The organism is Algoriphagus sp. 10J20-15 (assembly GCF_055809615.1).
The window spans coordinates 1-57,671 of the sequence record NZ_JBVVUG010000010.1; the positions used below are offsets into that span (position 1 = coordinate 1).

Here is a 57,671-nt window from a genome sequence, read left to right on the forward strand (position 1 = left end):
GCACCTAAAGCACCCGTTTGATTTCCGTTCAATAATTCAAATTCTCCCGAAGCATTTGGAACTGCTGCGGCATAGCGATCACCGTCCGGATCACAAGCCAATACCAACTCAGCACCTACTTCTTTTCCCAGCTTAAGAGAGAGCGTTAGAGCCTCAGCTTCTTCAGGATTTGGGTAAATGACCGTAGGGAAATTTCCATCTGGCTCAGCTTGCTCTTTTACAATATTTACATTTTCAAAGCCAAAAGCCTTCAATGCCGCAGGAACCATTTTTCCAGAAGCACCATGAATGGGAGAGAATACTATCGGCATGTTTTTTTGCGCAGCAACAGCATCTGGTGCTAAACTTAGCCCCTTGACAAGCTTAGGTAGATCTCATCAAAATCCTCTTCGATGTACTGAAAAAGAGCATCATTTTTATCCCAGTTTACATCATCAAAGGAAGTGATCTTCTTCACTTCATCGATTATATTTTTATCATGTGGAGCGACTACTTGCGCGCCATCCTCCCAATAAGCTTTGTAACCATTGTATTCTTTTGGGTTGTGAGAAGCTGTAATCATTACACCGCTTTTGCAATCAAAATGCCTTACTGCAAATGACAACATAGGAGTAGGGCGCATCTCCTTGAAGTACAATACGTGGATGCCGTTCGCTGTCAGGACATTCGCTGTGGTCATAGCGAACAGTGTATTGTTGATTCTACTGTCATGTGTGATTGCTACCCGGATCGTTTCACCAGGAAAACATTTAAGCAGGTAATTGGCAAGACCTTGGGTAGCCATTCCAATCGTGTAAACGTTCATCCTATTGGTTCCAACGCCCATAAGACCACGTAATCCACCGGTACCAAACTCGAGATCTTGGTAGAATGAATCTGTTAACTCAGTTGGGTTTTGATCAATTAGAGTACGGATTTGGGCTTTCGAATCTTCATCGATAGTGCCGCTAAGCCAAGAATCAGCCTTGGCTAGGATGCTAGGGTCTATGGTAGTCATGTTTTAAAAATTGTTTGAGCTTCTAAGATATAGAAAATCATAAAAAATGCCACCTGTTAAATCGTTAGGTGTTGAAGATGTGCATCTTAAACTTTAGAATGAATAGGATTTTCGTATTCGCCAGCCTTCTAATTCTATTTTTTTTAGCAAATAGATTCATTTACTTTTAGACCGGATACAAATTCAATGGAATATAAAATGAAGCATGGTGGCGGCCAATTGGATAGGCCTATTGGGTCTATATTTTATCACAATTCTCTATTCACATGCCCAAGCAGGCCAGAATGTCCAACCTGCTTTTGAACCTATTTCATTAAACACTCCCGTTTATATACAGCCTTTTGAACTCACGGAATCATTTGATGGTTTAGTCCAGCTTGTCACGCACCAGCCCAATTTTGATCTAAACGGATATACTCTTAAATGGTCAATTGAAAAAATTGATTCATGGAACGGCAAACAATCGCTTTTTACCAGTCAGATCGCATTAGGGAATTATATTACTGCGCGGAATAACACGGTATCGCTTGGCCTTCCCGCTAATTGGACCGACGGAGATTTACTATGAATTTATCATTGATGGATGCTAGTTCGGTAGTTTTATACTCACTATCTGAACCTATTCGTAAACCAAAAGAAGGAAATCAAAGTTATTTTAAGCAACGGTCGGTGCTAGATAATCAGAAGATCCGTGTCGGGAATCTACCCTTGATTTTCAGGTCATAGTGGGTGAGACCTTGTATATTTTTGGCAAAGAAAATGGGAACTTGCAGCTGGTAAAGATTGGGACGAGATTTATCAATTTCAGCCAAAACATAGAGGCTGGTCACTTTTCCGCAAAGGTTCAGAAATTGACTTGGAAGCGATTAAAAGATGGGGCAATTCAAATTAGGTCGGCTTACCAGGGTAATTCAAATATCCTTACTTGGACTGTTTTTCCCAATTCAGAATTAAAAATGGAAATATCTTCTCCCGAGTCAATTGCTGATTTGGAGGGAATAGAATTTTCCTTTCCTGAAGAAAAAGTAGAAAAAACTCAATGGATCGGAGAGGGGAGACATGAGTTTAGTGATGTGGGTACTTTTGGGCTTTGGATACAAAACCCTCAAGACCTATTAGCGCAATCACCAATTGACTCCCGGTTAAAAGTTGCGGCTGATATACACGCCTTCCTGCTAGATACTGATGAGGGCTCAATTGAGGTAAGGAGTGAAACACCTAATATTAACTTGAGCCTTGATCGAGTTGAAGAAAAAGATATGACGATGGGAAATGGTTCATTGTTAGATTCAGCTTCCGCGATAAATTTTCACTTCACTTTTCAAAATGACTATCCGCAGTATTATTCCATATCGGAGTCTGTAATTCCCCTGAATAAAAAGAATGCAGAAGAGACACCTCCTCATATGGTGTTATTGCTGAGGTTCAATTAATCACTTATCCTACTGTAAACGGATTACTTTACGATACTTCAATTTAATGTTCACCTTTTTTTTTACCTAGTCCAACTGAAATTAGGTAAGAGGTTTTGCCATGCAAGCATAGCATCAATCACTATTTTTCCTTAGACATATCCTGAGTAACATCTTCTTCCTCTCCTTCGGGCAATGGATCTTTTGGGGCAGGAACGAAATCACCCTTGAGTACTACTTCTTTTTTTTTTACCCTAGAATAATGTTTTCTAGGAATAATTCGCGTAACCGTACCTTATTGAAAACACTTTGGTAAATTCTGCACCATAAAAGAAGATTAAACAAGAATATGAAACCCAAAGTAGAACCAATATAATCGATCCTGCAGCTCCATAAGTGGATCAGGTTCAGCTGCACCAAAGTAAATACCTAAAAGGAATTTGGAAATGGAAAAGAGGAAAGAGGTAAGAAAGGCACCTACCCAAACAGATTTCCATTTGATAATTGCATCAGGTAAATACTTGAATATCAAAGCAAAGAGTAAAGCAATGACTCCATAGGAAATAGTAAAATCAACCACAAATGCGAAAACAACAACGAATTCAGGCAATATGCTTTTTATAAAATCACTGAAAAAGGAGAGCAAAGCGGTGAGTACGAAACTGATAAATAGCAAAAAACCTAATACTAGTACAAAGCTAAAACTGACTGCACGCTCCCATAACACATAATACCATTTTACTCGTCTGATTGTTTCAGACCCCAAATGTCGTTAATCGAAATTTTCAGATGAAAGAAAACTCCCGAAGCTCCAAAAATCAATACGCCTATACCAATGATCGAAGCGACTACAGATTTACCACTGCTTTGGGTTTCCTCTACCATACTTATCAGAAACTCTGCTGTTTCAGGACCCATGGCAGAAGAAAGCTCATCGTTGAGTTGTCCAGTCACCAGATCAACTCCCCAGATCGATCCTACGGTATTTATCACGATCACCATCAGGGCAGAGGTAGGGATAGTGCAGCGTAATCCTGCTACCACAGCACTAAGTCTCCATGGATCTGCGGCGTTCCATTGTTTGAAACTCTCTACCACCAAAGCTGGGGATGTGAGTGATTTTAAATCGGGTAGGGGTCAAGTTTCCCATAGTTTTTTCGGTCTTCATTAGCTCTCATTTTGGTTAGATGAAAAGCCATTTTTTTGGGTACTAGAGAGTGACTCCAGTTGTTTATCTAACTGCACACCACCTTTGATTCCAAAATCCAACGTACGTATTGGGAATGGAATCATAATATCATTTTCGTCGAATGCTTTCTTCGAGGGAAATAATAGCTTCATTTCTTACAGGTATAAAATCCTTGCTAACCTCATTAAACTTGCACCAAATATTCAAAGTGAAGTTGATAGAACTATCGCCGAACCCAGTCCAAAAAAGTGTAGGTTCCTCCGATTCAAGTCGACTAGACACATTCTTTGCAGCTTCTAGAGCAATTCTTTCCACCTGCTCCAGATCTTCACCATAGCTCACCCCACATTCTATTTGAACTCTACGTTTTTCAAATTCAGTGAAATTAGTAAAGCATTCCTGGAACAGGTATCTATTAGGAACGTAAACTATAGGGCCATTATAGGTTCTGATTTTGGTTACTCTTAGATTGATATCAATTACAGAACCTTCGTGTCCGTCGTGAGTTTCAATGATATCTCCTATTTTGTAGGGTTGATTGAAGGTAATGTATACACCTGATATGAAATTGGCTGCGGTATCCTGAAAGGCAAAACCCAGTGCCAAACCAATGATACCCAGACCTGCTAGAATAGATGATACGGTCTTGGAAAGATCCATCACCGAAAGCGCAAGCATAACCCCGAAAACTAAAATAGCCAAGGAAAATCAATTGACTAAGGAAGCGCGAAATGGTTTCGTTTGTCCCTAATTTACTGATGTACTTGCCAGAAAATCTCTTAATGGTTTTAGCAATGAAAATTGTACATAAAATCAGAAGGATGGCTAAGACAAAATTTGGAAGGTTCTCTATCAAAATGTCTATCCATCCGCTCAGTTTCTCAGTGATTTTATCAAATATTTTCTCTGTATCGTATCCTAAAACTTGTGCTATACTCATGAACTTTATGTTTTTTTATTCATTGGAGTAATAAAAACATGCCAATCCAAAAGATTAGGCGTCAGTTAAGTTTAGTGCAAAGAATTTGGAGAAGGAGTACCTCTTCGGGTTTATAGCCTTTTTCGGAAAAATCCTTGGGAAGACAATCCTTTAGTTTTTGGGGCTTCAGGCAATGGGTCAAAATCTCAGGATGGAGATACGAACTTTTGCATACTGCCACGGTATGGCCCATTTGATCAGCTACCATTCGGATAAGCGTAGTTTCAGGTTTCTTACGCGTTCCCTCACAGATCTTGTCCAACAGCTCCCTCTGTTTGATACAGATACAATTTGCTCCCCAGGTTCTAAAGTATTTCGCCGTATAATAATCAGGTTCAGGAGCTTCAAGGCTGATGTATTCATTCAAATCACTGGAATCTACTGTATGCCATTTCCCTTCATCCTGATATCTGAACAACTCATAACCTGAAGCTGGGAACAGTCTTTTAGGAGCCGGACCAGCCTTTTGTTAGTGAGCGAGACCGAGCGTTTTTTTCCACTTTTAGCAGTGTAATTAATAGAAATTTTGTTTCCATCCTCTTTGAGATGCTTTCTCCTCAGCGTGGTAAGCCCATGTGTTTTATTTGTCTCTGTATAGTGCTTATTGCCTACTCTTAGGTGCAATTCATCCAGAAGAGCTGTAGCCAGAGCCAACACTTTATTTTTACTCCAGCTTTTTTGACGAAGATCTTTCTGATAGCGTTCTCGCAGTTTGGGTAAATAAAACCCAAATTTGAGCAGGTCGTCATATTTAATTTTTTGGGAATATTCAGACCATTTTGTATGATAGAGGTATTGCTTTCTCCCTTTTTCGTCTATTCCGGTGGCTTGTAGGTAGCTGTTCTTTTTGGGGCTGATCCACACATTTTTCCATGCAGGCGGAATCACCAGATCTTGAATTCGTCCTAAATGTGATTCATCGGAAAGTTTTTGTTTATCCTTATCCAGAAAAATAAAGCCTCGGCCTTTCTTCTTTCGTAATGATGTCAGGCTGTGTGTCTCGGATATAGACCAGACCTTTTGGGAGTTCGGCTGCAGTGACCATAGTATTACGTTAGTAGCTGTATAACCACTTTCAATACAAGTCTCATGCAAGTTTATCGGAAGTTATTTTTTCAGGTGATTTGCCAGTATTTCTGCAGAACCTACCCCAAGTCTGCGCATAATCTGTGTAGCATCTTTCTGGGTTAGCGTGCAAGCCTTTACTTGATCTTTTTCGAAAACTACCACATTTCCTTCCCAGGTACTAGGGGCTGAAGGCACAAAAACCACCACTTCTCCTGTAGCTAAGGTATCCACTTGGAAGGCGATCATCCAGCCATCAATGGGTACCAAAACCACCGGGAAGTCCTTGTCAGATTCCAGCCCTGCAGTGGATTGCATGGTGTTTTTCATGAGCTGGTATCCAGGGAAAAGCGTAAGTACATGCTCTTCAATCCAATTCACTAACCACTTGCCTGCCCCTAATTTGGCGACGGTACCAGCCAAAAAGCAAAACACCAAAATGATGAGAATCGCTATGAGGTAGGGAAAATCGAAGTCTGAACTTGCCAATCCCAGCGCGGCACTGATTTTAGTGGCCAGTGGTTGGAGGATATGGACAATTTTCTAAAAAAGATCAGGATTAATACGATAGGGAAAAGGAAAAATATCCCTCCCTTGATGGTGTTGCTGATGACGGATAGCATTTTTTCTAGAGTTAAAAATTTAGAGAAATTAGTTCTTTTCTAATAAAAAGTAAAAAACTAGCCGACTAAATTCTCTAGTCGGCTATTCCAGTATTATTATAAATTTCCTCTCAGACCTTGTTCTCGCTCTATGGCTTCGAATAGGGCTTTGAAATTCCCTTTCCCAAAGGATTTGGCTCCTTTTCGTTGGATTATTTCAAAAAACAGGGTAGGTCTATCTTGCACAGGTTTGGTGAAAATCTGCAATAAGTATCCTTCATCATCCCGATCCACCAGTATGTTCAGCTCTTTTAGAGGTTCCAAATCCTCATCTATTTCGCCCACACGATCCAGTAAGTCATCGTAGTAGGAGGAAGGAACAACCAAGAATTCCACACCTCTTTTTCGTAATTCCGTTACCGTCTCAATGATATTATCTGTGGCAATCGCCATATGCTGCACCCCTGGGCCCCGGTAGAAGTCAAGGTATTCTTCTATTTGCGATTTTTTCTTGCCGGCGGCAGGTTCATTGATCGGAAATTTGACATAGCCGTTGCCATTGGAAACTACTTTGGACATCAGCGCAGAGTATTCGGTGGAGATATCCTCATCATCAAAGGTGATGAGTAGTTTGAATCCCATGACATTTTCGTAGAATTCCACCCAGCGATTCATCTCACCCAACTCCACGTTTCCTACGCAGTGGTCGATGTATTTCAGCCCAATCGGCTGGGCAGCATAAGTGCTTGACTTTGGCTGATATCCCGGAAGGAATATGCCCTTATATTCTTTTCGTTCTACAAAGGTGTGGATGGTTTCCCCGTAGGTTTTGATGGAAGCTACCACCACCTGGCCGTATTCATCACTGATAGTTTTAGGTTCCGAAGCTGATTCTGCGCCTCTGGAAGTAGTTTCCTTCCATGACTGTGCTGCATCATCCACCCAAAGTGCCAGAACCTTCACGCCATCACCATGTTTACGGATGTGATCTGCGATTGGACCTTCAGGGTGAAGTGGAGAAGTAAGTACCAATCTAATTTTGTCTTGTTTGAGGACATAGGATGCTCTATCCTTTATGCCAGTTTCTGGACCGGCATAGGCGATAAGCTCGTAGCCAAAGGCATATTGATAGTAGAGTGCAGATTGTTTGGCATTGCCAACGTACAATTCTACATAATCAGTCCCATTCAAAGGAAGAAAGTCTTGACTCATGTCTGTTATTTTTTGGGTTTAACTCTTCGTTCAAAGTTATAAAATATCCCAAAGAATATTTGGTCAATGCTGTCTTTATTCCTGGGGATTCTTATTTACGATTACGGTAACTAATGCCATTATCAAAAATGCGAGTGCCCAAGAACCAAACGGGCTGCTTATAGCAAGCCAAAGAAGAACTAAATAATAGGCTGGTGCTAGCGCAAAGCCAATCAGAAATTTCCAAGTAGATGAGAACACAGGATCTTTGACTCCTGGCTTTTTCATGAGCCAAAGCCAATACAAGGGAAAATTGAAAATCTTCATCAATTTATTCGTGAATCCTGATGCTTCTTTCACGGGGTTTGCAACCTGACCAGTTTTCAAAAACAACTCCACGTCTTCTCTAGAACTTACATCAACTTGATGCGCAATCAGGTTTTCCAGTTGTTGATCATAATCTTCATTAGGTATCTCTACTACCAGATTTTTCAATGCCACCTGAACGGATTTGGTGAGCAAACCTGACTTCGCAGATGGCATATCTACTGGAATGACTTTTCCAATAGTCACTCTGGCGATGCTTCCTGATCGCTTATGCGCACTATAGTCCAATGCCACCGGCAAGATCACGGGTGTTACTTCAGGGTATTTTTCTTTCAGGCCAAAAGCAATTCTGGTAAAACCCTTACTCAATGGGCGTAGATTACGGATGAGGCTATGGCTACCTTCGGCAAAAATTATTACTGTTCCGTTGCCGCGAAGTACCTCATAGGTTTGATCAAAAGTAGTTTGATTTTGCTGTATAGTTGAAAAACCATCACGCACCCGGTAAACAGGTAGCATATGGATGAAATTGAGCAATTTAGCAACAAAGGATTTTTTAAAGACGGACGCCCGAGTCAAAAAAGAAGGCTTAAGACCAGTGTGAGTAGCTAAAAGGAGGGGGTCAATCAATGCATTTTGGTGGTTCGCAACGAGTAGGATGGGCGTGTTTTTTGGTATATTTTCCTTCCCTTCTATAACTATTTTATTGAAATATCCCTTCAAAGAAATCTTTACCATGATGCGAAGGAATTCATTAATTAAATATTGCATTGATTTTTTAGCGTTTCTTGGTAAGTTTTTCAGGCTTTTGATTTCCAAAGACTTGCGATGGTCATGCCTGATATTAAATGCCAGATGCCCCACCAAGCCGTAATAATAGCCATTCCACCTAGGCCATCAAAATATGTAAAGATCAAAACCAGCCCCAAACCTGAATTTTGAATGCCTGTTTCTATCGTCATTGTTTTCACATCTGCCAGTGGCAATCTGAATATTTTGCCGGTAAAAAAGCCTGAGCCTAATGCCACAATATTATGAGCCAGTACCCAAATAAAAATCAGGGAAATGTACTTGGTAAAGAGATTGAAATTGCCGGCGAATGCGATAACCACAAATGCTGCAAAAATTAGAATGCTCAGAGGTTTAAGAATTTTGGAAGCTTTCTCTGCAAAAGTAGATGCGTACTTATGGGTGATTATTCCTAGAATTAAAGGGACGCCTAGGATCAAGGCTACTGTAATGAAAGTATCTGCATAGTCTAAGCTGATTTCCTTTAGCAATAGCTTGGTAGGAGCATAGAAACCTGCCCATAATGCGAAATTCAAAGGTGTGCTGATGATAGAAAGTATGCTTGAAAATCCAGTCAGACTTACCGAAAGGGCTGTATTACCTTTTGCTAGGCTAGAGAGGAAATTGGAGACATTTCCGCCAGGGCACGCTGCTACGAGGAACATGCCTAAGGCGACTGAGGGTGGTGGTTTCATGATTAGGACTAGACACCACGTGAGAAATGGCAAGAGAATAAATTGTGAGAATACACCCAAAAAGAATCCTTTTGGGTTTTTTGCCAAGTATTTAAAATCCTCAAATCTCAGATCCAGCGCTACTCCATACATAATGAGGGCGAGTGCCAGATTAAGCAGCAGTAAGTCACTTGAGGAAAAATTGAGTTGGATGGAATCCAGTTCGTTAGTTTGGGCCATTTAATTGGTAATAGATAAAAAGATTAGTCCGCACAACATAGCTGTGCCGAAGCTTAATAAAGTTCCGATTAGTATGTATTCAGTGAGTTTTCGCTCTTTTGATTTTCGAAGATCTCCAAATCTAAAGACCGATTTGGCGGCAAGAAGGAAACCTACAGCCTCCCAATGTCCCGTGGCTATAAAGGAAAAGACAAAGAGTCGTTCAAGGATTCCTATGTATTTGCCTGCATCTTGAAGGGATTGATCCGGCTGGGAAGGGATAGAGTCAGACCATTTTTTGAGCAAATGGGCCAAGATGATCGAAGTTGGCTGTGTGAGGAAAAGTACTAGTGTGATCAGTCCAAGCAGGTTTTGGTTTTGGAATACCGATTGCCAGTCCACAGAAACCTCAGTCAATATCCCCCAGATAATGAAGACACTTAGTAGATGTAAGGCTTGATCTGCGATAAACCAGCTTGTTTTGGTCTTTTGCTTCTGAGCGTAGAGTTTGATTAGATCGATCAGCAAATGTACCAGCATGAGCGATACTGCGAAGTACCATCGATTCAGATCCCAAAGAAGTAGCAGCACAAGAGCGCCATGGATTAATACATGGATATACAGTTTACCGGAAGAGGCTTTTCGCTTTTCTTTTTCTTTCACCCAAGAAGTGGGTTGCAGTAGAAAGTCTCCAATGAGATGAGCAAGTATGAGTTTGATCAGGATGAGCATTAGAGCAATTGCTTGAGTTTCTTTCTGAACAATTTCTCGAGTGCCAGAATATCCTCTCCCCGTGCAGCTTTGTATCGCTTACTCACTGAGTTTTGGTTGATGTGAAGGACTTCTCCTATTTCTGCCTGCTTACGGTCTGGGTTGGTGAGCATTTCGGACATCAATTCGCCAGAAGAGATCGACCAGCTGTCCATTTGTATACCTGCCAGCTTCAGGTAAAGATTCATTTCATCGTTCCATTCAGACCAAGGCGAGTTGATGGCTAGTGTGATCATTTCGCTTTTCAGTTGCTCAAACTTCTCACCTGATCTTACAAATGCCTCTCCGTTGCTTTCGGATATTCTATCTGCATCATAGGACTTAGTACCAATCCCTATCGCCATTCGCACATCCACCGGAGAGCTTCTTTTACTCTCATCAGGGTAGGGCAGACTTTTGATTAGAGCTTTGATCTGCGAAGCTGCAAGCAGACTTTCCTCTGCATTTGGTATTTCCAGTTGGAAACTGTCTCCTCGGAAGATTTCCCATTGCTTAGGTGTTTGCCCCCATGTTCCAAGTAGTTTCTTGAAGGGATCTATCCACAGATTCTGGTTTTTCAGCTCTCTGGAATTGATTATATCTCCTGTGATCAATGCTATCATAGTACTAATATCACCGTAAATGGTGATAAATCAAAATATCACCGTAAATGGTGATATATCAGATTATCACCGTAAATAGTGATAGAGAAAAAGCAATCGTTTGCACAAGTATTTCAGGTGTACAAATAATTCCTATTGATTGCTAGAAAGAGATTGTTTAGATTAAAAATTCATAGCTGAAATACTGTTTATCTAATGGTAAAACAAATAATCTATAACACTATTTAGTAACTACAATAAACCCTATAACCTGAATTTAAATGGAAAAAAGAAGAGAATTCATAAAGAAAAGTCTCTTAGGTACCGCCGGAATAGCCATAGCTGGCATGGGCATGAGTGCCAAATCATACGCTTCTATCATTGGAGCAAATGAACGAATTAATATTGCAGTGGTGGGAATTCGAGGCCAAGGCAGCAATCATATCAATCAATGGTGTGCATTGAAGGATAATCGAAACGTGAGGTTGAAAACTCTATGCGATGCTGATGAGCAATATTTCTCAGAGAAATCGAAAGTGGTTATAGAAAAGAACAGGCATTACGCCAACGACAGAGTGGGATGTAAGAAAGGTACTGGAAGATAAGGAATTAGATGCCCTTTCTATGGCAATTCCAAATCACTGGCATGCGCTGGCTACGATCTGGGCATGTCAGGCTGGAAAGCATGTCTACATAGAAAAGCCAGCCAGCCATAACGTCTGGGAAGGCAGAAAAATGGTGGAAGCAGCCCGTAAGTATGATAGACGAGTTCAGGTAGGCTTCCAAAACCGATCAATTGCCAATGTGATGGAAGCGATGGAATTCCTCCACGGAGGAGGAATTGGAGATGTCTACATGGCACGAGGGACTTGCTTCAAACCACGTGATTCTTTTGGAAAAGTGGCAGATAGTACGCCGCCGGCTTCACTTCATTACGACTATTGGAGAGGACCAGCAGAGATGATTCCTTATAATGAAAAGAAAGTGCACTACAACTGGCATTGGCACTGGGCCACAGGAAATGGGGATACGGGCAACCAAGGACCGCACCAGTTTGACGTAGCTCGCTGGGGAATGAATAAGAATGAGCACCCAGTTTCAGTTTATTCCGCTGGAGGAATTTATGGTATAGATCCAAACGAATGCTCTCAGGAAACTCCAAATACGCAAACATCAACATTCAAATATGCTGACGGAACTATGCTCGAATTTGAGACCCGAGGTAGATATACCAATGGTGAATCTAGCTTAGATATCCATATCGGAAATGTTTTTTATGGCACCAAAGGGTATTTAGAATTGGATGGTGGCACTTGGAAAGCATTTCGTGAGAAAGAAGCGGAGCCTTTTGCCCAATCCAAAAAAGGAGCTGCTCCAGCACCAAGTAACCAAGTATTGGCTGCCCCGGGTGGTGCTGAGCATTACGCCAACTTCCTCGATGCAATCAGAGCAGGAAATAATCGAGAACCCTGCATTGCGATATAGAAGAAGGCTTCAAGTCGTCTGTACTTCCATTGATTGCAAATGTATCTTACCTGACTGGTCGTGAACTTCGATTTGATGGTAGTGAAGAAAAATTTGTCAAAGACAAAGAAGCAAACAAGATGTTGACCAGAGATTATCGGTGACCCTTACACAGTTCCTAATAAGGTCTAATTCCAACTTTCTACTACTTAATAATTCACACTATATAGAATCAATGAGCAATTCAAGACGAGATTTTATGCAAAAGAGTATGGCTGCCGGCTTAAGTTTAGCAGCAATGCAATTTCCTATAGATTGCCCTTGCAAGGGCAAAATCAGGGATGAAGTTCGGATTAGTAACTTACCAATGGGGGAAAGATTGGGATCTACCAACGCTAATTGCAAACTGTGAAAAAGCAGAGGGTGCTAGGAGTGGAACTTCGCACCGAGCATGCGCATGGCGTGGAAACAAGCCTTAATGCAGCCGAGCGTGCAGAAGTGAAAAAACGTTTTAAGGATAGTAAGGTGACTTGCTTGGGATACGGAAGTAATTACGAATACCATAGTCCTGATTCTGCCGTGCTCCGCAAAAATATAGAGGGCACCAAGGAATACATCAAGCTCTGCAAGGATATTGGCGCTACAGGAATTAAGGTTAAACCAAATAACCTACCAGCTGATGTTCCTAAAGAAAAAACAATAGCCCAGATCGCTGAATCTTTCAATGAAGTTGGAAAGTTTGCCGCTGATTATGGGCAATTAGTTAGAGTGGAAGTACATGGGCATTTGACTCAGGAGCTTCCTATCATGAAGGCGATTTTTGATCAGGTAACTGAACCAGCAGTGAAAATCTGTTGGAATTGCAATGCCGAAGATTTGTTGCCTCCTGGCTTGGAAGCAAACTTCAATTCAGTGAAAAAGTGGTTCGGAGACACCGTTCACGTGCGCGAGTTCAATGAAGGGGATTATCCTTACCCAGAGCTTTTCAAACTCTTCAATGATATCAAGTATGACGGTTGGATCCTGATGGAAGCCCGGACTGAGCCTGCCGATAGAGTAGCTGCTCTTAAAGAACAATTGGCTTTATTTAATACGCTGAAAAAATCAAAATGATCTGAAAATTAGATTTATACGCTCATTACTAAAACTCAAAAACACTAAATCCAGAATTTAAATACGATGAATAATCAACACAAACTCTTTAAATATTCCGCTGTATTAGCCTTATCAGCAATGTCTTATGCATGTGGTGGTGCTCAGGAAAAAGCAGAACAATCAGAACCAGAACAAATGGAAGATAGAATACAACTGATACAGGATGAGGTAGCTAAAAAAGTCGATGTAATCATTGATGGTGAATTTTTCACTTCATACATCTATCCGGATTCCTTGGAGAAGCCTGTTCTTTATCCAATCAATACTGCAAACGGAACAGCAATCACCAGAGGCTGGCCCGTCACTCCAAGACCTGGAGAACGAGTGGATCATCCCCATCATTTGGGACTTTGGTTCAACTACGGTGATGTAAATGGCCTTGACTTTTGGAATAATTCCTCCGCTATTACCGACAAGTCTAAGTATGGCCATATCGTCCATAAATCCATCAATTCAGTGAAGAGTGGTAACGAAGAAGGGGTTTTAGAAGTAAGTTTAGATTGGATGAATGACCAAGGCGAGGTTCTGTTGACAGAGAATACCACATTTATATTTAGTGGTAAAGAGAATCAAAGAACGATTGACAGAATAGCTACTTTAACTGCTCCAAATGGAGAGGTGAAACTTACTGACAATAAAGAAGGTATGCTGGGTCTTCGTACGGCTAGGCAATTGGAACATCCTTCTAATAAGCCAGGGATCTTTTCACTGATGCCTCAGGGAAAGCAACAGATGTACCTACAATGAACAATGAGGGAATCACAGGAATGTATCTAAGCAGTGAGGGAATTAAAGGTGATGATGTCTGGGGAACTCGAGGCGACTGGGTAAGTCTTACAGGCAAAATCAATAGCGAAGCTATTTCTGTAGCAATTCTTGATTACCCATCAAACCCAGGTCTTCCTGACCGATTGGACGGGCCAGCAGGCTATGGTCTTTTTGCTGCAAATCCTTTGGGACAAAAAGCCCTAAGTGATGGTAAGGATGAGTTGAATTTTAAACTTGGAAAAGGGGAATCAGCCACTTTTAAATATAGAATTATCATCTACTCCAATGAAAATGTAGTTGAAGGCAAAGTCAATCAAGACTATATGGAATGGGCCAAGTAATTTGATCAATTCTTTATCAAAAAAGAGGCTGATCCATAATTTGGATCAGCCTATTTCATTTTACCCCTAAAGCCCACCTATTCTAGAATTGTGATTTCATAGGCTTTAGTGTGGCTTTTATGAGGTTCCAATTTTAGTATACCTTCCTTTTCTTCAAAGTCTTGATTAGAATCTATGCTATCTCCTATGCCTAACCAAGGCTCAATGCAAACGAAAGGAGCAAAGGGTTTTGCCCAAATTCCTAAGTAGTTGAAATCATCGAATTTCACAGATAGTATTGGGCCTCTACTTTGATGGGTAAGACTAACTTTTTGGGATTTTAGATTTTTGAATATTAAGGCATCTTCATCAAATAAATGCTTGTTCAGGTGAAGCTTGTCTGTATGATTAAGCACTAGCTTTTGATCCAACCCTATGAGGCCATTTTTCTCCACTAGCCAAGTTGAATCTGTTTCTAGTTGCTCAAATTCTAAAAAGTAGTCTTCATATTCTTCTCCATCTTTCAAGGGACAGTTAAAGGCAGGGTGAGCTCCAAGGGAGTAAAACATAGCCGAATCTCCCAAGTTTGAGATGTTATGTTCAACCATTAATGATTTCCCTTTTAGTGTAAAAAGTATGTCTAACTGGAAGTTATAAGGGTAATTCAGCATTGATTCCTGATCTCCAGAAAGACGAAATCTTAGCGTAGAATCTGTTTGGTCCACTAGCACGGGTTTGCTGGAATTACGCACTATGCCATGCTTAGGCATTTCATATTTCTGACCATTGATGACCGTAAACCCATCTTTTAATGCTCCAATAATAGGGAAAAGCACAGGTGCTTGACCTTTCCAGAAGTTTGGATCTCCTTGCCAAAGGTATTCTAGCCCTGTTGCTTTATTTTTAATCGAACTGAGTTCTATTCCTAGCGGATTTACTTTTACAAGTAGGTTGCCTGATTCAATTGTGTAATTCATAGTAATTCTCTGAAGCCAAAATTGGCTCCATAGGTTTATTGATTAAATTTTAGGAGAGTGGTTAGGGTAGTTTATGGAACTCGATTTCAGGTTTATGCCCGGTTGACTCACGTTGATGCATGCTATTTAATACCTCAGGGATATCAAAGAATCCTCCATTTCTAAGGTAAAATTCTCCCGATTTTTCTCCTCCAGCATAATCCATTCTGAAACCTCGTCTAGCTATATCATCTCCCGTGAACCTTGCTTCAGTTAACTCTATCCAATTCCCATTTTCATCTGCAGCCCATTGATTTCCATAGTTAGCTGTGCGCTCTAGATGACCTGATTGGGGTACAAAATTCTCCAGAAATGAATGGGGTCTCTTATACCATGTATCTGTTTTAGGTCTTAAAAAAGAAGCAATTAGCATCCATTCTTCTACATCCGGATCCATGAAATAGGCAGAGTAAATCGTGTTTCCTTTACCATCAGGCTCCACAGAATTAAGAAAGCGGTAAGTTTTCCCAGCCTTCCAGTTGTATTTGAGGTAACTTTGCCCTCCAGATCCTTCATTTCCAAATTCACCAGTATAAACATCTTCACCTTTTGCCAACAAGCCGATTTTTTCCTCCGCAGGGATTTCTCCAGGATTATCTGTTTTGTATGGGCTCCAAACCGAGAATAGAATTCTTCGCTCTGACTCAGAATTGACTTGAATCCCAAAATATCCTTCTGCAAATCCATTAGCCATAAAATAAGATCCTATGGGATCTAAGCCGACAGGAACGGTGACTTCGCTATAAAACCATTTGAAATTTTTGCTATCAGGCAGGGTATAGGATAAGTGCACGGATGGTCCTCTTCGGCCCCAATAAAAGCGGTTAGATTCATTGTCTTTCACAAAAGCTAGATTCAGCTCACCTTCATAGGATAAAGTCAGATTTTTGAGTTGGGCAAAGTGATGACCCGATTTTTGTATACCCCTTAATTTGATTTCGTTATAACCCGTAGCAAGTTTGAATTGACCCACTTCTATGCTTCCGTTTTGTCCTTTTTTTAAGGAAATATCTTGAGTGTTATTTAGTGATATACTTATTTCAGAATCAGCTTCCTGTGTTATAATATCTAAATAAATTACTACTTCTTTTTCTACAGTTGAATTCACATAAACACTGAATTCACTAGCTGCATTTGACCAGGTTAGTATTCCAGATTCTCCAATTTTCTCTTGAGTACCTCCTGCAGTTTGATATGTGTTTCCACCCAAGGGAATGGAGATGGAATTAGCGTGATTTTCATGTTTTTTCAGATCAACTGCAGTGAAATCAAAGAATACATTTGATGCAAAAAAGAAGGCAATAGGTAGAAAGTATTTCATTAAGGCTTTTTGATTTTTTTATAAAGATAGGTTTCAAAAATCAATTTGGGGAACTGCCTTGATGTGAATTGTAATACCTTTTATGTATGTTTAAATAATTGGCTGTTCATAAAGGACTTGTCCTGAAAAAGACATTTACTTAGGTGATAATGCAATTGATCGTCATTTCAAAGCAAGTAGGAGCAAGAAGAATTTTTCCTTAACAATGGAAGTATTAAAAATGACGGAAGAGTTTATAAATGCATTTTATCCAATAAAAATGCAGAAGCTTGCCAGGACCCATTGGACTCCAGTGGAAATTGCTTTAAAAGCCAGTAAATTTTTAACTGAAGACGGAAGAAACAAGGTCTTGGATCTTGGCTCTGGCTCAGGAAAATTCTGCCTAGTGGCAGCTTTATCTTCCAGTGCTAAAATTGTTGGGGTGGAGCGAAGGGAAAATTTAGTGCAGCTTTCTAGAAAAATCTCCAAAAATCTTGCTCTGGAAAATCTCAATTTTATCCATGCCGATTTAATTGACATGGATTTTAGTTTATATGATTCTTTCTATTTTTTCAATTCCTTTGAAGAACTTATTAATTCACATGATAAGCTAGATAAGGATCAGGAATTAGACGAGAAAGCTCATCAGGAGTACGTTTTATTGTTACGTGAAAAGTTTGATCAGGCTCCGGCAGGAAGTCGGGTCGTTACCTATTGTGGAGAATGCTCCGAGATTCCGGGAAGCTATAGATTAGTTAAATCCGAGAGTAAAGGAAAATTGAACTGTTGGGAAAAAAGGATTTAGGCTATTTCTGAAGGTTAGAAAATTCCTTGGATTTTGCCTTTTACCAAAGTTTGGAAGAAACTGTTTTTAGTACTCTCCTGTTTACTAGGCACAACTCTTTTTTTAAGCACCTAATAACAACACTATGAAGTACAATACTGTCGGGAATACCGGCTTAGTGGTATCTGAACTCTGCTTCGGAACCATGACTTTTGGAGGACAGCAAGAAGACATGTGGGCCAAAATCGGAAAGCTCCAGCAAAAGGAAGTGAATGAAATGCTTGCGGCTGTGGTAGATTCCGGAATCAACTTTATCGATACTGCCAACGTGTATTCCTTTGGGCAATCCGAGGAACTACTTGGTCAGGGTTTATCGGATCTTGGAATACCAAGAGATGAGATCGTGATTGCCACCAAGCTTCTGGCAAAAATGAAGGACAAGCCCAATAGTGCCGGACTATCCAGATATAATATCTTCAATTCGGTAGAAGCAAGTCTGAAAAGACTTCAAATGGATTACGTCGATATACTATATGTTCACGGAGTAGATCCCTTGACTTCCCTAGAAGAAATAGTCCGCTCGCTCAACGATATTATAGAATCAGGTAAAGTCCGGTACATCGCAATTTGCAATTGGCCGGCATGGATGGTAGCAAAAGCTCAGGCTATTGCACACTATCGTGGCTGGCACAAATTCATGGGGCTTCAGTATTATTATTCAGCCGTAAGCCGGGATATTGAGCATGAGTTAGTGCCTATGGCGGTGGATCATAATATTGCTATTTTCCCATGGAGCCCTTTGGCAGGAGGGTTTTTAACAGGCAAATTTACACGTAAAGAGGCAGATGCTGATTCTAGACGTGCCAACTTTGATTTTCCACCTATTGACAAGGAAAAGGCCTATGATTTGGTAGATGTAATGTCAGACCTAGCCAAAATCCATGATTCTAGCATCGCGCAGGTTGCCTTAGCTTGGGTTAGACAGCAGAAAGGGATCACCAGTACGATTATAGGCTCCAAAACATTGACTCAATTAAAAGACAATGTAGACTCTACTCAATTGCTTCTAACTGAAGATGACCTAAGGAAAATTGATGAAATCAGTCCACTTCCGCTTCAATATCCTGGCTGGATGGTGGAAAGACAATCGAATTATAGGAAATAAGTTTTCGGTTAGTCCAGAATAATTATCGCTAAAATCTGAATATGATATCCGCTTTTGTGCCAGTATGGAGTCAAAAGCAAAATAGGGTATGATTAACTTAAAAATTGAGGCTGCTTCAGCCTGTCCCGACAGTGCGGGAGTTTTCCGAGCAGATAAGCAAAGTATCTAAGGTAACTGGCATCTTTGCGGATAAGCATAAACTGAAATAATCTAGAGACAGAAGAGTGGGGTGGACCTCCAGTTTTCTGTCTCTTTTTTTCTGATTATAGGTAGCAGCTAAAGTGAAATAAATTCTTACTATCTTATTGAGGCTAAATGCTATGTGAGTTTTTGAAGCGAGGCAGGCGTTGATTCAATCGACCATTTTTAAGTAGTACATTATGAATAAATATCGTCTAAAAAGTAAGCTAATTCTCATTCTCTTTGCTTTGAATTTGGTTAGTTGTGTCAATCTCAAATCAGTCGGTGATTTTTCGGTATCTTCTATAGAAAGCATAAAAAATTATGAGCTAATAGATTATTCCTTTTTGCAGCATTGCCTTGATAGATGTGCTGATGAGGCAATCAGATTGTATGAAATAAAACGAGCCCAAGAATGTAGCTGTGCGCTTTATGAAGATGCTGACAGTGTAGCTCAGGTGTTTTATAATACGATAGAAGGATACTTTGTAGGATTGGGAGAATTGTCAAACAATGAACTTACCACCTACAGCAGCGAAGCTTTACTAGGTGTGCTAACTACCGAAGAAGTAGGCCCTCTTCAAATCGATGAGCGTACTGCTTCAGCTTTTTCAAGCCTTTCGAATACACTCCTGAGGGCTTCCACTGATTTTTACCGGAGAAAGAAATTGGCAAAATATATTGAAGATGCCAATGAGCCCATCCAGATCCTGCTGGACAAGTTTGAAGTGATCATTAGCACCAACCTCAAAGGTGAATTGAGGTTTAGACGAGAAAGACTATACGCCTATTACATGGATATGAAAATGAGTAGAACTGTACTTTCCGACTATGAAAAAGGCCAAGCAACGGCAGATTATTATCACGCGCTAGAGGAAATTAAAAGGAAAGAGATGGAGCTGGAGGTTTTTGGAAAAAGTCTGAATGAAATAGCAAAAGGGCACCAAGTGTTGTATGAAAATAGAAATGAACTATCAGTGAAAAGCCTACATAACTTAGCCAAAGGATATTCTAGTAACATTAAAGCTCTAATTTCTGAATTCAAAAAACTTAATCACTAAAACTATGGCCAATCTGACTTCTGATCAAGCAAAGCAATTGTCTGATAATTTTTACTATTTGGGAATGGCAATTGGTGACTTTAGGTATGAAAACTGGGATAAGCTCTCGTTGGAAGAGAATAAAGAGCTAAGCGAAACTCAAAATATGTTGCTTCAAACAGGGGAGGATATTTTGGCTTTTTCTACCACCTTAATTATGGATGAAGCGGTGGATTCTTTAGCCAAAATAAATTCAATTGCCAGTGAGATTCAGGGGACCATCAAGAAGCTCAGTAATATTCAGAAAGGCCTTAATGTAGCTGCCGCAATTTTGATTCTAGGTGTGGCAATAGTTAATCGTGATACCAAAGGAATCGGAGACTCAATCAAAGGAGTTTATGATACTTGGAAAGCTCCAATACACTAGCATAAAAAATTACTTTTTGGGAGAGATCAATTGCTCTTGATTTTCGATTACCTCTTCATTATAAACTAGGGTCCACTCAGGGAATTGGTGAGAATGTAGATGTTTAGAAGTTCACTCATTAAACGGTCCTGAGCATCATCTTTTAGACCTGATTCATCGATTTTCTTACGAAACTGAGCAGTTATGCTGGTTTTGATCGTGTTATAGTCCTTGCCTTCGAATTGGTTCAGATAATCCTGAGTTACATCGTAATACTCAAATTCAGGATATACATTTACCACTGGTTCAGGGATTTTCACAATAGTGACCGTCTTTTTGTTGGGGTCAATTTCCGTTTCCATTTGCCGTAAATCATATTCTACCGTCGCTTTCGCCTTCGCTACTATCAATGCCTTTTTATCGGCACTAACCATATTTAGAAAAAGTTTCTGGGAGTTTTTGTAGGTGAAAACCTGAGAATAATATGCTTCTGTAACCACCAACTTTCCCACTTGCTGAATCTGCTGTTGGATCAAACTTGAGTTGGCTTGAAGCTCAGCTTCTTTGGCTTTATCATTCACAAAAAGCCAAATCCCTCCTAAAAGTAGAATAGCTGCGAAAAATCCGATTATAAACCTGTTCATTAGAATTTAGCTTTAGGAATAGGTTAAAAGTACGTGAATTGATTAGAAAGGATATATTTAATTGTATTAACTAGAATTCATACATGGTAATATGTATATCAGTTTTTGTTCCAGTAGGGAGTCAAAAGCAAAAAAAAGGTTACGTTAAACTTAAGAATTGAGGCCGCTTCAGCCTGTCCCGCCAGTGCGGAAGTCTCCCGACCAGATAAGCAATGAATCCAAGGTAAATGCCAGATAATCATAAATGGTAATTTATGAGTAACTAAAAAAAGCGATGAGCTACCTCATCGCTTAATTATAACACACCACTATGTTAGTTAATTTTTAAGGTTAAATCATCTGGCAAAAAGCGTCAATGATTTCATCGCCCAAGGCTGCTCCCCACTTTTCGTGCTTTCTAATTTAAGGAATCTTGCATTTCCCTCGGCTTTCCATTGAATCGTGTTTTCTCCCTGATTTCCAGCAGACTCTGCTACTTTAGTCCAGGTGTGACCATCTGTCGAAGTCGAAACGGAATACGCATAGAGGATACTCTTTACCTCCAGCATCAAACTGAATTTCTGTGATATGCTTAGCGGTAGGAAGTTCTATTTGGTACGCCACATGCCTGCTTCTTGAGGGCTTTCTGTTTTCCATCCTTTGTATGTAAAAGCATAAGAAGGGTCCTTAGTAGAGCCTACGCCTTGCAATGTAGTGCTGCTTGCAGAAATTTTCCAGTTATCCTGTAATAGAAGTGCCTTTGGGATTTCTGAGACAAGTTCGTCAAACTGGTAAGTTCCCTCTTTATCAGCTGTTTCTTTTCTAAGTTGTGCTACATATTCAGGACTTACGAAGCTTCCGGAATTCCCAAAATCATTTCGGATATAGGATACTACAGAAGCGATATATTCATCGTCATTGCTATCCATCGCAATCATTACTCCCTCGTATTCCTTTCCATCCAAAGCTCCATTCAATCCGTGCAGCAACGTTTTAACTGCGTATTCAGGATGACCCATTAGTCTCTGAGAACCGGAGAATGCAGGTGCAATTAGTTCCCCGCTGCCAGTTGGTGTCCCCAATCCTTTAGGCCCATGACAAGTAGAACAGTAACTGTCGAAGATGGTTTTGCCTTTGTTGTAAAGAGCAAGTTGTTGAGGCTCAAACTGAGTAGCGGCCAATTCCTTTTCCTTTGCGATACGCTCCAATAGCTGCGTCCCAACAAGCTGCATTCCCTCAGATTGATTTACTGCCAAGGTTGATTTAATCAACTCTTCATTCTGATCTATTTTAAGAACAAATGCACTTAACAAAGCTTGTAAAGCCACATCTCGTGAGGAATCGTTGATCATTTCCCTATAGTCTGCAGCCAAACTCTTTTCCCCATATTTATAAAGACTTTCACTTGCACGGAGTGCCTGAATACGCATTTGAGGACTTTCATCCTTGAGCAACTTTTTAACCATTTGGAGTTTAAGAGAATTTAAACCTTCCAGGTCCATAAGGCGTGAATCCTGGCCAACTCATTGTCAGATGTATTTACAATTTTTTCTAAGTCACCGGCCACTGATTTATCCTGATTCAAGATAATTAGCTGCTGAGCTTTATCTCTCCACCATCCATTTGGATTGCTTAGATGTCGTACAAGTTGAGCTGAAGTCTCTTCTAGCATTTTTGGCTTCTCCTTGTTTCTTTCCATCCCCTCATAGGTTAGTCTCCAGATTCGCCCATTTCCGGCAATATCATCCATTTGATATTGCTGGATTTTGGTACGAAGGTAGCTTCCATCTTGAGTCCAGTTTCCTTGCTGAATTATACCTCGATACATATCGACGATATACATGGTGCCATCCGGAGCAGTGGCTATATCTACTGGTCTGAATAAAGGGTCTGTGGATTGAATAAACTCAGATTGAGCTTCTCTGTATGGGTTTTGTATATACGATAGACCTTCTATTTTCTCGGTGTTTACCTGGCGAACTATACGGCCTACCGGCTCACCATAAAAGTATTTGTTTTGTATCTCTGCTGGAAGTCTGTCTCCGCGAAAAACGTCATTTCCAGCTGCACCTGTCACATTATTAAGTGAGCCATCTGCTTTTGCTTCCCGCATTCCAGGTTGGAAATCAGCCAATTTTACCAAACTAAAAGGCTCCCTGAATCCATCTTTATATTGGCCTTTGACCCCGAAATTACCATAGACTAGTGGGAACTGGAATCCTTGAGGAACTCCTCCTGCACCGTCCATGGAACCATGTCTGTCCATAATTATCCTGAGTTACTCCCCATTGCCCCCAAGGATTTCCTGCAGGTTCTTGAATCACTCCATCAGGTGTCCAGCGGATTCTTCGGGAATTGTAAGTACTGTACATCCAGTTGTCCATGGTCCAAGTCAGGAAACTAGTCTGATGCTCCACGTTACCGGATCTTCCCAATCCAGAGGCGAAAAGTTCCTTCTTATCGGCCTTTCCATCCCCATCAGTATCCGTGTATTTGTAAACATTGTCCTCATTTGACTCCATGGATAAAATGGTGTTTTTGCCAAAAGGAACTACATAACGTGGAAATACCAGGCCTGTCCAAGAAGATTACACTTGTTTCATATACCCCATCATTGTCTTTGTCCTCCCATCTGGATATTCTCGACGTAGGCATCAATTCTCCGGTAGCATCGATGTCTTGCATGTAAGTTCTGAGTTCGAGTACATACATTCGTCCATTTCCGTCAAACTGAATCGCCGCAGGTTCGCGGATTTGAGGTTCAGACAAAATCGGCTCAAGCTTGTATCCAGGCTGAAGTTTAAAGGATTTCAATTCTTCATTGGCCGATACAGGCACCAAAGGTGCTTGAGGGCTAAGATCTATGCCTTTCCAAACTGGAGATTCCATGTCTGCATCTTCAGGAATGCTGATGGCAGGGTAGGGTTGTTCCAATCGTTTAGGGTCCATAGAATCCGCAGGTGAAACATCAAAAGGTGATTTTTCTGGAGTGCAACTGGAGAAAATAGCCAGTGATATACTACAGGAAAGTATGAGAGTATTGGAATTGCGCATTAAGTGAGATAACTAGGTTTAGCATTGATTTCCTTCAGTTAATGAAGGGTTTGCAAAATATAAGATTCTTATGGAAATGGGGATACCGAAGAAATAATTGTGCGTTTAAACCTGCTTGAAAAATAGGAGTTGAAGTCATTATTGAGTGAGTCATAACCAATCCTAAGGGCTGCCAACTACTTTTTCCTTCTCCTCAATTTGGGGCACATACTACTTGATTTTAATCCTTTTTAGAACGAACTATGGTATTTATAGCTGCTGAGCATGGAAAATTCATCTAGCATGTTATTTGAACCTCTAGTTCCAATGAGTGAAATTATCCTGACAAATAAAGACCATAAAGCTATGAATAGCTTAAGAAAAATTACCAATTATTCAGAGGGACTGACATCTCTAATCGCTGGGACCTATGTACTCTCGCTGGCTTTGTCCAAAAAAAATATAGCCTTGAAAGTGGCGTTTGGTGTAGCCGGTGCATACCTGATTTTAAGAAGTGGAGGAAAGCTAAATTCTGATCATTTCACCTTTGAAGACAAACTATAATAGCACGTCGGAGGTATGAGTTAAGATTTCCTTTTTTCCTATCCTGCGAAAAGAAATTAGAGGTATTAGCTTCATTGTGAGTGTGTTTACCAAGAAAGTTGAACGCCGTTTAAATTACTAAATGGAAGATAATTAGTATATTAAAAAGGCAGGAAAATTCAGTTAACTAAAAATTAGAACTATGGATAAGTTAGAAAAACTTGAAATGATGGATAAAATCCTGAGGGAATTTGATGATTTGAAGAATAGTCAAACTTCTGTATTGAAGAAAATATCGAAAATTGAAGCAGATAATATCAATCTAGGTGTAAGTCTACTGGAGAAGAAACTGCCTGAAATGTGGTCAAATGTTGATAGCAATCTTGCCCTAGTCACTTCCCTAGAAGAAGAATTCCAAGAGCTCAGGGACAAATTCTACACAGACAATAATATTAAGGCTTTGCAGGACGAAGCGAGCTAAGCTTTATTCTAAATATTTACAAATGATAAAATCCTTGTTAACAACAGGGATTTTTCTGTTTTATCACCAATTGTTTTTTAGAGCATAAAGTGGTTCGCTCTCCTGATTTGCCAGCACTGGACTTATTCCTGCAAAATTTTCACTGTGACAAGCAACTGTCCCAAATGCCTTGTCATATGTTCTGCTGCATGGAAAAGTAAACCTCCTACAGAAGAGGGGAGTTGAGCTCTACCAACACCGCGGAATTCAGTCAGTTTATCCGTATTGGTTTGTTCTACAAATTTCAAAAAGGCCTGAATCTGCAGATCAAGAAAATTCAACAGCTCTTCAGTTGTCAGTTTCTTTTCTACCACTCCTTCTTTTTTCAAGTAAGCAAACTGCTCTGTAGTAAGAGATTCACCCTTAGCATAAGTCACCATTCTATCCAGTACTCCGCCGATATGCTGCAAATGAAATGCTGGGCTAGCCATTCCTGCGGGTCTTTCCCAAAGTAATTCTAATGAGAAATCCCTCATCAATGCATGAATTTCTTCCTGCGCTTGTAAAACCGCATGTACTACAGGTTGCAAAAGCAGGGGATAGCCTTCAATCGGTCCTCTTAGCCATACTTCGGGTTTCTTGGACATGTGAGTTATTTCATGGTTTAGGATTACTAGTCACAAAGTTAATTTATAGACAATTAAGACTAGTAAATGTATAATAAGAACGGTAGAATAGTTGTTGGTTTAGCCATTTGTCAAATTCTTATATGTGATTATCCGTAATGATGCCAGTAGCCTTAGATTCTTTGCTTATCTGGTCGGAAGACCGATGACCGAAGACTCCCGCATTGGCGGGACAGGCTGAAGTGACCTCATATATAATTTTGAACAAATTCTAGATTGCTTTTCCCCCTTTACTGGTAGAAAAGCGGATATACATTTTCTTATATTAAAAAATCAGAAAAAAAAATCATATTGTATCTGCTAGACGTATTAAATTCAATAGAATATTTCACTAACCCCTATGACTATGAAAAGAATTGCTTTGCTCCCTGCGGCCGCGATTGTAGGCCTCTTGTTTTTTCAGGCTTCCCAAAAACCGGAAGCTGAAAAACACCCAGATTTCCTTCTATTCGATGCTAAAATGCCTGCTAATGTGAAAGCGATAGTAGATCAAAAATGCTACGGTTGCCACAATGCCGAATCTAAAAATGAAAAGGGCAAGAAGAAGTTGGATTGGGATTTTTTCGAAGCGGAAAAGAAATCCAAGCAATTAGCAACTATGTCAAAAATCAACGAAGTGCTGACTGAAGGTGATATGCCCCCAGCTAGGTTTTTGGAAAATAAACCTGAGGGAAAGCTATCTGAAGAGGAGATGGCAATTCTAAAAGAATGGAGTGCTGGAAAGAAGAAAAAAGGAGAGTAAATGAAGGTTTGGCACTATTCAGGGCTAGTAGTAGCCCTGATCATCCTTGGAATTCAACTAGTTCCCACCGAACTTCCTGAAGTGACTCAGGATAATCCTGGGGATTTAATCGGTTCTGGAATTGTAGATGGAGAAGTAGCTGATTTACTTCAAACTGCCTGCTATAATTGCCATAGTAACGTAACTCAATACCCGTGGTATTCTCACGTGGCACCTGTTTCTTGGCTTGTTGCCAAAGACGTGAAAATGGCTAGGGAAGAGGTTAACTTTTCAATATGGTCAGAATATGAGCTGATGGATCAGCTGGCTATTTTGGATGATATTTATTCCACCGTAGAAGAGAAACACATGCCCTTGCCGATTTACATCACTATGCACGCAGAGGCTGATTTGGATGATGCTCAGCGGCAAAAAATAATCGAATGGGCTGAGGCTGCTATGGATATTTTGGCCGAAGCGTATTAAAATGAGTTGTGAACTAATCAAAAGGTCTGGATAATCGCCAGCCTTTTTTTGCGGAATACCGCCGTTGATTCATTCGAAACAGATTAGGAAGCTTAAACTACTTTAGTTTAAGCCAAATTCGGAGAAATGTGGATAGGATACTCAACATTTAAAGGACCCATAGAGCTAGATTTACGATCAATTCTAAATCTTACTTACTAACTTTTTCCCACAGGTTTTTGCCCCATTTACTAAGGAAGTTTTCTTCATCAGCACCTTCTACATCTTTTTCTCCTAAGGCATAGCCAATCGGCTGTAGGGCAGGAATAGAATCAAAGATTATCTTACAAATCCCAGCAATCGGGATACTCAAAATCATTCCAACGATTCCCCATATCGAACCTCCCAGGATTACCACCACTATGGTGACTAGAGGATTAACTTCTACTTTGCTTCCAACGACATAAGGTTCTAGTATATAGCTTTCTATAAATTGCGCAAGTCCAAAGGTGATACTGACTCCAATAATCCCCCAAAGCTCGGCTCCTGCAAAAACTGCCATTACTAGGGACAATCCATATCCTATGATATTCCCTATAAAAGGCACCAGAGACAAAATAGCAGCAATGACAGAGATGAGTATGGCATTTTCGATTCCTGAAAGTGATAGGCCAATGCTATAAATCACCGCTAGAAAAGCTATTAAAATCACTCTTCCTACGATAAAATTCAATGCCAGCTCTATGGAATGATTCATCACTTCTTCGGCTTCTTTCCGGTTTGCTTTGCTGAAAAACTTTAAAACGGACAGCTTTACCTTATTTCTATACAACAGGAGAAAAAATAAGTAAACCAAAGTAAGTACGGCACCTGACATAAAGTTGAAAAAATTCATCACAATCATGCCTATCTCTTCGGAGGCATTGGAGACCATTTCTTTAGGAGAAGATGCTTGGGATGCTGAGGAACTTGATTGCTTATCGTTTTCCGAATTGGTAGAACTTTCTGCTTCACTGGGTGGATAAAGCATCTGAAATTCTTTTTGGAAATTGACTCCTGTTTTTTCGGCTATGGTCTCTTGTACCTTTTCTAATTTGGGTTGCATTTTTCGCTGAATTTCTGGCCAGCGTTCGGATATATTGGCTATTTGAGCGGTAATAATTGTAAAGAAGGAGATAAATACCAGTAAGCTTAAAACCACACTTACTAAGGCAGAAAGACCCCGAGAAAGCTTCCAGCTTTCAAGTTTTCTACAGAAAGGAATACAAATCAATGTCAAAAGTACTGCGATAGACAGAGGTTTTAGAAAGCCAGAAGCTTCTATGATTCCAAAGATAAAAAAATAGATTCCTACGACTAATAGCGTAAGAGAAAGTAGTATTTCTTTTGATTTCATATTGCTTTTCTAAAACCTTGTAAATGCTGTTTTAACCTCAAATTCCCTCGAGAATTGATTTCCAACTGGAATAGAAATCAATCTTTCAGCCAAAAAAATAAGTGGCCTACCAGGGATTATAGTGGTAGAATCTGCAATAAGTGGGGTGTTGATGTGAAAAAAGATTCCCGATATGGGACTGATATAGGGACGCAAAGTTTTTCTACAGGAAGTTTCTGGCTTACGTCCTCGGGACTATTTACCCAACTAGTCTTCGTCCTTCCCCAGAATAAAACCAAAAGATAGATTGGGGTGAATTTTTCCTACATCTCGGTATGATTTCTACATTCTTTTATAAAAAATTAGTTGAGACTAGTGTATAATAGTCTAAAGTAATTTTTATTGGCTTTTTATCATGTGAATTCTCAAATCCCTTTTAAATCATATTCAAGGGGGATTATGGTAAAATTTAGGTGAAAATGGGAATGCCTTTCGCGAAGGTTCTCGGCTAGTATTTGGAATAATAGGGGTACTTCTCAGCACTAGAGAGTTGAAAGGTTCAGTTTTAGTTAGGAATAGCTTGTAAAACTAAACCAACTATAATCTCAAAGCTTAACCAAGTCGGAAAATGAACAACCCATCTCAACCTTGTTTCTCCAGAATATTGGATACTGTAGGGCATACCCCACTAGTTCGCCTTAATCGATTATTTCCTGAAAAGCAGCTAAGAATTGTTGCAAAAATGGAAGCTTTCAATCCCGGAGGTAGTATTAAAGATCGCACCGCCTTACAACTGATTACCGACGCAATGGAAACTGGAAAGTTAAGAAAAGGTGATACGGTGGTAGAATCCAGTTCGGGAAATATGGCCATTGGCCTCGCCCAAACGTGCAAGTATTTTGGACTTAACCTGGAAGTAGTGGTGGATCCAATGGTTAATAAGCAAAATATAAAAATCATTAAAGCATACGGAGGAAAAGTGAATTTCGTAAGCAAGCCTGCCCAAGTAGGGGGCTATTTGCAGGCTAGGCTGGATAGAGTGCAGGAAATTTTAAAAAACAATCCCAGAAGTTTTTGGACTAATCAATACGGAAATCCACAAAATCCCGTAGCTCACAAACAGACCATGCATGAGATCGTCAAAGATCTGGGAACTGCGCCAGATTACCTCTTTGCGGCTACTAGTACCTGTGGGACTTTGATGGGCTGTGCGGAATACATCAATAGCAATAAGCTCAAAACCAAGGTAATTGCTGTGGATGCAGTTGGGAGTGTGATTTTCGGGACTCCTGCTGGTGAACGTAAAATCCCTGGTCATGGGGCGGGCAGAAAATCCCAATTCTTGGACATAGAATCAATTTTTGATGTGGTGCATGTAACTGACGAAGAATGCGTAGCAGGCTGTCATAAGTTGATAAATACCGAAGCTATCCTATGCGGTGGATCTTCAGGGGCTGTCACTTCAGCAGTGCAAAAATATGCTTCAAAGATGCCGACTGGAGCTTCTGTAGCAATGATTTTATGTGATCGTGGAGAAAGGTATTTAGATACGATTTATAATGAGGATTGGGTAGAAGAGAATATCAATACTAGGGAAGCTGTGCTCGTTTGATTTCTTAAACGTTCAATCCACTAGACTAGTGGCTCCTTTTGAAGTTAAAGGAAGAAGCTTTTAAAAGAGGTAGTTAAAACTTGCTTTTTGGACTGCAGTCTTCCAGCCAACTGAGCAAAAATAAGAGATTGGCTTACCTGCGGATTAACATTGTCAAAATATATCATCAATGAATCAAGAGAAAAAAAGAATAGCTATTGTAGGATTAGGTCCAAAAGGACTCTACGGCCTAGAGCGCCTTCTTGCTAATCTAGCGCAAGTAGATCATCCTATTCCAATAGAAATTCACCTGTTCAACAAGTCAGATTCCTTTGGCGCTGGAGAAGTTTATAATCCTGCCCAGCCGCCTTACCTGAAGATGAATTATGTCAATGCCTACATCAATATGTGGCCTGATCAAGATCCCAAACCAGCAGTTCCTCATCCCAGGTCTTATGTAGAATGGTTGAAGCTGCACGCAGATGAGTTTCCAACTGCTACTGAAACCACATTTTCATCCAGGGCCACTGTGGGAAGATACCTAGCTGAAGGATTCAATGAGTTAGTTGAAAACTGTCCAGACCATATCTCTATTTTCAAGCATGTAGGTGATGTCATAAGGATAGAAAGAAGAGAAGAGAATTATTCCGTTTGTTACAAAACCCCTGCTATTGGCACCGAGGTTGAAATAAATAAAGTGGATAACATGCTCATAGCCACTGGGCATGCATGTATCAATGACGCTGATTTACTGCCGGAGGCAAGTCATATAGACTTTATTTACCCAGTAGATCAACGTCTAAAGGAAGTCTCAGCTGGTAGCAAGGTAGCTATCAAAGGTATGGGATTGACCTTTATCGATGCAGTGTTAGCACTGACTGAAGGTAGAGGAGGCAAATTTCATGAGGAGGAAAATGGCCGTCTGGTCTACACCAAATCTGGGTTAGAACCTGAGCTGCTTTTTCCATTCTCAAAGTCAGGATTACCGATGATTCCAAGGGGCAATACCTATGGGAAATCATCATTGGCTCCCTTTTATTTCACGCAGGAGTCAGTTGAATTTATTTCAACTTTAGAAGGAAAATATAACTTCGAACGCCAGCTTTTACCTCTTATTGAGCAGGACTTTACAGCAGTTTATTACTCCAAATTGTTTTCTAGTAAAGGTCTGGAATTGGAAGTTTTAAAAGACTATGCAGAGGTGGAGTTTCAAATTGAAAACTTTCATGAGCAGTTTCCTGAACTTCCGAGGTTTGATTTTCATAGTTTCTTAGAAGGCACTCTTCCAGAAAGTGAATTGGATAAAAGTACCCTTGAATTCATAGAAATGAGTATTCGGGAAGCGGAGATAGGAATAGAGAAAAGTGCCTTTGCGGCAACTGCTGATGTCTGGCGACATCTCAGCGATTTCTTCAATGAGCTTTACAGTTATGGTGGTTTGAAACCACAATCCCAAAAGACTTTTCTGGAAAAATATGCCGGACATCTGAATAGAATCACTTATGGTCCTCCAATTGAAAACATGAAGAAAATACTAGCTGTAGCAAAAGCAGGGGTAATAGATTTCTCTTTTTCCAAAAATCCGGAAATTTCCAAAGCATCAAATTATACACTATCAATGAATAAGGAGGAGCAGGTTTCAGTGGACTTTCTTATCGATGCACGGATTCCCAAAATCCAATTGCATCGCTGTGCAGGCCCACTCTATGAAAACTTGCTTGAACAGAATTTAATCATTCCTTATGTGAATCGCTTGGAGGGCTGTCTGGATTTCAGACCTGGGTGTTTGGCTATCAATGAAAAAGGACACCCCGTAGATGAGACTGGCTGGGCAAATAAAACAATAACCTTTACCGGCACTCCTACAGAAGGACTCACTTATGACAATGATTCTCTTTCCAGGAAGCGGAATGATTTTGTCAGTGATTGGGCTAAAAACCTAACGCAAAAATTACTTCTAAATGAACCCGAAACTCAACTTCGATTAAATTCTATCTAATGGCTCACTTACCAACACTTACTCCAATTACATCTGCCTGGATGCATGAGTTGATGAATGCAAAAGGCATATTGAATCAACTGCTGGAAAAGCACGGCTCACCTATAAACATCCATCAAACGGATGCAATGGATGAGAATTATGAATCCTACCATCGGATATTTGAGGAGGCAGGTTTGAAGAATAGAATCTTTTTCGCCAGAAAAGCCAACAAAACCAAAGCTGTGGTTCAAAAGGCTCATTCCCTGGGGATGGGAATAGACACTGCCAGCTATCAGGAATACAGTCAATGTCTGGAAATGGGGATTCCCGGGTCGGACTTGATTGTAACAGCAGCAGTCAAAAACAAGGGCCTGATTGATAAGGCAATTAGAAAGGGGAGTCTACTTGTTCTTGATAATGAAGATGAATGTATTCAGGTACAAGAAATTGCAAAAGAGGCAGGAAAAAAGGCAAACATCGCTTTTCGAGTAAGTGGTTTTACAGTTCGGGATTCAAAGCTTTACAGCAGATTTGGTTTTGATATTGAAACCCTCAACACATTTGTGAAAGACAATTTTGCAGAGTCTACGCGATTTGATCAACTGAGCTACAAAGGGCTACATTTTCACCTAAATGGCTATTCCGTAGAAGAGCGAAGTATAGCGTTGAGTCAGTGTCTTGCGTTATCCGAGCGTTTGTCTCAGAAAGGTTTTAAAACTGAATTCATAGATATAGGTGGAGGGATCCTGATGAATTACCTCAAATACGAAACAGAATGGGATAATTTTAGCTTGCAACTTCGACGGGCAATCAATAATAAGATTGACCCGATTACTTTCGAAAATCAAGGATTGGGATTGCAGGTTTTCGGGGGTGCGCTGCAGGGGGAGCTTAAAACATATCCATTTTGGAACTACCTATCTAAAGGTGATTTTCTTAGAAAAATATTAGCATATAAGACGTCTTCTGGGGATACTCTGGCGGAACAGACGAAGAGTCTAGGTATTGAAGTCAGAATGGAGCCTGGAAGGTCTATGTTAGATCAGGTGGGACTCACTGCGGCCAAAGTTGCTTTCAGAAAGAAGGATTCTAGAGGGGATTGGTTGGTCGGTCTGGAAATGAACATGACCCAAATGCTCAGTGGAAGTGCTGATTTTATGTTAGATCCTTTTGTAATATATCAGAATGAAGAAGGGGAGGAGCAAAGCGCGGAAGTGTACTTTACTGGGGCTTATTGTCTGGAAAGAGATGTTCTACTCAAGCGGAAAATAGCTCTGAGAAAGCTTCCAGAGGTAGGAGATATTGTGATCTTCGTGAATACTGCAGGATATATGATGCACTTCTTTGAGTCAAGTGCACATCTCTTTCCTTTGGCTGAAAATCTGATCTGGAATCGATCATCCAACGGTGGAGAAATTAGCATGGCAGAATTTTATGCCGAATGATAGGCTATCTAAACTCCTGGGTCTTAACCTAAATCATCATTTCATATAAGTTTTTACGAGCTGCTTTTAACAATAGAAACAAAGTTATCATGATGAACAACTTCTTAAAATACATCTCCTCGACAATCACGTTACTTTTGGTACTATTCCTTAAACCAAGCATTTCATATTCCCAAGTGCCAAAGGACATACCCAAACCAACCGGGCCGGTGGACTTATCAGATACAAGCGACTTGGTTATTTTTCTGGTGATTCCTGCAGTGATTCTTATCATCTACCTAATTTTCCGCAGAAGAATAATAAAGATCAAAAAGGATAAGAATGAGAGAAGAAGATAGGGTGATAATATTCAGGAGCTTACCCTGAATTGAATGGCAAAGCATGTCAGATTAAAACTCATTTCTCAAAGAAAGTATAATTTCTATTTAAGATTGCTTCATATTTTTTCGGTGAGCCACTATTCCATACACCACCCTCCATTTTTTGTAGGTTTTATCTTTGTCACTTTTTGACGACCAAAAAATAACCAAAAAGCCTCGGCCCCAATCAACCCCCTTGAAGTTCTGGTATTTCCATTCCTAAGAATCCAAACGAAAGATTGCTTCCATCACTAGGAATGTGGCTTTATTTCATTGTTCATATGATTCCACAATCCCATCATTAGACATTTGGCTTTTATTCATTCCTAAAATCATTCCCACTATCCCATCAATAGGAATGCGGCTTTAGCCCATTCCTATTTTCGATTCTCCCCCCAACCCGGCTTTAGCCAAAATCCACGGACTCTTATTCCTATTCCAAAAACGAAAGATGGCTTCAATCACAAGGAATGCGCTTTTATTCATACCTAATATCATTATCTCACAATCCCATCACTAGGAATGTATTTTATTTCATTGCTCATATGATTCCACAATCCCATCATTAGACATTTGGCTTTTATTCATTCCTAAAATCATTCCCACTATCCCATCAATAGGAATGCGGCTTTAGCCCATTCCTATTTTCGATTCTCCCCCCAACCCCGGCTTTAGCCAAAATCCACGGACTCTTATTCCTATTCCAAAAACGAAAGATTGCTTCAATCACAAGGAGGGCGGTTTTAATTCATTAATATAATTACCCTAAGATCCCACCACTAGGAATGCATTTTATTTCATTGCTCATATGATTCCACAATCCCATCACTAGGAATGTGGCTTTATTTCATTGCTCATATGATTCCACAATCCCATCATTAGACATTTGGCTTTTATTCATTTCTAATATCATTCCCACTATCCCATCAATAGGAATGTGGCTTTAGCCCATTCCTATTTTCGATTCACCCCCCAACCCCGGCTTTAGCCAAAATCCACGGATTCTTATTCCTATTCCAAAAACGAAAGATTGCTTCAATCACAAGGAGGGCGGTTTTAATTCATTAATATAATTACCCTAAGATCCCACCACTAGGAATGCATTTTATTTCATTGCTCATATGATTCCACAATCCCATCACTAGGAATGTGGCTTTATTTCATTGCTCATATGATTCCACAATCCCATCATTAGACATTTGGCTTTTATTCATTTCTAATATCATTCCCACTATCCCATCAATAGGAATGTGGCTTTAGCCCATTCCTATTTTCGATTCACCCCCCAACCCGGCTTTAGCCAAAATCCACGGATTCTTATTTTTATTCCAAAAACGAAAGATTGCTTCCTATCAATAGGAATGTGGCTTTAGCCCATTCCTTTTATTCATTCCAAAATCCCATCAATAGGAATGCGGCTTTAGCCCATTCCTATAGCCAATTCACCCCCTAACCCCGGCTTTAGCCAAATTCAAAGATCTATAGTATTTGTTCTCGACAAAGATTAAATTAATTGAGTTTTTTAAATTATTCAGCTATGTCATTTATCAAAGTCTACATCCACTTCATATGGAGTACCAAAAACCGATTTTCTTATCTGAATACTCGAGAATTAAGAATGAAAGTGTGGGACCACATCCGTCAAAATGCCAAGGAGAAAGGAATATTTGTCGACTTTGTGAGTGGGTATTCAGACCATTGTCATTGCCTGATCTCCTTGGGAACAGATCAAACTATTCAAAGAATAATGCAGTTAGTTAAAGGCGAATCATCTTTTTGGATAAATAAACATCAACTGACTGAAGAGAAATTTGAATGGCAAGATGAATATTATGGTGTCTCAGATTGAATCAGAATCAATTCTTCCGAAAGTTAGAGAAGTACATCGAGAATCAAGAGCAACATCATAGAAAGAAATCATTTCAGGAAGAATATGAGGATTTCATCTTAAAACACGGGTTCCAGAAATTCAATGATTAGCATAAAGCCCAAAAACCAACACATCACTAGAAATGCGGCCTTATCCGATTCTAATAAAAACGAAAGATCGCTTCCCATCTTTTATTCATTCTACAATCTCATCACGTAGGAATGCGGCTTTAGCCCATTCCTATAGCCCATTCCTATAGCCAATTCCCCCCCCCAACCCCGGCTTTAGCCAAATGAAAACGAATTCGCCTTCACACCATTCCTATTGCTTATTTTTCAATAATTTTAAAGCAAACTCTTCCAGAATGAAAAAAATCTCGATATCATTTTTCTTAATTATCACCCTGATTCAACTTGGATTTGCCCAGCGGGAATTGATTCATGCCAGTCCATCTCAAATGGGATTTGATAAAGCTTACATCGAACATAAAGTTGATTCCCTGATGAAAATGGGCATCGACAGTTTGGCTTTTCCAGGAGCACAGGTTTTAGTAGCCAAGAATGATACGGTCATTTTTCACAAAGCATATGGGTATCATACCTACGACAGCATTCAGCCTGTCGCATTGGATGACTTATATGATTTGGCTTCGGTGACCAAAATCGCTGGGCCTTTACCTGCCTTGATGAAGTTGGTGGACGAGGGAAAACTTGATTTGGACAAACCGTTTAGTACCTATTGGGAGCCGTGGAGAAAGCACAAAGATAAAAAAGACCTCACACTTCGGGAGATTTTGGCTCACCAAGCAGGGTTAATCCCCTACATCGTTTTTTTGAATGAAGTGGTAAAGAAAAATGGCAAAATCAAAAGAAGATTTGTGCATGATTCATCCAATAAGCGTTTCCTAGGGCAAGCATATGAGGGGATTTATATCAACAAGCGTTTTGAAAGGAAGATGAACCGGATCATCGATCGATCCGAAGTTTCAGCGGAAAAGAAATACCTGTATTCGGGACTTACTTTTTTGATCTTCCCGAGTTTGATCGAGCAACTCACAGGAACAGACTATCAAACTTATTTGGAAGAAAATTTCTACCAACCAATAGGTGCCTATACTTTAGGATATTTACCCAAAGTGAAAAATTACCCAAATATTATTGTCGCAACCGAAGTGGATTCCCTCTTTAGAAAGACCTTGGTCAACGGATGGGTACACGATGAGAATGCTGCGCTGAAAGGTGGTATTTCAGGTAATGCAGGCCTGTTCGCCACAGCCGACGACTTGGCAAAACTGATGCTCTTATATCAGAATTACGGCAGTGTAGATGGGCAACAGCTTATTTCAGCAGAAACCGTCAAGGAGTTTACCGATGTGCAATTTCCTGAAAACGATAACCGTCGAGGATTGGGATTTGATAAACCACTCCTAAACAATTCCGAGCTGTCTTTGGCAGATGCGATCCATCCCCTTTGGCAAGCCCAGCAAGTTTCGGCCACTCCGGTTTTACTGGGACTTTTGTATGGGCAGATCCCGAAAACAAGCTTACATATATCTTTCTATCCAACCGGGTGTACCCATCCAGAGATCATCAGAAATTGTACAGTTTGGGAATTAGGGAAGCATTACAAGATGTTTTTTATAGACCACCATCTAAAGAAGGCGTGAATTGATTCGATTCTTTTCCGATCTGGCGGTCTTCATCTACCTCCAGCTGAAGCAGGAGGGAATTGATGGGATTCTATTCTTATCTATGGTCTTTATTCAATTCAAAAGGAATTGCGCTTTAGCTTATTCCTATTCCAAAAACGAAAGACTGCTTCCCATCACTAGGAATGCACATTCCTAGAGACGATTCAATCCCATTAATTGGAATGCGGCTTTTATTCATTCCTAATCCTAATATCATTATCCCACTATCCCATCAATAGGAATGTGGCTTTAGCCCATTCCTTTTATTCATTCCAAAATCCCATTCCTATTTTCGATTCTCCCCCCAACCCCGGCTTTAGCCAAAAACCACAGGATTCAATCATTCGGCTAAAGCCGGAAATTGTCTATCGGATTTTTATTTAAACCTCCAGCTGAAGCAGGAGGGAATTGATGGGATCCGATTTCATGAATTCTCCAATGAGATAGAATTAGGATTTCAGGCAATTCCTGAATTACTATCCCATCACTAGGAGGGCGGTTTTAATTCATTAATAACATTATTCCAAAATCCCCATCACTAGGAATGCGGCTTTTATTCATTCCTAATATCATTATCCCACTATCCCATCACTAGGAATGCGGCTTTAGCCCATTCCTTTTATTCATTCCAAAATCCCATTCCTATTTTCGATTATTCGCCATACCCCGGCTTTAGCCAAAAACCATAGGATTCAAACATTCGGCTAAAGCCGGAAATTGTCTATCGAATTTTTTTAAACCTCCAGCTGAAGCAGGAGGGAATTGATGAGATCCTTTTCCGATCTGGTGGTCTTCATCATTATCCCATCACTAGGAATGCGGCTTTAGCACATTCCTAGTGAGAATTATATCTTTCTGCCGTGGTTTGTGTCTCCACAAACCACTTTATGAAAATAACCTTGGCAACCCCAATCTTCAGGAACAAAAAACTCCTCAGAGATCAACTTAGGCAGGAGTGGAACCTTATGCGTTTTTTAGGAAAAGATTAGCCATTTGCTTAATTTAACTGAGTTCTTAATTTTTATTTGTAGTTTTTGAATGCTTGTACGTCGTATTAAATCCCAACTTTTTATTGAAGAACTTGAGACAGACGGGCACCACCCATTGAAAATTCAAGCAGATGATGGAGACATTTACATTTGCAAATACCTCACCCAACTCCAACGGGAGGAAATAGACTGTCTTTTTTATGAATTGGTGAGCCATGATCTCTTGTCGTGGCTAGGTATCCGTAGTCCAGAAATAGCTCTGATGGAAGTGGATCCCCTACACCTGGATAGCAAAAAAATATTTTTCAATAAAAGACTTCTACGACAAAAGACCTGGGTCTTGGCTGTTAAGTGGTTGCAAGACACAGAATTGCTAACTAGCCTGACGGGCATATCTAAAAGAAGCCTACTTAAAAAGTTTATTGACCCATATCTTTTGATAAAAATAGCATTATTCGATTTGTGGGTGGATAATGTGGACAGGGGAGTAAATAGAGAAGGATTGGCAAACTATAATCTATTGATACATGCCCGACTAATTGATAAGCAGGTGAAATTTACCTGGGTTCCCATTGATCATGCTTTTTGTTTTGGAGGTGTGACCAAACTGAGAATTCTCAACCCTTCTTTTCTACCTGAAGTTGCACACAAACTGCCGGAAAGTCCTTATTTTCAGAAGTATTATAAGCTGTTGAACAAAGAGGATTTGCACCAAATTGTTGATAATTTCTTACCTTTGTCCTCCCTTTCCGGCATTGAAGAAATTGTCAATCAGGCATATGCTCAAATTCCGGTCGAAGGGGAAGTTCCAAAACATTTGCCTCAGCGCCTCATCAACTTCCTGATCGATGAAGCTCGTGTTCAAAGGGCAAGATATTTGATCAAAGATAGGCTACGTTAATATGACTAGTTTTTTTGTGCCCATATTCCATTCCTTGGGATCTTTCGGAAACGAGAAGGTTCTCATTGGCCTGCTGGTGATAACACCAGAAAAGGTTTGGTATGCCTATTCCCAGAAAAAACTCAAATTAGTAAAGCAGGTTCTTGGAGCAGCTTCCTATGAACTTGCCAAAGCTACCCTTTCCCAGATCGGTGAAAAAGTAAATACCGAAAACAAAAAATCACCATCCTATTCAGGTTTGGTGGATTTTCAGAATCCAGTATTTGGCAAAGACTACTTTGAGTATTTGAAAAAATACGCCAATAACTCGCTATTGTTTAATTCAGCTCAGGAACTCAATTTTGAAATCAATGAGGAATCATTTCAGAAATTGTATCAAAACTGGGTAGGGGATACAGATCTAGCTGATGTTAATCCAAAACCAAATTTTCATACCCACATCCAAAGTCTTCTGAAGAAATATCCTATTAAGGATAAAGCAGATGTAGGATTGAAATTGGATCCTTACCAGCTCCCTGGGCTGAATGGTGATACTTTTGTAAATCTAATTGCGCAGAACGGAGCAGTGATGGCTATGGAAACAGTGGACTTTACCAGTTCTATGACAAACATTAGCTTGACGCTTAATTCATTCGAAATACTGGTCGCGGCTTTGAAGGGCTATAGTGAAGCGAAAGGTCTCAAATCAGGGAAGTTCAAATTGATGCTTAAAAAGCCTAAGGCAGGCTCCGAGCAGGAAAATCTTTTAAACCTCTTCTACTCTCAGAAAAAAGAACTTTATACCCTATTGGAGGAAAAGGAAATTGAAAATGTAATTGAAGAACTCCATCAGGAGGAGTATCAAAAGTTTTCTATCGCTTTAAACCAATAATCAAGTAAATACAAACCATTTTTCCTTCCTATTAATTCGTCACACCGATGGCTTAAACTGGAATGGTGCTTCAGCCCGTCCTTCAGAATCCCCATCAATAGGAATGCGGCTTTAGCCCATTCCTTTTATTCATTCCAAAATCCCATTCCTATTTTCGATTATTCCCCCAAACCCGGCTTTAGCCAAAATTCACGGGATTTTAACATTCGGCTAAAGCCGGAAATTGTCTATCGGATTTTTATATATCCTCCATCTAAAGATGGAGGGAATTGATGGGATCCGATTTCATGAATTCTCCAATGAGATAGAATTAGGGTTTTAGGCAATTCCCGAATTACTATCCCATCACTAGGAGGGCGGTTTTAATTCATTAATAACATTAAAGATATCATTGTCTGGCTTTTACCCCTTCCTAAAATTAGAGTAAATTAGATGCATGTTCTATAGGTTTCTTTAAAAAAGTAGTACCAATTGTTTCGTTTTCATTGGATTAAATAAAAAAAAAGCCACTAAATTCCAATAAGAATAAAATTTTTATACCATTAGTATCATGAAAAAAATCCTGTTTTCTACATCCATACTACTTTTTGCCGTTTGTACATCTTGTGATCTGGGGCTTTTCAGTAAAAGTGAACCAAAATCTGAACTTGAAAAACTCCCAGCCATTACGCAGACTGGTGAAAATACCTTTGGCTGCTTGGTAAATGGTGAGGCTTTTGTGGTGAGGAATACATCTAAACAAGTAGCCATTTTTCAACAAGGCCAGCTTCAGTTTGGAGGAAATCTGGATGAGGAGAACTTAGACGAAGGATTAACAATGTTCCATAGTGATCCTATTGAAATTGATAAGGCTTACAATCTTAAAGACGAGACTGCTTTTAATGCTCGCTATTATATCAGAGATGTAGATTTTAATTGTAGGTACGAAATAACTGACACATTTGAAGGCACCATGAGCTTTTCAAAAATAGACCGTACGAATTATATTATTTCCGGCACCTTCGAGTTCTCGACAGTAAATGACCAATGTGATACGGTCAGGGTTACCGACGGCCGTTTTGACTTGCAATATACTCCTTAAGTAATTTTTGAATCTTTTTAAAGCATACATGCCATGAAAAAATTACTGATTCTTTTGCTTATGTGCATTATCGGACAGATTTCTTTTGCCCAAAACACAGATTACTACGACAGGATGGAGCATGTGTTCGGTGCCATCGACAAAACTAAAGTAACCACCGGATTGCTGAAGGAATTCGGGATACGGCTAAACAGTATGGAAGCTTATCACGGAGCAATCAGTGATACGAATTGGGTCGATAAAACCCAATGGCAATCTCTCTACAATTCCCTATATACAATGCGTATAGGCACAGCTACCGGCATGACTGATCCCGAAGCTGTTTTTGAGCACTTAATGGATGAACAGGGAACCGAGTCTAATACCGTTTTACTAGCTTCCCAACACTATATATATCAACAATATAAAGCTAATGCACTCAGCAACGGGGATGTTACGGTTGTCAATGACCGTATCTATGATGTGAGTGGTAGAAATCCCTACGAAACGAAAACAGTTTTTGGAGTGGTTCCCATGAAAAGTGAATTAAGGGGAAACAGTTTTTCTTTTAAACTTCAAAGCAACATGATTTATGGCAATACAGGACAGTCACCTACGACCATAGCTGTAGACTTCGGTAACGGCCAAGGGTACCAAAGTATAACCGTTGGCACGGACAAGAATGTTACCTACACTTCTGGTGGTGAGAAAGAACTCAAGTTCCGGTTTACCTTCAGCGGAAGCCCCACTCTTTATAGCCATAGCAAGTTATGGGTGGATTATGTAAGTACAGGGCCCGTTATTGCGAGGTATTCCGGATTCGGGATAGATACATTATCTATCACAGGTGATGCTTGGGAGGGCACTTCAGCCCGTCTTCAGAATCCCCATCACTAGGAATGCGGCTTTTATTCATTCCTAATATCATTATCCCACTATCCCATCAATAGGAATGTGGCTTTAGCCCATTCCTTTTATTCATTCCTATTTTCGATTATCCCCCCAACCCCGGCTTTAGCCAAAAACCACGGGATTCAATCATTCGGCTAAAGCCGGAAATTGTCTATCGGATTTTTATATCTCCTCCATCTAAAGATGGAGGGAATTGATGGGATTCGATTTCATGAGTTCTCCATTGAGATAGAATTAGGATTTCAGGCAATTCCTGAATTACTATCCCATCACTAGGAGGGCGGTTTTAATTCATTAATAACATTATTCCAAAATCCCTTCACTAGGAATGTGGCTTTTATTCATTCCTAATATCATTATCCCACTATCCCATCACTAGGAATGCGGCTTTAGCCCATTCCTAGTTAGAGGGTCATTCAATTATTCGGGCTTTAGCCAAACTGCTCTTATTAAATTCTAGAGCTCATAATCACTCTGCCGATAGCTTTACCGATGCTTGGTAAAGAAATGGGGTAAAGTGCAGGACTACTTTTTAGTTAAATGATTTTAAAAGGAACTAACTAACCTTTCCTATTCTCTACTTTAGAGCCGAATCCTACTTGAAAGCCTTTTAACAATGAGTTATAAATAAATAAAGATCAGTTAATCAAGGATTTTTTATCGGTTGTTCAGCATCCTACTAAATCAATATGCGCATTTTGAAATTCTACCTTTTCCTCTTATGTATTTTGGGCTCCCCTCTGGTCTCTACTGCCCAAAACAAGTTCAATTTAAACTTCAATGAGTTTGACTCAGCTGAGCAATCAATGCCTAAGGGTTGGTATAAATATGGTGGTTTCGACATCATAAAAGGGGAAAAAGAAAGCGATGGGAATATTGTGGGGAAGGTTGTCTCTGATGAAAATGGGAAATTTGGAGCACTCATGTATAAATTTCCGGCTAGTTATGTTGGAGAAACTCTTGAACTGACGGGCAGGATAAAATATGAAAATGTAAAAGATTTTGTTGGATTGATTATGTGGATACGCGGCTATTCAGAGGGCCCCCATTTGGCTTTCAAAACTATGCAAAACCTTAATCTCAGAGGGAGTAGTGATTGGACAGAATATTCAAGAAAAGTGCCTTATCCTTCCAATGCCAAAGATATCTATGTAGGAGGGATTTTAGGCAAAGGAGGAACAGCCTGTGCTTCGCACGATTTTAAGGTAAGTATAGACGGTAAGGACATTCAAACCTTAGAAGAAACTAAAAGAGTAACATTGGAGGATTTCCTTAATTCTAAGGATTTAAATACAGCAATGTTAAAGTCCCTCCGTCCAAATGGACCTGGTCCTGACCAAGAAACTTGGAATAAAAATTTGGACTCATTGATCGCCAAAGTAGGAGACAAAAAGATCGTGGCCATTGGGGAAAGCACCCATGGTACCTCAGAGTTTTACCGGCTTAGGGAATTGATCAGCAAAAGGTTGATCCAAGCTGAAAAAAGGGTTCAATCTGGTGGTTTTGGAAAGTCCCTATGATGATATCGAAGTATTTAACAAGGAATTGGATACCAGTCCAATAGACAGTCTGATGCGGAAACATCTGTTTTCTATTTACCAGACTGAAGAAATGAAATCCTTCTTGCAATGGTATAAGGACAATCGAACTTAAGTATGCTGTAGAATTTAAAGGTTGCGATGATTCACTCTGGGCCTTCTATGAATTGCTGAGTGACAAAGTTGCACCGATGAAGGATATAAAATTGAATAATCTTCTCAAACACCTTGAATTGAATATTTCAACTAGTGAAACTGATGACGGGAAGAAAGAAATCAATCTCAAAAATGGGATTTACAATGATATTTTAGCCATTGAAAATCAGTTGAAAGTTTCAGGAAAACTGACTGATTCCCTCGAGGAGATTTTGTTCAATGGAAAAAACTCTTACATCAATTATGTCCATCTTAAGGATAAGCAGCCCATTCAGAGCAGGGACGAAATAATGGCCGAAAGAATCTCTTATTTAGCCAATCAATCAGACAACAAAATCATCGTTTGGGCTCACAATGCTCATATATCCAAAGAAGTCATTTCAGATAATGAAATCGGATTGATGGGCTATTATCTCAAAAAGGAGTTTAAGGAGGATTACTACGCAGTAGGGCTTTTGACATTACAAGGAACCTATTCCTATATGGGTGAGAAATATATTCATCGAGATCATGATTATACAGAGAAACTAAAAACCGAAAAATTGCTGTCTAGCGAATACGAGCTCTGGGAAAATAAACTCGCTGAAATGGGGAGTTCTACCATTGTTGATACGTCAATTTTAAAGAAGGAACTGAGCACAGATGCCATTATCGGACCCACCAAATTGGTCGGGTATGGGAAAGAGAAAGAAACAGATATTTATTTCATTCCTTTGATCAAACACTATGATTGTTTGATATTTATAGAAAATACGAATGCCACTACGCCAATTTTCAGGTGAAACCGTAGCTAACGATTCAATAGGAATGCGCACTTAGCTCATTCCAATAAGTGGATCTCTACTGCTTCCAGCTTTAGCCAAAAACTCTCTGTAGAATGAAAACCTGCAAATATTCACATAGGATTACTAAAAGATCTCTTAAATATAAAAGGCCCCTAAATAGGGGCCAATTCTTTATCTGATTACGTTTCAACTCCGAAAGAGGCTTGATCAGATCTAACAATACAAATATGCAAGAATTACGTAAAAAAATTTACGTTATTTTCCATTAGATATACCAAAATAAAATTGATTTCGAAAATCATCTGTTTATATTATACTTCGGTATTCCGTCTTCTAATAGATCACCTCAAAGAATCCATTAACAATCTTCCACTGTGTTCTTCACCTTTTTCATCCCTAATAAGTGCCTGAATCCTCAAACTTCCAAGAGTTTCCTTTTTGTTTCCCTCAGTTGAAATTTGAATGATTTTACCCGGAACTTTCACCCCGTCTTCTTTGAGAACTGCCTCATAATTGCCAAGCAACTCAGCGGTGTTCCATTCCACTACTTCCAGATCTTCCAGCTTCACCATATTGATAGAGGGAAAAGAAAACCCTGTACCCAATGCCAGAATATCTGCCCAAGGGGTATCAAAATGATCATAATCTTTTACTTCTAACAATAAGTACAACTGACTTGGGTCTTCTTCAGGATATGGTGTGTGAAGCTTGACCAAATGACCTTTCTCGGGCTTAAAGGGGATTTCTTCAAGTGCTTTCATAGGTTTTGACTTCTTGAATTTACAACCGTACTTTTCTTTATCCGATCCAATACTGCCGGTCTCAGATCTTCTATCAACTGGAATTTTTCATTGCATAGGTATCCGACCACAAGATCTTCCTTATCAAAAAAGCTTGTGCTTCGTAAAGCATATCAATCGCTTTTAAAGCCGCCTCAGCATGTGATCCTGCTCCCCATGTCAAATTCACTTCCCTAAAGACCAACTTGCGGTTTTGGAACTCCTGAATCCTAATCCTTCCTTCAAAATGTCTTCTAATGGAATCTATCCTTTCCTCAGTTCCCAAGGACACCAGCACATAATTGGTCACCGGATTAAATGTCCCATAGTTCTGGTTTATCCATTCCATAAGTGTCAAAGCCGAATCCAAACCCTTCTTTGCACTTTCAAACCATTCCGGCCAATCCAGACTTTCAAAATCAAATCGTCCAAGAATCCCCTTTAGTTGGCTTAAGCTTAGGTAGTAAGGCTTTTCAGGATTGTCGTATTCATGTTTCATGATTGACACCAGGAATTCTCCATTATGTCCAAGGAATTCCAGGTATTCGTTGTCCTGATCTATTTCGCTAATCAACCAATTTTCAGGAAGGGGATGAGGTAGATAGTCTAGGAACATAAGATTTTGTTATTTTTAGTATCAAATCAACCTATCTTAATATAATAAATATTTTAATAATGTTGATTATAATCAACATATATATAGAGTAAAAATCTTCCATGGACGTAAAAGAAAATTTCGGTTTAAGGTTAAAAGAAATTAGAAAGCTTAGGGGAATGTCTCAGGAACAGTTGGCTTCTGGCTCGGGATTGGATAGATCCTATGTATCAGGGATTGAGCAGGGAAAGCGGAATGCATCATTGGAGGTAATAGCCAAACTCGCCAATGTTTTAGAAATTCAGATCAAAGAACTCTTTGAATAAGAATAAACCCTACATACGACCCAAAATAGCAATCCCACAATTCTGCGAGGAGAATGGCTTTTACACCACTAAAGCCAGATCTGTTCAAATGTCCCAGATTAAAGGGAAGAATACCAAACCTGAGAAACTTTTGAAGAAAGCCTTATGGCAGGCAGGAGTGAGGTACAAAACCCCAAAGAAGCCTCTATTTGGGAAACCTGATATCAGTCTCAAAAAGTACAAACTCGTCATCTTTGTAGATGGCACCTTTTGGCATGGCTATAACTGGGAAGAGAGAAAACACAGCATCAAATCCAACCGGGAATTCTGGATCGCCAAGATCGAACGGAATATTCAACGGGATCATGAAGTCAATACTTACTACCAATCTAAAGGTTGGTTTGTATTGAGGTTTTGGGATGCTGAAGTAATTAAGAATCTTGGTATTTGTTTAAAATTAGCCTTAGACCAAATACATTATAGGCACTACCAATACCAATAATAGTATATTTTATTGGTCTGGTGGATACTTTTTTAGCAATTATTGCTTAGTAACCAGTTTTCATCCTATACCTTTAGGTTTAATTATTCAGGAAATCATACTTTTTTCAATTTAAGTCAATTATTCTTTTAGGATAAATCCATTTATCGACTTATTATTAAATATCAGAATTTTTAAATATTGGTAAGGCTAAATGCAAAAAAGTAAATACGTTGAATTGTTCGCTGGTTGTGGTGGATTGAGTTTAGGTTTAGAATCAGCAGGTTGGGAACTAGAATTTGCAAATGAATTAAGCCCAATGGCTGCAGAAACCTTCGCTTATAATTTATTGGGAGTGGATTTTTCAGGTGATCCAGATATAGATTTTCCGGTAGTTCATAAAATGGATGAACTTAAATCCATGGATTTGGATGAGTGGGATAAAAAAAAGTTGATTGTAGGTGATGTTGTTGAATTAGTTCAATCATTAAAAGAAAGGAACGAATTATTAAATAGGTTAAAAAATATTGATCTGGTTTCAGGTGGTCCTCCTTGTCAGGGTTTTAGTATGGCTGGTAGAAGGGCGGAAAGGGATCCCAAAAATAAACTGCCTTATGCGTTTGTGGATTTTGTCGAATTAGTAAAACCTAAAGCTGTTATCCTCGAAAATGTAGAAGGTATTCTTCGGAAATTCACAAGTGATGGTGGAGAGAAAGAACCATGGCTTGAAATAGCAAAAGCTTTTGCTTTTATAGGTTATGCCCCAATATGCTTTTTCATAAATGCTAAAAGCTTTGGAATTCCCCAAAATAGGCCAAGGTTTATCATGTTGGGTTTAAGGAAAGATTTAAAAACCAAGGTTTTAAGAAAGATTAAGAAAGAATCAATAGAGGATGTAGCAAAAGTGTTTACACAAGCATTTTCCTTTGTAGAGGAAGAATCCCAATTCATTTTGGATTATAAAGGAAATGATCCAGCAATACATATTGATGTAGTGAATGAAAAATTTGCCTCAATGAGAAAAATGGTCCCTATTGATATTTTTAACGAATCAAATTTTTTTCCTGAATTTTCTAGAAATACGGTCAGTGTAAAGGAAGCAATCAATGATTTAAGTGGAAATGGAAATATTGAAAAGGGATATGTTTTAAAAAGTACTTTAGGTACAGCTTATTCCAAATACCTAGACAGCATTTTTAAACAACATATCATACATCCGAAAACGCATTTGGCAGGAGTATTTAATCATGAATTAAGAAAACATAATCCCAAGACCATAAAGAGATTTATTTTACTACAAGAAGCAAGAAAAGTTTTAAATAAAGATCATAAAGCATATTTACAAACTTTTTTAAAAGGGAAAGACATTTCAATTGGAGATGTAGAAAAGTTAAAGGAAGGGTTAAAGAAGAGTTCCAAAGTAAAGGATTTTATTGATTTGGAAAGCTTAAATGGTTTTATATCTGGTTTAAGGGAATTCAGTTCGAAAAAACAAATCCAAAGGCCTTTATTACAAGATTTACCTGCACCAGCTCAATTAACTATCCCAGATGATTTTTGTCATTATTCCTCTTCCCAGCCTAGAGTACTTACTGTAAGAGAAATGGCGAGGATTCAGTCTTTTCCAGACAGTTTTGTATTTAGGTCAAAGGTTACCACAGGTGGGAAAAACAGAAAATCCGAAGTTCCTCAGTATACACAAGTAGGAAATGCAGTGCCTCCAATTTTGGGTAATAAAATAGGGAAGTGGGTCAAAAATATTTTGGAATAATGGCAAATAATAATAGGGTGCCTGGTGGTGAAAAAAATCAAAAGTCTGGTATAAAATGGACTAAGGAAGAATTAATTCAGGTTTACCATCTCTTTAAAAAATTGAACGGAAAGAATTTACATGAAAAGAACCCAGAAATTATTTCTCTTTCTCAAAAATTAGGTAGAACTGTCAGATCAACAGAAGCCCAAACCTTAATGTATAGGAATTTGGAAAGAGGCGGGAATTATAGTTTGGGAAACATGAATACTTTATGTAAAGAAATTTGGGACGAAATGGAGGAAACTATAAATGCAGGAAAAATGCAAGCATTATATCCTGAAGGATTACTTGATTGGGCGGGTCATAGCAAAGGAGGGGTAAAGAAGCCTTTTGACCGCAATAGTGGAAGGCCAAATGGTAAAATGATAAGAACAGAACTTACCCAAAAACTCGATGATTGGATCCATTCTGATATCGATTCAAAGCCTAGGATAATTTTGTTAGTAGGTGGTCCAGGAAATGGGAAAACTGATGCATTGGAATATTTCATTTCCCAAATTGATGAAAAACACGAATCAGACTATTATTCAAAAATTTCCCAGAAAATCCACTATAGTTCTACGGAAGTCGAAAGATCTGTACATATAGATTTAGACCCCAACCATTTTACATACAATAAATTGGTCATTGTCCAAGATGCTTCTACTGGCGAACAAGGTAGAAACAGTGAGGAATGTTTATTGGAGGATTTAAAAAATGCCTTGGACCATAACATCTTATATGTGGCCTGTATCAATAGGGGAGTCTTGGCTGAGGCACTTTCCCTTTCAGAAAGGATAGATAATAGAATTTATAAAGTATTGACCGGAATCATAAAAGGGTTGACAGAATATATAAACCCTTTGCCCCTTTGGCCAATGGACAATAAAGATCCGCTTGTCAGTTCCTTTGGCATTTGGCCAATGGATGTTGAAAGCTTGGTACTTGAAAAAGTGGAAAAGGCACAAACCCCTTTCAAACAAATATTTGAGGATTTATTGGATGATACTAAATGGTCTTGTAATGACTGTACCGTTGAAAAAAGCCTTTGTCCTTTTTATCAAAACAAGGAGGGTTTGAAGAAGGAAGAGAATCTGGACGGTCTTCAGAGGTTATTGAGCGATTTTGAAAGCATTTCCAATAAAAGATGGTCATTCCGCGAATTGTTCTCACTTATCTCCTACATCATGGTTGGTTTTGAGGGAGAGTTTAAGGGGCAAACGCCATGTGAATGGTCCAAAAAAACTATCGATGGATTTTCCATGGCCAGTGATAAAGATGCATTTAAACATTTATATGGGCTGAACAAACACCATTATTCCATTAGATTGTTTGGCAAATGGCCATCCTTTAGCGGCTTGGCGAGGACTAGGAATCCAGAGATAGGATCCATAACCCATACATCAGAAATTACGAAACAATTCTTTTCCTACTTTTTCCAAAATTCCTTTCGGAGTCGCAATAAACCAGAGATTGCCAAAATTGTCGATGGTTTGTTTTTTGATTTGATGGATCCTGCCCAATTGAGCAACAATAAATCAATTGATCTTCCAGGTTTGGGGGACCTTAAAGATTTGGAATCTGGTTTTTCTTTCTCGATTAAATCTGGATTTGAAAAAACCAGAGAGACTTTGGACCCACTTCAGACACAGCTTTTCGAACATTTGATCAGGATCGAATTTGATCTCGATAGTAAGGCGAGATTTGAACCTAGTATCAATTCCATGAGGATTGATGAGCTACTGGGTATTTTAAGAACTTTTGCGATTCGGTTGTTCAAAAGGATGCATTTTTCAAAGCTGGGTATTTCCAAAGACGAAGAGGTCTTGGGTGATTTCAGGAATTTAACCGCTATAAAAGACCCAACGGAAAAAAAACTGGAAGAAGTAAGGGATTCATTTGACGAATTGCTTCAATCTCAAGATGGAATGGCAATCAACATCAACTCTTCAATTTCCCAACCCCAATTGGACAAAGATTCCAAATTGACTTTGGAAATAAGTAGGGTTTCCATTGACGCCAGTTACCTCAAAGACCCTTACAATGATGTTCCTCGACTTCACCATAAAGTTTTCAAGATAGATTTCAATGAAAGTTACCCTGTCCCATTGACCTATCCTTTATACAAAGCGTTGTTTAATTTTCACAAGGGAGTAAGGTTGGCCTCACTTCCAAGTGACGTTTTGGCCATGTTAGATAGTATCAAATCAAATATTGCTGGAAAAGTGGTGAGGGATAAAAACCTATTGAAGAATTCAAAAATCCGTTTCGGTGAGTCCCAAAATTACTACAGGTTGGACAAGGTTGAAGGGGACGAGTTAAAAATCACCTTTATTTAAATTTTTAAAATGGACAACTCAGGACATTTAACTGACATTAATTCAAAATCCGTTATTTATACAAGCTCTATTTTTGACTTGGGTATCAGTCCTGAGTACAGCAATGGAGAAGTCAGTTTGGCTTCTCTATATAGGAATATAGGGTGGCAAATAAAACAGGAGGGTAGCACAAAGAGGTTTGGAGAACAATTGGTAAACCAACGGTCACATGTTTTTTTCTCAAAATTCAAGGTTACCAACAAAAACATCAAGGATGAAGATTGGATAATTAAATCCAAGGAATGGACTGATCTATTGAATAAGTCATTGGCTTCACCCCACTCCACCAATCAAGTGAATAGTAAGTATCCCATCCTTTACCCTTTCGTTCCTGATTGCACCTTGTATTCGGGGGCTGCAAGGTTAAAGGGCAATCCTTGGAACCCTGGGAAGTTGATTGAGAGGATAATTTGTTTGGGGGCAGGGAAAAAAGGGGAGGCAACTGCTGTTTGGGAGCAACTTTTTGAAAAACTATCCTGCAACTCGGCGGACATCAATGAGGATATCCTTGCCAGGATCATCACGAGCCAATTTGAATTTTTCAGGGATGGTGAAATTACTTGGGGACTAAACCCTATTTCTGTAGAAAGTGCTCCAATTGATGGAAATATTCTTGAGGGGTCACCGGTCAAACAATTTGTGGTTGATTTAAAAAAGGTCCTTGAATTAAAAGGCAAATTGACAAGGAGGCAGTGGCTTTCTTCATTAGAATCGCTAATTCGGATTGGGTCAGGCAGTTATATCCTTTGGCTTTGCAATATCAATTATCAATTATGGTTATATTTTGAAAATAGTTTAAATGGCGATCACACCTTGGATGGCAGTGGCTTGAAGGATTTTTTGCTGAGCAATACTAGCTCCTTAATGGAACTTGAGGAAAAGGCAAGTTCCATCAACCAAATCATCCAAAATTATATCAAGGGATATACAGGCATTAACTATATCCTAAAAAGACTTGAGATGGACACTGCAGGTGGTTCGATCAATACCTTGGATGGAATATTAAGGATAGGTTCAATTATCAATGACAAAATCCAAGCTAATGATTGGAGCGGATCAACTATTGTTTCCGAAATCCAGGATTTATTTGAAAAAGACCCAAGGCTCTTTGCTTGCAAAAGCGGTAGGACCAAGAATATTTTTGAGTTTTTGCGGCATTCCATGGGACAAAAGCAAACTGCGGATCCCTACAAAAAAAATTATGATCAATCCTATTGGCTAAGAAAGAAGGGAAATTACCAATCTGCTCCCTGGATTGTGGATATGGGGCCTGCATCGATCCTTACTTTGGTCTACTGCTGTTGTCATGGTTTTGATCAAAATAGGACCATAAATGACCTTTTGGATCATTTAAAAAGATATGGGATTTTTATAAGTCCCAATAAACTATTGGTCAGTAATTTTTTAGCGACCCTCACTACCCTGCAAGTAGTAGGTGACTCACCAGATGCCGAAGGGGGAATGGTCATCATAAACCCATTTAATTGATTTATGAAGAAATTTAATAGTTATATCCAAGGCTATATTTCCAAGAATTTTAATGGAGGGGATAGCAATGAAAGAGGGAAGCAAACTCGAATTGTTTTAAAAGGACTTCCTTTTGAGGTTGCCAAGGATTTTGTGGAGGAATTGTTGGAGGACGGAGGGCTGTCCATAAATGGTAAGAATATTCCTACAATCTTATATGATCGCCAGCTGGAGGACTGGGTTAACGCTCCGGATCGAGTAGGGGTGGCATCTGTGGAAAGGATTATGTTTTGAACTTAAGGAACAATTCCAACTTGGATGAGTATCTAGTCATTCTTTCAGAAGGCACCCTTTTGGACAAATCAAATTCGTCTAGTCTACAGGCAATTGGTATAAATGAGGACGTGGACAAAAATGATTGGGTAGACCAAGAGTTTATTGATCACTTATTGAGGAATTCCCTGGCCAATAAGAATATTTATATCTCAGATGGTCAATACGATGAGATAAAAAAGGCCCTAAGATCTTTTAGCATGATCAGTTCCATTAACAGATCCAAAAATTTCAATTGGAACGTATTGAAATCCATTTCGGAGAACGATTCTGTAAATGACCTCAAATCACTCTCTTTTTTATTGGGTTTTGTAAACTATTCAGATAATGGATCTATGGATTTTGATAAATCCATCAAGTGTTTTCAAAAAATTGCCTTCAGTTTTGATAATATAGGGACCAATACAACTTTTAGGTCTTGGATGGAAAAAGAATTGCCAGAAGATATCCAAACCTCACTCAGACATTTGAAGCACCATATTGCTTCCATTTCCTCCTCCATCCAATTTAATGATTGCCCATTATACTTTTACTCTTCGTTAAATTGGGAAGAAGGTTTTGAGCATTGGTTAAAATTGGAGCTTGATACCTGGCAAGAAATTATTGAAGAAGAGGAACCTGTTTCTGGCCAAGGAAAAATCGAGGTAATAAATGCCTTGTTCAACAACAACATGCCCTGTCCTGTGGTACTGGATGAAGTTCTACTTAAAATTAGTTTTGATAATCCTGGGGACGCCGATTTTGAAGTAGAATCCAAGAAAGGAAATAAATTCGAGTTACTGGCTACGATTGAAAAAGAGGTGCAAAATGGTACTGTTATTTGTCGAGATACCCCATCGGACCACAAGAATTTCTATTCCTATAGGATAAGGAAGCAAGGTTTTAAGGATACCACCCAAAAAATTATAAGTCTTGCCCATTATGAGCCCGGTCTTGTTTTTGATGTAGTCCAATTGCAGAAAGCATCCAAACTGACCTTCAAAAAAGATAATAGATCCAACAATAAAATTTGGGTTTCCAATGGCATATTGAGTAATTCTGGTAGCCATGAATTTAAATTTTATTGGGATCAGGAAAGGTTCCAATTGGAAGAATGCACTCTAAAACTTAAAGATGATCAGTCTTTCCCATTGAATATAATTGCTCCTGAAGATGGGGTGGGGTCTTTTGTTTTTGACATCGATGATTCGGTTGAGTTTGAATTAAGGATGAAAAACCTAAGACAGAAATACAAGCATGTTATCAAGATAACTCTGATGGTAAGTGAAGATGATCCCATCGGGGCGAAAAACGTGATTGAGAAACTGATACTCCAAAACATTTCACCCAAGGGCATTAATGAGAAAATTTCAGTTTACCAATCTTGGTCTAAGCTCCACCAACTTCAACAATGGATTTTTGAAAATGATCAAAACTCTGGTTACCCCTTGATACTTGGGGTTGATTATAAGTCAAATTTCTCCAAGCCTGATTGGGATATATCCGCTTTGATCTCATTAGGGGAGCTGAATGTTGATTTTAGGCCGTCAAAGGAAGTATTCCTTGTCCCAGAAAAGCTAAGAAGTGCAAGGAGAAAAATCATCGATTTCCTTCTTGAATCTGGTTCAGATAACTCCGAAAATTCTAGCCAACTATTTGAATATCAAGAATTGTATAAACCATCGGTTTCCCCCCAGTTGGCAGTGATGGTCAAATCCTATTTGGAAGAATATTTTAACTGGCTAAAGGAAAGCCCAAAAATTGCAAGCTGGTATGAAGTGGTGGCGATATCAGATGTTGATGGGGATTTGGTCATCCACCATGATCCATTTGCCATCCTGCTTTCACCGATCCATCCCATCCGATTGGCGTGGCAGTTTCAGGCCCAAAATTATTTGTATGAAGCGTTGGTCAAATCTATCCCTTGTCCTGCTGCAGGAATTATAGAATCTATGCAATTTCCAGATAGTTTGGCTCTTTCTTATTTTTCCAATTACAATGAAGACACCGCCAAGGTATTTTTATCGATAGAAACCGAGAGTGTGACTTGGGGAGTTTTATGGAATTCAACCAAATTGGACCAACTTAAACATGATAAGTTCATCTCATTTTTCGACGATGATCTTGGTTTGGAAATCGAGGGCCTGGATAGTGGTTTGTCCAGTTCACAAATTGAAAAATCCCTTTCTGATATATTTAAGATCAAATCTGGGCAGAATGCCATCAATGTTGAGGTCTACAGTGAGTCTTCCGAAACAGAGTTGTTCAATAAGGGGGTGGAAAATTGGGTCGGCAACAATTTGGGGGACGATAAATTTGAATCGAATAAACGGTTTGAACGGGATCTATGGTTCTCCAGTGGCAGCAAAAAGCTCAACATATTTGATTCACGGCCTCGTGAGTTCCAGCCCACAGCTGAAGCATTGATCGGGATTACCACGGATTCTGGTTACAGCGTGAAGTGGTTTGATAAATCAAATGGGGGCAAAGTTGAAAATTTGGATCTATCTATCATCAGTCATTTGAAGAGCCAAAGTTCAAGTTTGATCCCTGGGAAAATTCAGCAGTATTGTTTAATGGGTGCATTTCGAGGGAAAGAGTAAGGAATTCCAGATTAAACAATATGGGTAAACTATCCTTCTTCGAAACCCGCACAGTATTGGATCATGATTATTACCATTCTAATGGAGATGCCATTTCCAATCAAATGGCCGAAGTGTTGGTCTTCTTGGAGAACCAAGTCAATCAAAAAAATAAAGGACACCTATCTACAATTCCAAACCTAAAAAGTGTAATGGAGAAATTGGAAAGCTCCGATTATTGTGCAGTCTCCTCCAGTGTGGTTGATCCTTCGGCCTTTTTTGATTCTTCTGGTAAACACTTGTTGTGGGATTATGATCTACCATCCTATTCATCTAAAAACTCCTCAAAAGGTGGCTTTTACTTAATCGCCAAAAACTCAGAGTTTTTAATTGAGTCAGTCCGAAAAAGCCTTAGGAATATTCCTGGTATGGGTAATACCAGTGCCGCCCAAATAAACGAAATCCTAAAAGAAATTTCTGGCAGGGGAATTCCTACCTTGAAAACCTTGGCCTCAGGAGGATCGAATGCCAATGGTGAAGTGGGAATGCTAACTGCGATGAACCTGCTTCAAAATTTCAATAGCGAGGATGAAAGCTTCCAGTTTGTTCCTTTAAAGAAAGAGGATGTCATCACGATATTTATTCCTATTGATCCATTTACAAAGCAATATAACTCCCTCTGTAAGTCATTGAAAACCGATATTAGAAGGCCTGATTTATTGGCTTTGAGCTTTGGTTTGAAAGGCAATGAGATTGAAGGAATGAAATGGACTGCTGTAGAAGTAAAGTATAGGAACTCTCCTATGGAATTACCCTATATGGAGGCCGCGTTGAAGCAGTGTGAGAACTTTTATCGCTTATACGATAAGCTAATGGAATACAGCATGGAATCTGTGATTTGGGATAATGCCCGATGCAAGTTGTTTTCCGAAATGATTTCCTTTGCCTTTGCAACTTATGGCAGGAAAATCAAACAGGCAGAGGAATCAGAGGAATGGGCAAAGATTCAGAGTAAACTAATTGCTTGTTTGAATGATCCCTCAAAAATTCAATTGAACACCCAAGGTAGACTTTTGGTGATCTCAAATTATGCACTGACTGAATTTGATGAAATCAGTTCCAATTCTGGTTATGATACCCTGAAAATCTCATTTGGTGATGCGAAGGATATTTTGAAAAGAAATGACCAGTCTAAGTTTAATTTTTTAGGGGACAAAGTTGGGGATTGGGGTTTTCTGTATGATTTTGTCCAGGAACAATACAATAAAAAAGAACCAACGCATGAAGAATTGCCGGAAGAACTTGGGGTAGCTGAGCCGAATGGGAAAGAATTAAAAAAGCGTAAGGAAGATCAAGAGGATGTGAACTCCATAACTCCTGAATACCCAAATGAGTATTCCAAAGATGGGTATGATAATGAAGGAATCTTATTTGAAGTTGGAGTTCAGGAGGGTGCAATAAGTTCAATTCCATTTAAATTCCATCCTTCCAACACCCATTTGAACCAACTTAATATTGGGATTGTGGGTGATTTGGGAACAGGAAAGACCCAATTGATCAAGGCTTTGCTTTACAATATCACCAAAGACCCGAATCAAAATAGGGGGGGAGCACCGAAGTTTTTGATCATGGATACCAAGAGGGATTATGATGGAAGTGGGGATAAGCAAAGTGACAAAAATTTTGTAAAGAGCATCAATGCAAAAGTTGTAAAGCCCTATAACTTACCCATTAACCTTTTTGATATCAGAAATAGTTTGGATGATCATCCAGCATTGACAAAAGGAGAGTTTTTCATTGATATTCTAAAGAAGATCTATGGGGGAATAGGCCCAAACCAAGAAAACAATATTCTACAGGCAGTTATTGAGGCGTTTGAAGACAGGGGATATGAACCCTACCAGGACAATTATAAAGACTTCAATTCACCTACTTTGACCAATATATTTGAAAAATATGGGGAATTGGTTGATGGGAAAGTGGATGCCCCATATTCCTTGATGAATAAGTTGATTTTATCCAGGTTTTTTGAATCTGATACCTTAAAGACGATCAGTTTTAGTGATTTTTTCAACCAATCCATCGTATTGAGTTTGGGTGGTGTGGCAAGCAATGATAGGAATCTCAAGATGATCATGATCTTCTTTTTGAATATGTACCGTGACTATATGCTGGGAGTGAAGAAGCATGAGTTTATCCCAAAAGACACATACCAATTGAGAAAAATCGATAGCTACCTTTTGATTGACGAGGCCAATTTGATCATGGAATACCAGCTACCGGTCTTGGAAGACTTATTGTTGAAGGGGAGGGAATTTGGAATTGGCATTTTGTTAAGTTCCCAATATTTGTCCCATTTCAAGAAATCCGGTACTAATTACATTGAGCCCTTATTGACTTGGTTTGTCCATAAGGTGCCAAATGTATCTGTAAAGGAATTACAAGCTTTGGGACTGATCAATGCAGATGAAAATACAGTAAGGAAGATAAAATCCCTGAAAAGCCATGAATGTCTATATAAAGGATTAAATG

The 57,671-nt window shown here is 39.4% G+C and carries 58 protein-coding genes and 3 pseudogenes (1 of these 61 running past the window's edge); 36 read left to right on the forward strand and 25 right to left on the reverse strand.

Going from position 1 to position 57,671, the window contains the following annotated elements:
* A pseudogene (locus tag AC0L6R_RS05350) lies at nt 1-997 on the reverse strand (phospho-sugar mutase); the annotation flags it as partial.
* Between the two features lie 208 nt (nt 998-1,205).
* On the opposite strand from AC0L6R_RS05350, the gene AC0L6R_RS05355 reads away from it, so the two are divergent.
* Both AC0L6R_RS05355 and AC0L6R_RS05360 read left to right on the forward strand, forming a co-directional pair.
* Nucleotides 1,206-1,565 (forward strand): hypothetical protein, encoded by a 360-nt coding sequence (locus tag AC0L6R_RS05355; RefSeq protein ID WP_473270240.1) that lies wholly within the window; start codon nt 1,206-1,208, stop codon nt 1,563-1,565.
* 199 nt (nt 1,566-1,764) lie between these two features.
* Nucleotides 1,765-2,430 carry a hypothetical protein gene (locus AC0L6R_RS05360; RefSeq protein ID WP_473270241.1) on the forward strand — a complete coding sequence of 222 codons (666 nt, stop codon included), beginning with the start codon at nt 1,765-1,767 and terminating at the stop codon, nt 2,428-2,430.
* Between the two features lie 316 nt (nt 2,431-2,746).
* Here the strand turns inward: AC0L6R_RS05360 and AC0L6R_RS05365 are convergent, their stop codons facing one another.
* From AC0L6R_RS05365 to AC0L6R_RS05415, 11 genes are all read right to left on the reverse strand, one after another.
* A complete protein-coding gene (locus AC0L6R_RS05365; protein ID WP_473270243.1) occupies nt 2,747-3,136 on the reverse strand; it encodes a YhjD/YihY/BrkB family envelope integrity protein in 390 nt (129 codons plus the stop codon).
* A gap of 11 nt (nt 3,137-3,147) precedes the next feature.
* Nucleotides 3,148-3,507, reverse strand: coding sequence for a hypothetical protein (locus AC0L6R_RS05370; protein ID WP_473270245.1), 360 nt, complete (start codon nt 3,505-3,507; stop codon nt 3,148-3,150).
* A 199-nt stretch (nt 3,508-3,706) separates the two neighbouring features.
* On the reverse strand, nt 3,707-4,300 hold the full coding sequence (locus tag AC0L6R_RS05375) for a mechanosensitive ion channel family protein (RefSeq protein ID WP_473270247.1): 594 nt from the start codon (nt 4,298-4,300) through the stop codon (nt 3,707-3,709).
* Nucleotides 4,301-4,599: 299 nt separating this feature from the next.
* Nucleotides 4,600-4,995 carry a hypothetical protein gene (locus tag AC0L6R_RS05380; RefSeq protein WP_473270249.1) on the reverse strand — a complete coding sequence of 132 codons (396 nt, stop codon included), beginning with the start codon at nt 4,993-4,995 and terminating at the stop codon, nt 4,600-4,602.
* The gene (locus tag AC0L6R_RS05385) at nt 4,956-5,672 is read right to left on the reverse strand and encodes a hypothetical protein (RefSeq protein ID WP_473270251.1); all 717 of its coding nucleotides are present in this window, start codon (nt 5,670-5,672) and stop codon (nt 4,956-4,958) included. The genes AC0L6R_RS05380 and AC0L6R_RS05385 overlap by 40 nt, the downstream gene beginning before the upstream one ends.
* Before the next feature lie 12 nt (nt 5,673-5,684).
* The gene (locus AC0L6R_RS05390) at nt 5,685-6,131 is read right to left on the reverse strand and encodes a DUF502 domain-containing protein (protein ID WP_473270252.1); all 447 of its coding nucleotides are present in this window, start codon (nt 6,129-6,131) and stop codon (nt 5,685-5,687) included.
* 230 nt (nt 6,132-6,361) lie between these two features.
* On the reverse strand, nt 6,362-7,456 hold the full coding sequence (gene hppD, locus AC0L6R_RS05395; RefSeq protein ID WP_473270253.1) for a 4-hydroxyphenylpyruvate dioxygenase: 1,095 nt from the start codon (nt 7,454-7,456) through the stop codon (nt 6,362-6,364).
* Between the two features lie 75 nt (nt 7,457-7,531).
* A complete protein-coding gene (locus AC0L6R_RS05400) occupies nt 7,532-8,533 on the reverse strand; it encodes a 1-acyl-sn-glycerol-3-phosphate acyltransferase (protein ID WP_473270254.1) in 1,002 nt (333 codons plus the stop codon).
* Between the two features lie 29 nt (nt 8,534-8,562).
* The gene (locus AC0L6R_RS05405) at nt 8,563-9,465 is read right to left on the reverse strand and encodes a bile acid:sodium symporter family protein (RefSeq protein ID WP_473270256.1); all 903 of its coding nucleotides are present in this window, start codon (nt 9,463-9,465) and stop codon (nt 8,563-8,565) included.
* The gene (locus AC0L6R_RS05410; RefSeq protein ID WP_473270258.1) at nt 9,466-10,176 is read right to left on the reverse strand and encodes a DUF3307 domain-containing protein; all 711 of its coding nucleotides are present in this window, start codon (nt 10,174-10,176) and stop codon (nt 9,466-9,468) included.
* Nucleotides 10,176-10,817, reverse strand: a complete 642-nt coding sequence (locus tag AC0L6R_RS05415; protein WP_473270260.1) for a hypothetical protein — start codon at nt 10,815-10,817, stop codon at nt 10,176-10,178. The genes AC0L6R_RS05410 and AC0L6R_RS05415 overlap by 1 nt, the downstream gene beginning before the upstream one ends.
* A gap of 260 nt (nt 10,818-11,077) precedes the next feature.
* Here AC0L6R_RS05415 and AC0L6R_RS05420 point away from each other — a divergent pair, with 260 nt between their 5' ends.
* The 6 genes from AC0L6R_RS05420 to AC0L6R_RS05445 all read left to right on the forward strand — a co-directional run bounded on the left by AC0L6R_RS05420 (nt 11,078) and on the right by AC0L6R_RS05445 (nt 14,524).
* Nucleotides 11,078-11,401 carry a hypothetical protein gene (locus tag AC0L6R_RS05420; RefSeq protein ID WP_473270262.1) on the forward strand — a complete coding sequence of 108 codons (324 nt, stop codon included), beginning with the start codon at nt 11,078-11,080 and terminating at the stop codon, nt 11,399-11,401.
* A gap of 19 nt (nt 11,402-11,420) precedes the next feature.
* A complete protein-coding gene (locus tag AC0L6R_RS05425) occupies nt 11,421-12,281 on the forward strand; it encodes a Gfo/Idh/MocA family protein (RefSeq protein ID WP_473270263.1) in 861 nt (286 codons plus the stop codon).
* Nucleotides 12,282-12,310: 29 nt separating this feature from the next.
* Nucleotides 12,311-12,424, forward strand: a complete 114-nt coding sequence (locus tag AC0L6R_RS05430) for a hypothetical protein (RefSeq protein ID WP_473270264.1) — start codon at nt 12,311-12,313, stop codon at nt 12,422-12,424.
* Nucleotides 12,425-12,668: 244 nt separating this feature from the next.
* Nucleotides 12,669-13,373 carry a sugar phosphate isomerase/epimerase family protein gene (locus AC0L6R_RS05435; RefSeq protein ID WP_473270266.1) on the forward strand — a complete coding sequence of 235 codons (705 nt, stop codon included), beginning with the start codon at nt 12,669-12,671 and terminating at the stop codon, nt 13,371-13,373.
* A gap of 66 nt (nt 13,374-13,439) precedes the next feature.
* A complete protein-coding gene (locus AC0L6R_RS05440) occupies nt 13,440-14,162 on the forward strand; it encodes a DUF6807 domain-containing protein (protein WP_473270268.1) in 723 nt (240 codons plus the stop codon).
* A complete protein-coding gene (locus AC0L6R_RS05445) occupies nt 14,159-14,524 on the forward strand; it encodes a DUF6807 family protein (RefSeq protein ID WP_473270269.1) in 366 nt (121 codons plus the stop codon). Before AC0L6R_RS05440 ends, AC0L6R_RS05445 begins: the two co-directional genes overlap by 4 nt.
* A gap of 77 nt (nt 14,525-14,601) precedes the next feature.
* On the opposite strand, the gene AC0L6R_RS05450 is transcribed toward AC0L6R_RS05445, so the two are convergent.
* Nucleotides 14,602-15,480 (reverse strand): aldose 1-epimerase family protein, encoded by an 879-nt coding sequence (locus tag AC0L6R_RS05450; protein ID WP_473270270.1) that lies wholly within the window; start codon nt 15,478-15,480, stop codon nt 14,602-14,604.
* A 61-nt stretch (nt 15,481-15,541) separates the two neighbouring features.
* Nucleotides 15,542-16,840, reverse strand: coding sequence for a DUF3472 domain-containing protein (locus AC0L6R_RS05455; protein WP_473270271.1), 1,299 nt, complete (start codon nt 16,838-16,840; stop codon nt 15,542-15,544).
* A gap of 205 nt (nt 16,841-17,045) precedes the next feature.
* On the opposite strand from AC0L6R_RS05455, the gene AC0L6R_RS05460 reads away from it, so the two are divergent.
* The 4 genes from AC0L6R_RS05460 to AC0L6R_RS05475 all read left to right on the forward strand — a co-directional run bounded on the left by AC0L6R_RS05460 (nt 17,046) and on the right by AC0L6R_RS05475 (nt 20,415).
* Nucleotides 17,046-17,624: a methyltransferase domain-containing protein gene (locus tag AC0L6R_RS05460; protein ID WP_473270272.1), complete on the forward strand. Its 579-nt coding sequence runs from the start codon at nt 17,046-17,048 to the stop codon at nt 17,622-17,624.
* A 124-nt stretch (nt 17,625-17,748) separates the two neighbouring features.
* Entirely contained in the window at nt 17,749-18,768 is a 1,020-nt protein-coding gene (locus AC0L6R_RS05465; RefSeq protein WP_473270273.1) for an aldo/keto reductase, read from the forward strand.
* 380 nt (nt 18,769-19,148) lie between these two features.
* On the forward strand, nt 19,149-20,009 hold the full coding sequence (locus AC0L6R_RS05470; protein ID WP_473270274.1) for a hypothetical protein: 861 nt from the start codon (nt 19,149-19,151) through the stop codon (nt 20,007-20,009).
* Between the two features lie 4 nt (nt 20,010-20,013).
* Entirely contained in the window at nt 20,014-20,415 is a 402-nt protein-coding gene (locus AC0L6R_RS05475) for a hypothetical protein (protein WP_473270275.1), read from the forward strand.
* Nucleotides 20,416-20,480: 65 nt separating this feature from the next.
* Here the strand turns inward: AC0L6R_RS05475 and AC0L6R_RS05480 are convergent, their stop codons facing one another.
* The 6 genes from AC0L6R_RS05480 to AC0L6R_RS05505 form a co-directional block, all read right to left on the reverse strand.
* Nucleotides 20,481-21,038 (reverse strand): DUF4230 domain-containing protein, encoded by a 558-nt coding sequence (locus tag AC0L6R_RS05480; RefSeq protein ID WP_473270276.1) that lies wholly within the window; start codon nt 21,036-21,038, stop codon nt 20,481-20,483.
* A gap of 335 nt (nt 21,039-21,373) precedes the next feature.
* Nucleotides 21,374-21,586, reverse strand: coding sequence for a discoidin domain-containing protein (locus tag AC0L6R_RS05485; RefSeq protein WP_473270277.1), 213 nt, complete (start codon nt 21,584-21,586; stop codon nt 21,374-21,376).
* Nucleotides 21,587-21,625: 39 nt separating this feature from the next.
* A complete protein-coding gene (locus AC0L6R_RS05490; protein ID WP_473270278.1) occupies nt 21,626-22,483 on the reverse strand; it encodes a c-type cytochrome in 858 nt (285 codons plus the stop codon).
* Between the two features lie 17 nt (nt 22,484-22,500).
* Complete coding sequence (locus AC0L6R_RS05495) at nt 22,501-23,283, reverse strand: DUF7133 domain-containing protein (protein ID WP_473270280.1); 783 nt, start codon at nt 23,281-23,283, stop codon at nt 22,501-22,503.
* Nucleotides 23,210-23,539 carry a DUF7133 domain-containing protein gene (locus tag AC0L6R_RS05500; RefSeq protein ID WP_473270281.1) on the reverse strand — a complete coding sequence of 110 codons (330 nt, stop codon included), beginning with the start codon at nt 23,537-23,539 and terminating at the stop codon, nt 23,210-23,212. Before AC0L6R_RS05500 ends, AC0L6R_RS05495 begins: the two co-directional genes overlap by 74 nt.
* A complete protein-coding gene (locus AC0L6R_RS05505) occupies nt 23,526-24,071 on the reverse strand; it encodes a DUF7133 domain-containing protein (protein ID WP_473270283.1) in 546 nt (181 codons plus the stop codon). Before AC0L6R_RS05505 ends, AC0L6R_RS05500 begins: the two co-directional genes overlap by 14 nt.
* 306 nt (nt 24,072-24,377) lie before the next feature.
* On the opposite strand from AC0L6R_RS05505, the gene AC0L6R_RS05510 reads away from it, so the two are divergent.
* Together AC0L6R_RS05510 and AC0L6R_RS05515 are read left to right on the forward strand one after the other, a co-directional pair.
* Complete coding sequence (locus AC0L6R_RS05510; protein ID WP_377918766.1) at nt 24,378-24,614, forward strand: hypothetical protein; 237 nt, start codon at nt 24,378-24,380, stop codon at nt 24,612-24,614.
* Between the two features lie 181 nt (nt 24,615-24,795).
* Nucleotides 24,796-25,074, forward strand: a complete 279-nt coding sequence (locus tag AC0L6R_RS05515; protein ID WP_473270285.1) for a hypothetical protein — start codon at nt 24,796-24,798, stop codon at nt 25,072-25,074.
* Between the two features lie 122 nt (nt 25,075-25,196).
* Here AC0L6R_RS05515 and AC0L6R_RS05520 read toward each other — a convergent pair whose 3' ends face one another.
* The gene (locus AC0L6R_RS05520; protein WP_473270286.1) at nt 25,197-25,700 is read right to left on the reverse strand and encodes a DinB family protein; all 504 of its coding nucleotides are present in this window, start codon (nt 25,698-25,700) and stop codon (nt 25,197-25,199) included.
* Nucleotides 25,701-26,085: 385 nt separating this feature from the next.
* On the opposite strand from AC0L6R_RS05520, the gene AC0L6R_RS05525 reads away from it, so the two are divergent.
* A complete protein-coding gene (locus AC0L6R_RS05525) occupies nt 26,086-26,481 on the forward strand; it encodes a heme-binding domain-containing protein (RefSeq protein WP_283410968.1) in 396 nt (131 codons plus the stop codon).
* On the forward strand, nt 26,482-26,946 hold the full coding sequence (locus AC0L6R_RS05530) for a heme-binding domain-containing protein (RefSeq protein ID WP_473270288.1): 465 nt from the start codon (nt 26,482-26,484) through the stop codon (nt 26,944-26,946).
* Nucleotides 26,947-27,136: 190 nt separating this feature from the next.
* On the opposite strand, the gene AC0L6R_RS05535 is transcribed toward AC0L6R_RS05530, so the two are convergent.
* Nucleotides 27,137-28,321 carry an AI-2E family transporter gene (locus AC0L6R_RS05535; protein WP_473270290.1) on the reverse strand — a complete coding sequence of 395 codons (1,185 nt, stop codon included), beginning with the start codon at nt 28,319-28,321 and terminating at the stop codon, nt 27,137-27,139.
* A 607-nt stretch (nt 28,322-28,928) separates the two neighbouring features.
* Between AC0L6R_RS05535 and sbnA the strand changes: the two genes are divergently transcribed.
* The 3 genes from sbnA (at nt 28,929) to AC0L6R_RS05550 (ending at nt 33,317) form a co-directional block, all read left to right on the forward strand.
* On the forward strand, nt 28,929-29,912 hold the full coding sequence (sbnA, locus tag AC0L6R_RS05540) for a 2,3-diaminopropionate biosynthesis protein SbnA (RefSeq protein ID WP_473270292.1): 984 nt from the start codon (nt 28,929-28,931) through the stop codon (nt 29,910-29,912).
* Nucleotides 29,913-30,081: 169 nt separating this feature from the next.
* A complete protein-coding gene (locus AC0L6R_RS05545; RefSeq protein ID WP_473270293.1) occupies nt 30,082-31,890 on the forward strand; it encodes an FAD/NAD(P)-binding protein in 1,809 nt (602 codons plus the stop codon).
* Nucleotides 31,890-33,317 carry a type III PLP-dependent enzyme domain-containing protein gene (locus tag AC0L6R_RS05550; protein WP_473270295.1) on the forward strand — a complete coding sequence of 476 codons (1,428 nt, stop codon included), beginning with the start codon at nt 31,890-31,892 and terminating at the stop codon, nt 33,315-33,317. Before AC0L6R_RS05545 ends, AC0L6R_RS05550 begins: the two co-directional genes overlap by 1 nt.
* Before the next feature lie 28 nt (nt 33,318-33,345).
* Here the strand turns inward: AC0L6R_RS05550 and AC0L6R_RS05555 are convergent, their stop codons facing one another.
* Nucleotides 33,346-33,591: a hypothetical protein gene (locus AC0L6R_RS05555; RefSeq protein ID WP_473270297.1), complete on the reverse strand. Its 246-nt coding sequence runs from the start codon at nt 33,589-33,591 to the stop codon at nt 33,346-33,348.
* Nucleotides 33,592-35,213: 1,622 nt separating this feature from the next.
* Between AC0L6R_RS05555 and AC0L6R_RS05560 the strand changes: the two are divergent.
* The 9 genes and pseudogenes from AC0L6R_RS05560 (at nt 35,214) to AC0L6R_RS05600 (ending at nt 44,445) form a co-directional block, all read left to right on the forward strand.
* Nucleotides 35,214-35,656: pseudogene (locus tag AC0L6R_RS05560) on the forward strand (transposase).
* A 398-nt stretch (nt 35,657-36,054) separates the two neighbouring features.
* A pseudogene (locus AC0L6R_RS05565) lies at nt 36,055-36,897 on the forward strand (serine hydrolase domain-containing protein); the annotation flags it as partial.
* A 119-nt stretch (nt 36,898-37,016) separates the two neighbouring features.
* On the forward strand, nt 37,017-37,217 hold the full coding sequence (locus AC0L6R_RS05570) for a serine hydrolase (protein ID WP_473270299.1): 201 nt from the start codon (nt 37,017-37,019) through the stop codon (nt 37,215-37,217).
* 1,057 nt (nt 37,218-38,274) lie between these two features.
* Nucleotides 38,275-39,126, forward strand: a complete 852-nt coding sequence (locus AC0L6R_RS05575; RefSeq protein ID WP_473270300.1) for a HipA family kinase — start codon at nt 38,275-38,277, stop codon at nt 39,124-39,126.
* A gap of 1 nt (nt 39,127) precedes the next feature.
* Nucleotides 39,128-39,997 carry a hypothetical protein gene (locus AC0L6R_RS05580; protein WP_473270302.1) on the forward strand — a complete coding sequence of 290 codons (870 nt, stop codon included), beginning with the start codon at nt 39,128-39,130 and terminating at the stop codon, nt 39,995-39,997.
* A gap of 550 nt (nt 39,998-40,547) precedes the next feature.
* Nucleotides 40,548-41,078, forward strand: coding sequence for a Riean_0653 family protein (locus AC0L6R_RS05585; protein WP_473270304.1), 531 nt, complete (start codon nt 40,548-40,550; stop codon nt 41,076-41,078).
* A 33-nt stretch (nt 41,079-41,111) separates the two neighbouring features.
* Nucleotides 41,112-41,954: a hypothetical protein gene (locus AC0L6R_RS05590; RefSeq protein ID WP_473270306.1), complete on the forward strand. Its 843-nt coding sequence runs from the start codon at nt 41,112-41,114 to the stop codon at nt 41,952-41,954.
* Nucleotides 41,955-42,658: 704 nt separating this feature from the next.
* Nucleotides 42,659-43,489, forward strand: coding sequence for a hypothetical protein (locus tag AC0L6R_RS05595; RefSeq protein ID WP_473270308.1), 831 nt, complete (start codon nt 42,659-42,661; stop codon nt 43,487-43,489).
* Between the two features lie 209 nt (nt 43,490-43,698).
* Nucleotides 43,699-44,445, forward strand: a complete 747-nt coding sequence (locus AC0L6R_RS05600) for an erythromycin esterase family protein (protein ID WP_473270309.1) — start codon at nt 43,699-43,701, stop codon at nt 44,443-44,445.
* Nucleotides 44,446-44,789: 344 nt separating this feature from the next.
* On the opposite strand, the gene AC0L6R_RS05605 is transcribed toward AC0L6R_RS05600, so the two are convergent.
* Together AC0L6R_RS05605 and AC0L6R_RS05610 are read right to left on the reverse strand one after the other, a co-directional pair.
* Nucleotides 44,790-45,209, reverse strand: coding sequence for a hypothetical protein (locus AC0L6R_RS05605; RefSeq protein WP_473270310.1), 420 nt, complete (start codon nt 45,207-45,209; stop codon nt 44,790-44,792).
* 73 nt (nt 45,210-45,282) lie between these two features.
* Nucleotides 45,283-45,843 carry a hypothetical protein gene (locus tag AC0L6R_RS05610; protein WP_473270311.1) on the reverse strand — a complete coding sequence of 187 codons (561 nt, stop codon included), beginning with the start codon at nt 45,841-45,843 and terminating at the stop codon, nt 45,283-45,285.
* 101 nt (nt 45,844-45,944) lie between these two features.
* On the opposite strand from AC0L6R_RS05610, the gene AC0L6R_RS05615 reads away from it, so the two are divergent.
* The 8 genes from AC0L6R_RS05615 to AC0L6R_RS05650 form a co-directional block, all read left to right on the forward strand.
* Nucleotides 45,945-46,148: a helix-turn-helix domain-containing protein gene (locus AC0L6R_RS05615; RefSeq protein WP_473270313.1), complete on the forward strand. Its 204-nt coding sequence runs from the start codon at nt 45,945-45,947 to the stop codon at nt 46,146-46,148.
* A complete protein-coding gene (locus AC0L6R_RS05620) occupies nt 46,141-46,629 on the forward strand; it encodes a very short patch repair endonuclease (RefSeq protein ID WP_473270314.1) in 489 nt (162 codons plus the stop codon). The genes AC0L6R_RS05615 and AC0L6R_RS05620 overlap by 8 nt, the downstream gene beginning before the upstream one ends.
* Before the next feature lie 193 nt (nt 46,630-46,822).
* On the forward strand, nt 46,823-48,379 hold the full coding sequence (locus tag AC0L6R_RS05625) for a DNA cytosine methyltransferase (RefSeq protein ID WP_473270315.1): 1,557 nt from the start codon (nt 46,823-46,825) through the stop codon (nt 48,377-48,379).
* Nucleotides 48,379-50,739, forward strand: coding sequence for a hypothetical protein (locus AC0L6R_RS05630; protein ID WP_473270317.1), 2,361 nt, complete (start codon nt 48,379-48,381; stop codon nt 50,737-50,739). The genes AC0L6R_RS05625 and AC0L6R_RS05630 overlap by 1 nt, the downstream gene beginning before the upstream one ends.
* Nucleotides 50,740-50,748: 9 nt before the next feature.
* Nucleotides 50,749-52,266, forward strand: a complete 1,518-nt coding sequence (locus AC0L6R_RS05635) for a hypothetical protein (RefSeq protein WP_473270318.1) — start codon at nt 50,749-50,751, stop codon at nt 52,264-52,266.
* Nucleotides 52,267-52,269: 3 nt separating this feature from the next.
* Entirely contained in the window at nt 52,270-52,539 is a 270-nt protein-coding gene (locus AC0L6R_RS05640) for a hypothetical protein (protein ID WP_473270319.1), read from the forward strand.
* 20 nt (nt 52,540-52,559) lie between these two features.
* Nucleotides 52,560-55,160, forward strand: a complete 2,601-nt coding sequence (locus AC0L6R_RS05645; RefSeq protein ID WP_473270320.1) for a hypothetical protein — start codon at nt 52,560-52,562, stop codon at nt 55,158-55,160.
* Nucleotides 55,161-55,180: 20 nt separating this feature from the next.
* Nucleotides 55,181-57,671: the 5' portion of a hypothetical protein gene (locus AC0L6R_RS05650; protein ID WP_473270321.1), read on the forward strand. Its footprint extends 62 nt past the window's final position; 2,491 of the gene's 2,553 nt are visible here — the first part of the coding sequence; it begins with the start codon at nt 55,181-55,183; the stop codon falls past the right edge of the window.

Bases quoted from the DNA above. Each gene is read 5' to 3' on its own strand.
- AC0L6R_RS05545 (WP_473270293.1), top strand. From the start codon at position 30,082: ATGAATCAAGAGAAAAAAAGAATAGCTATTGTAGGATTAGGTCCAAAA.
- AC0L6R_RS05585 (WP_473270304.1), top strand. From the start codon at position 40,548: ATGAAAAAAATCCTGTTTTCTACATCCATACTACTTTTTGCCGTTTGT.
- AC0L6R_RS05615 (WP_473270313.1), top strand. From the start codon at position 45,945: ATGGACGTAAAAGAAAATTTCGGTTTAAGGTTAAAAGAAATTAGAAAG.
- sbnA (WP_473270292.1), top strand. From the start codon at position 28,929: ATGAACAACCCATCTCAACCTTGTTTCTCCAGAATATTGGATACTGTA.
- AC0L6R_RS05450 (WP_473270270.1), bottom strand. From the start codon at position 15,480: ATGAATTACACAATTGAATCAGGCAACCTACTTGTAAAAGTAAATCCG.
- AC0L6R_RS05590 (WP_473270306.1), top strand. From the start codon at position 41,112: ATGAAAAAATTACTGATTCTTTTGCTTATGTGCATTATCGGACAGATT.
- AC0L6R_RS05415 (WP_473270260.1), bottom strand. From the start codon at position 10,817: ATGATAGCATTGATCACAGGAGATATAATCAATTCCAGAGAGCTGAAA.
- AC0L6R_RS05455 (WP_473270271.1), bottom strand. From the start codon at position 16,840: ATGAAATACTTTCTACCTATTGCCTTCTTTTTTGCATCAAATGTATTC.
- AC0L6R_RS05640 (WP_473270319.1), top strand. From the start codon at position 52,270: ATGAAGAAATTTAATAGTTATATCCAAGGCTATATTTCCAAGAATTTT.
- AC0L6R_RS05575 (WP_473270300.1), top strand. From the start codon at position 38,275: ATGCTTGTACGTCGTATTAAATCCCAACTTTTTATTGAAGAACTTGAG.
- AC0L6R_RS05555 (WP_473270297.1), bottom strand. From the start codon at position 33,591: ATGATAAGAATCACTGCAGGAATCACCAGAAAAATAACCAAGTCGCTT.
- AC0L6R_RS05400 (WP_473270254.1), bottom strand. From the start codon at position 8,533: ATGCAATATTTAATTAATGAATTCCTTCGCATCATGGTAAAGATTTCT.
- AC0L6R_RS05505 (WP_473270283.1), bottom strand. From the start codon at position 24,071: ATGCGCAATTCCAATACTCTCATACTTTCCTGTAGTATATCACTGGCT.
- AC0L6R_RS05510 (WP_377918766.1), top strand. From the start codon at position 24,378: ATGAGTGAAATTATCCTGACAAATAAAGACCATAAAGCTATGAATAGC.
- AC0L6R_RS05470 (WP_473270274.1), top strand. From the start codon at position 19,149: ATGAATAAATATCGTCTAAAAAGTAAGCTAATTCTCATTCTCTTTGCT.
- AC0L6R_RS05500 (WP_473270281.1), bottom strand. From the start codon at position 23,539: ATGGAGTCAAATGAGGACAATGTTTACAAATACACGGATACTGATGGG.
- AC0L6R_RS05580 (WP_473270302.1), top strand. From the start codon at position 39,128: ATGACTAGTTTTTTTGTGCCCATATTCCATTCCTTGGGATCTTTCGGA.
- AC0L6R_RS05610 (WP_473270311.1), bottom strand. From the start codon at position 45,843: ATGTTCCTAGACTATCTACCTCATCCCCTTCCTGAAAATTGGTTGATT.
- AC0L6R_RS05445 (WP_473270269.1), top strand. From the start codon at position 14,159: ATGAACAATGAGGGAATCACAGGAATGTATCTAAGCAGTGAGGGAATT.
- AC0L6R_RS05535 (WP_473270290.1), bottom strand. From the start codon at position 28,321: ATGAAATCAAAAGAAATACTACTTTCTCTTACGCTATTAGTCGTAGGA.
- AC0L6R_RS05525 (WP_283410968.1), top strand. From the start codon at position 26,086: ATGAAAAGAATTGCTTTGCTCCCTGCGGCCGCGATTGTAGGCCTCTTG.
- AC0L6R_RS05530 (WP_473270288.1), top strand. From the start codon at position 26,482: ATGAAGGTTTGGCACTATTCAGGGCTAGTAGTAGCCCTGATCATCCTT.
- AC0L6R_RS05625 (WP_473270315.1), top strand. From the start codon at position 46,823: ATGCAAAAAAGTAAATACGTTGAATTGTTCGCTGGTTGTGGTGGATTG.
- AC0L6R_RS05475 (WP_473270275.1), top strand. From the start codon at position 20,014: ATGGCCAATCTGACTTCTGATCAAGCAAAGCAATTGTCTGATAATTTT.
- AC0L6R_RS05515 (WP_473270285.1), top strand. From the start codon at position 24,796: ATGGATAAGTTAGAAAAACTTGAAATGATGGATAAAATCCTGAGGGAA.
- AC0L6R_RS05595 (WP_473270308.1), top strand. From the start codon at position 42,659: ATGCGCATTTTGAAATTCTACCTTTTCCTCTTATGTATTTTGGGCTCC.
- hppD (WP_473270253.1), bottom strand. From the start codon at position 7,456: ATGAGTCAAGACTTTCTTCCTTTGAATGGGACTGATTATGTAGAATTG.
- AC0L6R_RS05490 (WP_473270278.1), bottom strand. From the start codon at position 22,483: ATGGTTAAAAAGTTGCTCAAGGATGAAAGTCCTCAAATGCGTATTCAG.
- AC0L6R_RS05630 (WP_473270317.1), top strand. From the start codon at position 48,379: ATGGCAAATAATAATAGGGTGCCTGGTGGTGAAAAAAATCAAAAGTCT.
- AC0L6R_RS05600 (WP_473270309.1), top strand. From the start codon at position 43,699: ATGAAGGATATAAAATTGAATAATCTTCTCAAACACCTTGAATTGAAT.
- AC0L6R_RS05425 (WP_473270263.1), top strand. From the start codon at position 11,421: ATGGCAATTCCAAATCACTGGCATGCGCTGGCTACGATCTGGGCATGT.
- AC0L6R_RS05410 (WP_473270258.1), bottom strand. From the start codon at position 10,176: ATGCTCATCCTGATCAAACTCATACTTGCTCATCTCATTGGAGACTTT.
- AC0L6R_RS05465 (WP_473270273.1), top strand. From the start codon at position 17,749: ATGAAGTACAATACTGTCGGGAATACCGGCTTAGTGGTATCTGAACTC.
- AC0L6R_RS05495 (WP_473270280.1), bottom strand. From the start codon at position 23,283: ATGGACAGACATGGTTCCATGGACGGTGCAGGAGGAGTTCCTCAAGGA.
- AC0L6R_RS05405 (WP_473270256.1), bottom strand. From the start codon at position 9,465: ATGGCCCAAACTAACGAACTGGATTCCATCCAACTCAATTTTTCCTCA.
- AC0L6R_RS05605 (WP_473270310.1), bottom strand. From the start codon at position 45,209: ATGAAAGCACTTGAAGAAATCCCCTTTAAGCCCGAGAAAGGTCATTTG.
- AC0L6R_RS05485 (WP_473270277.1), bottom strand. From the start codon at position 21,586: ATGCTGGAGGTAAAGAGTATCCTCTATGCGTATTCCGTTTCGACTTCG.
- AC0L6R_RS05550 (WP_473270295.1), top strand. From the start codon at position 31,890: ATGGCTCACTTACCAACACTTACTCCAATTACATCTGCCTGGATGCAT.
- AC0L6R_RS05440 (WP_473270268.1), top strand. From the start codon at position 13,440: ATGAATAATCAACACAAACTCTTTAAATATTCCGCTGTATTAGCCTTA.
- AC0L6R_RS05635 (WP_473270318.1), top strand. From the start codon at position 50,749: ATGGACAACTCAGGACATTTAACTGACATTAATTCAAAATCCGTTATT.
- AC0L6R_RS05420 (WP_473270262.1), top strand. From the start codon at position 11,078: ATGGAAAAAAGAAGAGAATTCATAAAGAAAAGTCTCTTAGGTACCGCC.
- AC0L6R_RS05480 (WP_473270276.1), bottom strand. From the start codon at position 21,038: ATGAACAGGTTTATAATCGGATTTTTCGCAGCTATTCTACTTTTAGGA.
- AC0L6R_RS05460 (WP_473270272.1), top strand. From the start codon at position 17,046: ATGGAAGTATTAAAAATGACGGAAGAGTTTATAAATGCATTTTATCCA.
- AC0L6R_RS05520 (WP_473270286.1), bottom strand. From the start codon at position 25,700: ATGTCCAAGAAACCCGAAGTATGGCTAAGAGGACCGATTGAAGGCTAT.